Annotated in this window: 47 protein-coding genes and 1 riboswitch (1 of these 48 only partly in view); of the genes, 43 read left to right on the top strand and 4 right to left on the bottom strand. The window is 49.3% G+C overall.

Translation table 11 applies throughout. The features are described from left to right. From yfmH to NYR52_RS09520, 11 genes are all read left to right on the top strand, one after another. A protein-coding gene (gene yfmH / locus NYR52_RS09570) for an EF-P 5-aminopentanol modification-associated protein YfmH (protein WP_259435546.1) crosses the window boundary here: on the top strand, positions 1 to 1,190 show its 3' portion. The gene continues 103 nt to the left of window position 1, outside the view; 1,190 of the gene's 1,293 nt are visible here — the last part of the coding sequence; its start codon lies beyond the left edge, outside the window; it ends in the stop codon at positions 1,188 to 1,190. A 53-nt stretch (positions 1,191 to 1,243) separates the two neighbouring features. Further along, a complete protein-coding gene (gene ymfI / locus NYR52_RS09565) occupies positions 1,244 to 1,996 on the top strand; it encodes an elongation factor P 5-aminopentanone reductase (RefSeq protein WP_132220816.1) in 753 nt (250 codons plus the stop codon). Positions 1,997 to 2,070: 74 nt separating this feature from the next. Next, positions 2,071 to 2,322 carry a DUF3243 domain-containing protein gene (locus NYR52_RS09560; RefSeq protein ID WP_022737596.1) on the top strand — a complete coding sequence of 84 codons (252 nt, stop codon included), beginning with the start codon at positions 2,071 to 2,073 and terminating at the stop codon, positions 2,320 to 2,322. Positions 2,323 to 2,496: 174 nt separating this feature from the next. Beyond that, complete coding sequence (locus tag NYR52_RS09555) at positions 2,497 to 3,261, top strand: DUF3388 domain-containing protein (protein WP_102992628.1); 765 nt, start codon at positions 2,497 to 2,499, stop codon at positions 3,259 to 3,261. A 21-nt stretch (positions 3,262 to 3,282) separates the two neighbouring features. Next, positions 3,283 to 4,500, top strand: a complete 1,218-nt coding sequence (locus NYR52_RS09550) for a helix-turn-helix domain-containing protein (RefSeq protein WP_259435545.1) — start codon at positions 3,283 to 3,285, stop codon at positions 4,498 to 4,500. A gap of 26 nt (positions 4,501 to 4,526) precedes the next feature. Beyond that, a complete protein-coding gene (locus NYR52_RS09545) occupies positions 4,527 to 5,609 on the top strand; it encodes a helix-turn-helix domain-containing protein (RefSeq protein ID WP_259435544.1) in 1,083 nt (360 codons plus the stop codon). A gap of 370 nt (positions 5,610 to 5,979) precedes the next feature. Further along, on the top strand, positions 5,980 to 7,413 hold the full coding sequence (locus NYR52_RS09540; protein ID WP_158283261.1) for a helix-turn-helix domain-containing protein: 1,434 nt from the start codon (positions 5,980 to 5,982) through the stop codon (positions 7,411 to 7,413). A gap of 116 nt (positions 7,414 to 7,529) precedes the next feature. Continuing rightward, positions 7,530 to 8,408, top strand: a complete 879-nt coding sequence (locus tag NYR52_RS09535) for a RodZ domain-containing protein (RefSeq protein WP_259435543.1) — start codon at positions 7,530 to 7,532, stop codon at positions 8,406 to 8,408. A 243-nt stretch (positions 8,409 to 8,651) separates the two neighbouring features. Further along, on the top strand, positions 8,652 to 9,236 hold the full coding sequence (gene pgsA, locus NYR52_RS09530) for a CDP-diacylglycerol--glycerol-3-phosphate 3-phosphatidyltransferase (RefSeq protein ID WP_022737602.1): 585 nt from the start codon (positions 8,652 to 8,654) through the stop codon (positions 9,234 to 9,236). A 43-nt stretch (positions 9,237 to 9,279) separates the two neighbouring features. Continuing rightward, positions 9,280 to 10,533, top strand: a complete 1,254-nt coding sequence (locus NYR52_RS09525; protein ID WP_132220806.1) for a competence/damage-inducible protein A — start codon at positions 9,280 to 9,282, stop codon at positions 10,531 to 10,533. Beyond that, positions 10,530 to 12,113, top strand: coding sequence for a DEAD/DEAH box helicase (locus tag NYR52_RS09520; protein ID WP_022737604.1), 1,584 nt, complete (start codon positions 10,530 to 10,532; stop codon positions 12,111 to 12,113). Before NYR52_RS09525 ends, NYR52_RS09520 begins: the two co-directional genes overlap by 4 nt. Before the next feature lie 43 nt (positions 12,114 to 12,156). Here the strand turns inward: NYR52_RS09520 and NYR52_RS09515 are convergent, their stop codons facing one another. Beyond that, complete coding sequence (locus NYR52_RS09515; RefSeq protein WP_375163200.1) at positions 12,157 to 12,444, bottom strand: metal-sulfur cluster assembly factor; 288 nt, start codon at positions 12,442 to 12,444, stop codon at positions 12,157 to 12,159. A gap of 185 nt (positions 12,445 to 12,629) precedes the next feature. Here NYR52_RS09515 and recA point away from each other — a divergent pair, with 185 nt between their 5' ends. From recA to NYR52_RS09445, 14 genes are all read left to right on the top strand, one after another. After that, a complete protein-coding gene (gene recA, locus NYR52_RS09510; RefSeq protein WP_132220802.1) occupies positions 12,630 to 13,715 on the top strand; it encodes a recombinase RecA in 1,086 nt (361 codons plus the stop codon). Positions 13,716 to 13,733: 18 nt separating this feature from the next. After that, positions 13,734 to 14,387 carry a RecX family transcriptional regulator gene (locus NYR52_RS09505; protein ID WP_022737607.1) on the top strand — a complete coding sequence of 218 codons (654 nt, stop codon included), beginning with the start codon at positions 13,734 to 13,736 and terminating at the stop codon, positions 14,385 to 14,387. After that, complete coding sequence (locus NYR52_RS09500; RefSeq protein WP_132220798.1) at positions 14,387 to 15,367, top strand: metallophosphoesterase family protein; 981 nt, start codon at positions 14,387 to 14,389, stop codon at positions 15,365 to 15,367. The genes NYR52_RS09505 and NYR52_RS09500 overlap by 1 nt, the downstream gene beginning before the upstream one ends. Then, positions 15,364 to 16,812, top strand: a complete 1,449-nt coding sequence (locus NYR52_RS09495; RefSeq protein WP_132220796.1) for an AAA family ATPase — start codon at positions 15,364 to 15,366, stop codon at positions 16,810 to 16,812. The genes NYR52_RS09500 and NYR52_RS09495 overlap by 4 nt, the downstream gene beginning before the upstream one ends. A 4-nt stretch (positions 16,813 to 16,816) precedes the next feature. Then, on the top strand, positions 16,817 to 17,062 hold the full coding sequence (locus NYR52_RS09490; protein WP_022737610.1) for a hypothetical protein: 246 nt from the start codon (positions 16,817 to 16,819) through the stop codon (positions 17,060 to 17,062). 1 nt (position 17,063) lies between these two features. Beyond that, a complete protein-coding gene (locus NYR52_RS09485) occupies positions 17,064 to 17,738 on the top strand; it encodes an ATP-binding protein (protein ID WP_259435542.1) in 675 nt (224 codons plus the stop codon). 212 nt (positions 17,739 to 17,950) lie between these two features. Next, entirely contained in the window at positions 17,951 to 19,495 is a 1,545-nt protein-coding gene (rny, locus tag NYR52_RS09480) for a ribonuclease Y (protein WP_022737612.1), read from the top strand. A 55-nt stretch (positions 19,496 to 19,550) separates the two neighbouring features. Continuing rightward, entirely contained in the window at positions 19,551 to 20,348 is a 798-nt protein-coding gene (locus NYR52_RS09475; RefSeq protein WP_022737613.1) for a TIGR00282 family metallophosphoesterase, read from the top strand. 121 nt (positions 20,349 to 20,469) lie between these two features. Beyond that, complete coding sequence (locus tag NYR52_RS09470; protein ID WP_022737614.1) at positions 20,470 to 20,730, top strand: stage V sporulation protein S; 261 nt, start codon at positions 20,470 to 20,472, stop codon at positions 20,728 to 20,730. A gap of 75 nt (positions 20,731 to 20,805) precedes the next feature. Beyond that, positions 20,806 to 21,753: a dipeptidase gene (locus NYR52_RS09465; protein ID WP_259435541.1), complete on the top strand. Its 948-nt coding sequence runs from the start codon at positions 20,806 to 20,808 to the stop codon at positions 21,751 to 21,753. Positions 21,754 to 21,998: 245 nt separating this feature from the next. Beyond that, positions 21,999 to 23,759: a 2-oxoacid:acceptor oxidoreductase subunit alpha gene (locus tag NYR52_RS09460; protein ID WP_132220792.1), complete on the top strand. Its 1,761-nt coding sequence runs from the start codon at positions 21,999 to 22,001 to the stop codon at positions 23,757 to 23,759. Then, positions 23,746 to 24,612, top strand: coding sequence for a 2-oxoacid:ferredoxin oxidoreductase subunit beta (locus tag NYR52_RS09455; RefSeq protein ID WP_022737617.1), 867 nt, complete (start codon positions 23,746 to 23,748; stop codon positions 24,610 to 24,612). The genes NYR52_RS09460 and NYR52_RS09455 overlap by 14 nt, the downstream gene beginning before the upstream one ends. A gap of 67 nt (positions 24,613 to 24,679) precedes the next feature. Next, entirely contained in the window at positions 24,680 to 25,414 is a 735-nt protein-coding gene (locus NYR52_RS09450; RefSeq protein ID WP_259435540.1) for an MBL fold metallo-hydrolase, read from the top strand. A gap of 62 nt (positions 25,415 to 25,476) precedes the next feature. Beyond that, positions 25,477 to 25,577, top strand: a riboswitch (purine riboswitch). A gap of 93 nt (positions 25,578 to 25,670) precedes the next feature. After that, on the top strand, positions 25,671 to 26,246 hold the full coding sequence (locus NYR52_RS09445) for a xanthine phosphoribosyltransferase (protein WP_154986934.1): 576 nt from the start codon (positions 25,671 to 25,673) through the stop codon (positions 26,244 to 26,246). Between the two features lie 421 nt (positions 26,247 to 26,667). On the opposite strand, the gene NYR52_RS09440 is transcribed toward NYR52_RS09445, so the two are convergent. Next, on the bottom strand, positions 26,668 to 26,841 hold the full coding sequence (locus tag NYR52_RS09440; RefSeq protein WP_259435539.1) for a hypothetical protein: 174 nt from the start codon (positions 26,839 to 26,841) through the stop codon (positions 26,668 to 26,670). Between the two features lie 343 nt (positions 26,842 to 27,184). On the opposite strand from NYR52_RS09440, the gene miaB reads away from it, so the two are divergent. From miaB to glnA, 15 genes are all read left to right on the top strand, one after another. Further along, entirely contained in the window at positions 27,185 to 28,663 is a 1,479-nt protein-coding gene (gene miaB, locus NYR52_RS09435) for a tRNA (N6-isopentenyl adenosine(37)-C2)-methylthiotransferase MiaB (protein WP_259435538.1), read from the top strand. Between the two features lies 1 nt (position 28,664). Then, positions 28,665 to 29,069 (top strand): YlbF/YmcA family competence regulator, encoded by a 405-nt coding sequence (locus NYR52_RS09430; protein WP_029072008.1) that lies wholly within the window; start codon positions 28,665 to 28,667, stop codon positions 29,067 to 29,069. Between the two features lie 104 nt (positions 29,070 to 29,173). Beyond that, positions 29,174 to 29,752: an outer spore coat protein CotE gene (gene cotE / locus NYR52_RS09425; protein ID WP_259435537.1), complete on the top strand. Its 579-nt coding sequence runs from the start codon at positions 29,174 to 29,176 to the stop codon at positions 29,750 to 29,752. Between the two features lie 159 nt (positions 29,753 to 29,911). Next, positions 29,912 to 31,312 carry a putative amidoligase domain-containing protein gene (locus NYR52_RS09420; RefSeq protein ID WP_132220782.1) on the top strand — a complete coding sequence of 467 codons (1,401 nt, stop codon included), beginning with the start codon at positions 29,912 to 29,914 and terminating at the stop codon, positions 31,310 to 31,312. Positions 31,313 to 31,381: 69 nt separating this feature from the next. Next, positions 31,382 to 34,051, top strand: coding sequence for a DNA mismatch repair protein MutS (mutS, locus tag NYR52_RS09415; protein ID WP_259435536.1), 2,670 nt, complete (start codon positions 31,382 to 31,384; stop codon positions 34,049 to 34,051). Between the two features lie 28 nt (positions 34,052 to 34,079). Then, positions 34,080 to 36,083, top strand: coding sequence for a DNA mismatch repair endonuclease MutL (mutL, locus tag NYR52_RS09410; protein WP_132220778.1), 2,004 nt, complete (start codon positions 34,080 to 34,082; stop codon positions 36,081 to 36,083). A gap of 4 nt (positions 36,084 to 36,087) precedes the next feature. Continuing rightward, a complete protein-coding gene (locus NYR52_RS09405; protein ID WP_132220776.1) occupies positions 36,088 to 36,870 on the top strand; it encodes a class I SAM-dependent methyltransferase in 783 nt (260 codons plus the stop codon). Continuing rightward, positions 36,867 to 37,796, top strand: a complete 930-nt coding sequence (gene miaA, locus NYR52_RS09400) for a tRNA (adenosine(37)-N6)-dimethylallyltransferase MiaA (protein WP_132220774.1) — start codon at positions 36,867 to 36,869, stop codon at positions 37,794 to 37,796. Before NYR52_RS09405 ends, miaA begins: the two co-directional genes overlap by 4 nt. Positions 37,797 to 37,841: 45 nt before the next feature. Continuing rightward, a complete protein-coding gene (hfq, locus tag NYR52_RS09395) occupies positions 37,842 to 38,084 on the top strand; it encodes an RNA chaperone Hfq (protein WP_022737628.1) in 243 nt (80 codons plus the stop codon). A 118-nt stretch (positions 38,085 to 38,202) separates the two neighbouring features. Continuing rightward, entirely contained in the window at positions 38,203 to 39,201 is a 999-nt protein-coding gene (locus NYR52_RS09390) for an AAA family ATPase (protein WP_132220772.1), read from the top strand. Between the two features lie 17 nt (positions 39,202 to 39,218). Beyond that, on the top strand, positions 39,219 to 40,481 hold the full coding sequence (gene hflX, locus NYR52_RS09385; RefSeq protein ID WP_375163199.1) for a GTPase HflX: 1,263 nt from the start codon (positions 39,219 to 39,221) through the stop codon (positions 40,479 to 40,481). 28 nt (positions 40,482 to 40,509) lie between these two features. After that, positions 40,510 to 41,793 carry a methionine gamma-lyase family protein gene (locus tag NYR52_RS09380; protein ID WP_132220768.1) on the top strand — a complete coding sequence of 428 codons (1,284 nt, stop codon included), beginning with the start codon at positions 40,510 to 40,512 and terminating at the stop codon, positions 41,791 to 41,793. Further along, a complete protein-coding gene (locus tag NYR52_RS09375; RefSeq protein WP_022737632.1) occupies positions 41,793 to 42,278 on the top strand; it encodes a DUF456 domain-containing protein in 486 nt (161 codons plus the stop codon). Before NYR52_RS09380 ends, NYR52_RS09375 begins: the two co-directional genes overlap by 1 nt. A 676-nt stretch (positions 42,279 to 42,954) precedes the next feature. Continuing rightward, positions 42,955 to 43,350, top strand: coding sequence for a MerR family transcriptional regulator (locus NYR52_RS09370; protein ID WP_029072010.1), 396 nt, complete (start codon positions 42,955 to 42,957; stop codon positions 43,348 to 43,350). Positions 43,351 to 43,405: 55 nt separating this feature from the next. After that, positions 43,406 to 44,743, top strand: a complete 1,338-nt coding sequence (gene glnA / locus NYR52_RS09365; protein WP_022737635.1) for a type I glutamate--ammonia ligase — start codon at positions 43,406 to 43,408, stop codon at positions 44,741 to 44,743. Positions 44,744 to 45,087: 344 nt separating this feature from the next. On the opposite strand, the gene NYR52_RS09360 is transcribed toward glnA, so the two are convergent. Continuing rightward, positions 45,088 to 45,453 (bottom strand): hypothetical protein, encoded by a 366-nt coding sequence (locus tag NYR52_RS09360; RefSeq protein ID WP_132220764.1) that lies wholly within the window; start codon positions 45,451 to 45,453, stop codon positions 45,088 to 45,090. 1,018 nt (positions 45,454 to 46,471) lie between these two features. Here NYR52_RS09360 and NYR52_RS09355 point away from each other — a divergent pair. The 3 genes from NYR52_RS09355 to NYR52_RS09345 are packed head-to-tail and all read left to right on the top strand — an operon-like array spanning position 46,472 to position 55,970. Then, a complete protein-coding gene (locus tag NYR52_RS09355) occupies positions 46,472 to 47,449 on the top strand; it encodes a SagB/ThcOx family dehydrogenase (RefSeq protein WP_132220762.1) in 978 nt (325 codons plus the stop codon). Between the two features lie 30 nt (positions 47,450 to 47,479). After that, positions 47,480 to 54,478, top strand: a complete 6,999-nt coding sequence (locus NYR52_RS09350; RefSeq protein ID WP_259435535.1) for a non-ribosomal peptide synthetase — start codon at positions 47,480 to 47,482, stop codon at positions 54,476 to 54,478. Positions 54,479 to 54,530: 52 nt separating this feature from the next. Continuing rightward, positions 54,531 to 55,970: a pyridoxal phosphate-dependent decarboxylase family protein gene (locus tag NYR52_RS09345; RefSeq protein WP_132220758.1), complete on the top strand. Its 1,440-nt coding sequence runs from the start codon at positions 54,531 to 54,533 to the stop codon at positions 55,968 to 55,970. Between the two features lie 149 nt (positions 55,971 to 56,119). On the opposite strand, the gene NYR52_RS09340 is transcribed toward NYR52_RS09345, so the two are convergent. Next, positions 56,120 to 57,667, bottom strand: a complete 1,548-nt coding sequence (locus tag NYR52_RS09340; RefSeq protein WP_132220756.1) for an NAD(P)-binding domain-containing protein — start codon at positions 57,665 to 57,667, stop codon at positions 56,120 to 56,122. Positions 57,668 to 57,671 lie beyond the last annotated feature (4 nt).

Raw genomic sequence — 57,671 nt, 5'->3', positions numbered from 1 at the left:
CGTATGCCACTTTCACGACGAAATACGGTTCGGTTGACAACACCTTTCAAGTGCCCGGCAAGGAGAAAATCTCTGTACCCGACGGGATTGCCCACTTTTTGGAGCACAAGATGTTTGAACAGCCTTCCGGTGAAGATGTTTTCCAAGAGTTTTCACGCAAGGGTGCTTCAGCCAACGCATTTACCAGCTTTACTAGAACAGCTTATCTCTTTTCTTGCACCGACCATGTGGACAAAAATTTGACCACTCTGCTCGATTTTGTGCAATCACCCCATTTCACGGATGAAAATGTGGAGAAGGAAAAAGGAATCATCGGTCAGGAAATCCGCATGTATGATGACAATCCAGATTGGCGCTCTTATTTTGGTCTGATTGAGGCGATGTACCAAAAACATCCCGTGAAAATCGATATCGCAGGCACAGTAGAGTCCATTGCACAAATCAACAAAGAGTTGCTGTACACCTGTTACGAGACGTTTTATCATCCAAGCAACATGCTGTTATTTGTCGTCGGTGCGGTGGACCCGGAGCGCACCATGACCTTGATCAGGGAAAACCAAGCCGCCAAACAGTTTGAGCAACAAGCGGAGATCGTCCGTTTCTTTGATGAAGAGCCGGACGAGGTGGCCCAGCCGCTGAACGAAATGAAATTGAGCGTTGGTATTTCCAAGTGCTTGTTTGGTTTCAAAGAGGGCAAAGCTTGGACCCAAGTGGAAGGGGAAGCCGCACTCAAACAAGAATTGGCGACCCAAGTCGTGCTGGAGGCCTTGATCGGCCCGGCGACTGAATTATATCAATCCCTGTATGACGAAGGTCTGATCGATGATAACTTCGGATTTGACTACTCATTGGAGAGCGGATTTGGCTTTTCGATGATGGGAGGGGATACACCGAATCCCGATCGGTTGTTGGAGCGGTTACGGGAAGAATTGCCGAAGAAAATCGACCAAGGCATTTCGCAGGACACCTTTGATCGCATCCGCAAGAAAAAAATCGGTAGCAATTTGCGCTATCTCAATTCTCCTGAGTGGATTGCTAATCAATTCACCAGTTACCAGTTCAAAGGGGTAGACTTGTTCCGCATCATTCCGATGTTGGAGGAGTTAACACTGGCTGACGTAAACAAGCGAATGAAAGAACATATCGATTGGTCGCGTTTTGCCGTGTCGCTTGTGCGGCCATTGGGATAATAGATGTATGCGTCCTTGAAAAAGGGCGCCTTTTTAAATGGAGGGATAGACGGATGGAAGTGAAGTTGGCAGGGGAAGTTGCGTGGGTTACCGGAGCGAGCGGAGGGATCGGCGCGGCTGTTGCAGAAGTGTTGGCAGAGGCAGGGGCCGCGGTGGCGGTCGGATATCTGCATTCCGCGGCTGAAGCACAATGTGTTGTTGAGCGTTGTCAAACATACGGCAGGCCGGCTTTTGCGGTGCGGCATGACGTGGCGAGAAGAGACTCGGTAGACCAGGCACACCAAGCGATTGTTTCCCAATTGGGAGCGCCGACGGTTCTTATCCATGCTGCTGGACAGGGCATGGTCGGCTTTTTTCAGGATCATTCGGAGAGTGAGTTTGATGACGTCATGGATGTACATGTGCGGGGGTTTTTTCACTTGGCGCAAGTCGTGTTGCCGAGTATGTTAAATCGCAAACATGGGCGGATCGTGGCGGTCTCATCCATATGGGGCCAGACGGGTGGCGCGCTGGAAGTGCTTTATTCTGCCGCCAAGGGAGCGCAGATCGGCATGGTGAAAGCCCTCGCTAAAGAATTGGCGCGATCGGGAATCACAGTAAACGCGGTGGCTCCTGGCGCCATTCACACGAAGTTGTTGGATGGGCAACTAACCCGTGATGAACAGAAGGCGTTGGCTGATGATATCCCGATGGGAAGATTGGGGGCACCAAACGAGGTGGCCCATGCGGTGAAATACCTGTGTTCTGGCGACGCGGGTTATGTGACTGGCCAAGTGCTTGCGGTCAATGGCGGTTGGTACACATAAGCATAAAAAATATGTTTTTGTCCCATATTACTCTTAGAGCGATAAAATCGCTGAGTGGTATAGGAGGGAAAAGTATGACCATCTTGGAAAATTTTGATCAGTGGAAAGAGTTTTTGTCAAATCGTGTGCATCAAGCGGAGAAGCTGGGCATGGATCGCGAAACGATTTCCGAATTGGCCTACCAAATTGGTGACTATTTGGCAAAAGACGTTGACCCGCAAAACGAGCAAGAGCGGCTGTTAGCCGATTTGTGGAGTGTGGCTAGTGAAGATGAGCAACGTACCATGGCGAATTTAATGGTAAAATTAGTTGATTCAAATAAGTGATTATTGCATCGTATATAAAAATAAAACACCTGTAGATATCAGGTGTTTTATTTTTATAACTACATAATTTGTTTATTTTTAAAACTACCTCCTTCAATTTGGATTATGCTATACTAAAAGTCATATGAATCCCTTCTAAAGACAAGCGGTGAAGGAGTGGAGGGGTGTTTTGGAATGAGTTCTCAGGAATGGTATTTGGAATATCAAATTCATAAAAACCGACCGGGGCTTCTAGGGGATCTCGCCTCTTTGCTGGGTATGCTTTCCATAAACATTGTGACAATTAACGGTGTGGAAAACAGACGCCGAGGAATGCTTTTGCGAACAGAGGAACAACAAAAAATTGAAGCATTGAAACAGATCCTCCTCGGTGTTGACAATATCACGATCACCGCATTGCGCCCGCCGAAATTGGTGGATAGAATGGCCATACGGCATGGGCGGTATTTGGATCGGTGCATTGAAGACAAGCGAACCTACCGTTTTACCAGGGACGAATTAGGCTTGCTTGTTGATTTTATGGCAGAGCTGTTCAAAAAAGAAGGGCACCAGCTGGTCGGGGTGCGGGGTATGCCACGCGTGGGGAAAACAGAGTCAATCGTGGCTTCCAGTGTCTGCGCAAATAAACGGTGGACATTTGTTTCATCCACCTTGCTGAAGCAGACGGTTCGGAGTCAGTTGGCTCACGATGAATTGTCTGAGAACCATGTGTACATCATCGATGGCATTGTGTCTACGCGCAGAGCCACCGAACGGCATGACCAATTGGTCAGGGACATTTTGCGGATGCAAGCAACCAAAGTGATTGAGCATCCAGATATTTTTGTCAAAGAGACGGAATACACGCTCGATGACTTTGACACAATTATTGAATTGAGAAATCATCCTGATGAACAGATTACGTACGAAGTGGTGGAACCAGAATTTGATGGATTTTAACAAACGTTTGGAGGGGGAAACATGGCCGGGATTGGAGCTTATTTGCGTCAGGCGCGAGAGCGGCAGGGATACACGCTCGAGCAAATGAACAGTTCTACGAACATTCATACAGAATATTTGAATGCGTTGGAAAATGATCGCTTCGATCAATTGCCAAGTCCGTTTTATGCCAAAGCATTTTTGCGTACATATGCGAAATGCTTGGGCTTAGACGCGCGGCCTTTATTGGATTACTTTGAGAAAACGGTGCTGGGGAAAACGGAAGAACCTGCACAACCGACGGTGCAACCGGCTCCACAACCGCGTGCTACGTTCGGATCAAACAATATCAAACCAGGTGAAGCAAAGCAAGATTCGTTTGCTTTGCCACAAGGCCAACCAATGCGCCAAACACAGCCGCAATCATCGATAAACAAAAAGACAAAACCACAAGATCAACAAACGACTCGCTCTGTGATGCCGGTTTCCATGCAACAAGGAGGGCATGTTCAACAGACTCCTTTGCAACCAAGGGCCGCACAGTCCATGCCACCGAGGGCGATGACACCACCGCAACTACAATCTATGACGCCTCAGGCACAGCCGCCCACACCATTGCCACCATCACAGCCACAACAACCAACACCATCGCTTGAAATTACACAAACTCTGCGTTCGAATTTGCCGAACTTGCAGCAAACCTTGCAACACCAACCGCTGGCACCGCGCCGGATCGCTTTGGAGAGCAAGAGTGAAGGCCGGAAAGATAAAAAGCCCCTCACATGGGTTTTGCCCGCTGCCATTGGAGCGCTGTTACTGGTGGGCGGAACGTTGTATTTCACCGTGTTTCAGCCGGAAAGCAATACAGCCGGCGGAAATGTGGACAAGAATGTGGCCGATTCCGTTGACCATAGCGTGCGTGCAGATGGGCAGAACACGGTCTACCTGGAAGAGGGTGGGACATCCGACAATCCATTGGAAGGGCAATTGTATTATGTGCGAAACGCTAATAAGCTGGAAGTGAAATTGAAAGGCAGGGACGGCGAATCGACCGTCAGCTTTGCCCCAACGGCCAAAGACACCCCGAAAGAATTTACCTTGAAAGTCGGCGAAGAGAAATCTTTGGAGATCGGTAACCAAAATCAGGTATGGTTCCGCTTGGGCACCCCATCCAATGTGGAAGTGACAGCGAATGGGCAGACGATCAACACCTCAGCTCAAGATACGGAGAAAAGTTACCGGGTGCAATTGAAGAAATGATGAAGTAGTTGGCGGGAGGGATCAGCTTGTCTAATGAAATAGGTTACCGATTACGACAAGCGCGTGAATTATTGAGGCTTTCGCTTGAAGATGTAGAAGCGACCACACGAATTCAGAAAAAATATTTGATTGCTTTGGAGCAGGGGGATTTCAGTCAATTTCCCAGTCCGGCGTATGTGCGTGCTTATGCTTTGGCCGTAGGCGAAAATCCACAACAATTGTTGCAACTTTACCAGCCAGGGCCCCAACCACCGACCGGTGCGAGGTCGATGAACCGGCGATCGCCACAACAACCAGTGGCGGGAAGGCAACAGCTGAGACAAGGCAACACCCGGATGACTCCAACACCATCTGCCCACCCGAACCACATGGAGCAAGAGAAGTACTTGCGCCAAATGACAGAAGAATCTGCGGAACTCGTAGAACAACCAGCGCTGGTGCGCACGGCCAAGGGCAAGCCGCGGCGTCCTCAGATGCCGGCGGATGTGCCGGATCCGGAGGAACTGGGGATCACTTCTTCTCCGCCTGAGCCGGTAGCAGGGCCGCGCAGGCAAGCAAGCCCGCCCCTACAACCGCGTAGAAGAGATACGAGGCGGGAAAAAAAGAAGCAAGGCTCCGTATTCGGTAAGGTATATACAATCATGTTGATCGTGGGCGCGGTGTTGCTGGTTCTCGCTACCATCGCATTTATGTGGTACCGGGCAGAAAACGCAGCACAATTAAAATCGAAGGAAGCCCCTCTTACAGTGAAGCAAAATCAGGTGAAAGAAGCGGACAAGCCGTTGGGCAAACCGCGTTTGTCCGTTCTCTCCACCTCGCCTGAGGGTCCGGACCGATATGAACTGATCAACGCGCATGAGTTGGAGTTGAAAATCAGTTGGTTGAGAGAGTCGGGTAGCGCATTTGAAGTGCGGAAACAAGAGATAGACAAGCCGTTTGTCCAAGGTGAGGTTACCGAGGATAAAAAAGTATTCACCCAGTCATTTACGACTGGGGTCTGGCTCAAATTGTTAGAACCTAAAAACGTTTCTGTAAATATTAACGGATTTCCTGTTGGCGTCAATAAATATTCCAGCGAAAAAGATATTTATATCTCCGTTGTGAAGTGAAGCTCTCTGTGATAAGAGAGCTTTTTTGACACATGAAAAAGGTCGTGGTATGCTTGAGTCAAATTCTAAACAACCTTCTTAGGTGTTTTTGTTATATAAATCTACTAAGAATGGTTATTGATTTTGATAAACAACTTCTGTTAATCTGAAAAGTATGGGTTAGTGATTGAGTTGCTTTTATACAATCAGCCATATGTAAAAACGTATCTGCATGAACCGAGAGATGGATGTTCTGGTGCCTGAAAAGTAATATATTCACTTTTAGTCTTAGCTAATCGGCAGATACATTGGGAGTATATCTACCATTTTAAGTGAAAACAAATTGAAGGTTGGAACATGTTTATTGACAGCCTTTCAGGAGGTGGCTGGGGTGTCTGTCGAAATCGGCTCATATCTTCGACAAGCCCGCGAAGCGATTGGTCTATCCCTCGATCAATTACAGGAAAAGACGAAAATTCAAAAATCTTTTTTGATTGCAATCGAAAATGGCGAGTTTGATAAATTGCCTAGTCCATTCTATGTACGGACATACCTTCGCTCATATGCCAATTGTGTAAAAATTGAACCTCATCATATTTTGAGACAATATCGCAAAATGGAACAGGCGGAACGTTTTAATACAACTGTTCTCAAAGCCATTACCGAAAATGATTTAGCGCAGACCCAAGCGCACTCGTTTAACGGACAGTTGACGGGCAAACTGCCCACCATCAATCAAGCGACGGGCGTTCACAAGCCGGTTGGACAACAGACGAGTGCATTCCGTTTGCCAACAGCCAACCAAAAACCTGCTCAATCCCGCATCAACACTCAAACGGCATTGACCGCGAAGCGCACGGAAAGCGACAAGTTGCGCAGGGACAAAGAGCTGGCACGTCGGGATGTGGGTTACCAACGGACGACAAGTATGATGAAGGCAATTTCCCCAAAACAAGAGTTGGAGCAGACTATTCCGGGGAATGTTCAAACGACATTTAATCAGCCTAAAGTCACAGCACCGCAACTGCCGGAGGAGACTCCACTCAGCCAGGAGTCGACACTTGCGCACACGTTGACTTCAAGGCGGACGCGGGACAACCAAAAATTAAACCCGACCAGCACCGGGCCAAAAAGCATCTTATCGCGCACCGCCCAAATGAAAAAGGTGGATACAAGCTCCACCAATCCATTGCCGTCGGTGCGTGAACCGTTTTCCCAAGAGCAGGAGCAACACGATCCAACGGATCAGCAGGCTGTACAAATGCCATCGCTGTCCAGAAGCGCCGTCAAAAACAAGAAGCCGAAAAAGGTCTCCATGCCGAAATTCAAGGCTCCTAAGCGTTCTGTGATCATCGCGGCGGCCAGTTTGGCTTTGTGTATTCCAATTGCTTGGGGCGTTGCATCCTTTGTTGGGGATGATGAAGATAGCAAGAGCAAGGAGCAAATTACGACAGGCGAGACCAAATCCCAACAGCCGGCGCCAAATCAGGAGCCGACGCCAACACCCTCGCCTACAACTACGCTTAAGTTTATCAGCAGCGGAAAGACAACCGACCATTACCGGGTGAGTGGAGCGGGGGCGGAGATCAAGGTGGAGGCTTTGGGAGAGTTGGGACTTGATCTTCGTCACCGAGCCGATGGGAGTCCGTTTAAAGATGTAAGAGTGAGTGCGGGCAATACGTTCACTTACAAGCATGACTTTTCACAGAGTCCTGACATCTACATCTATCTCAACAAACCGGACAATGCCAAAGTGACAGTCAATGGAGAATCAGTGCAGAAATCGGCGACGTTCATTCATCTCAAACAAGATAATAACCAATAGTGAAAAAGCAAGCCTAACCACTCACAGGCTTGCTTTTTTGACGAATCTTTCCCCTGTGAGCTATACTGTAGGAGTTAATTCTGTTCAATCATCCCTATAGGAGGTACATAGGTGAAATGCCTAACCCTTTTACACAATTGAGAACAACTAGGGAAAACCAACAACTAAGCGTGTCGGATGTGGCGGAGTTAACCCAAATTGAGCCGCACTATATAGAAGCGCTTGAAAGCGCCGAATTTTCGAAGTTGCCGGATCCGGTTTATGTAAGAGGATATATCCGTACGTACGCCCGTGTTTTAAATGTGGCCCCTAATCCTTTATTGAGCCACTACAAAAAATGGGAGGAACAACAATCCTCCATGGAGACAGTGGCCACTGTTGGCAGTGCCGTTCCCGCTGCCTCGTTAAGTAGAAAAGAGCGATCCAAACGGGCAAAGGATGATGCCGGCCGAGCGGCTTTAATCAATGAGTGGTGGAACCGTCTGTCTCAAAATAAAGTCGTCTGGGTGACGGCTGCGGTGATCGCCGTGCTCGCCATCGGGGCGGTGGTTACTTGGACAGTGGTCAGCGGAGGCCAAGAAGTGAAAGTTGTATCCGCTGACTCAGAGGCGAAGCCTAGCGATGAGTCCGTGATAAATAAGGAGCGCCCCCGTGTGATGCTGGTTCAAACCTCGGACAGTTATGAGTTTGGCGATGTTTATCAAGTTGAAAACGCGGATCAGGTGGTGGTCAAAATCACGGCCAAAAAACCGACGGATATCCGTGTACGCGCTGGCGGCCCGAAAGGAAAAGAACTGTTCGACAAGCGGCTGGAGGCAAACCAGACGATGACGTTCAACGACGACAAGTGGTTGTCCGTGCGCTTAGATAACCCCAATCAAGTGGCGTTGTTTGCCAACGGAGTGTTGATCGACACCTCAACGCAAAAAGAAGTGTCACTTTACCAAGTGCGTATGGCCAACGCAACCGGGGAAGACTCGGCCGCACAAGAATAAGCATGGAATAGGGCAGGGGAATCCCTGCTCTTTTTTGACACCGCCCAGCCGGTTGGTTTATACTTACGAAAGAATTACACTAGGAAAGCTTTGGCTTGAGAGTGTGTGCTGACCAGGGTGCTGACGGGCCCGCTTATTCAGTTATTTCCCATCTGACCAAAAAGATGGTTCTTGGTTTAAGATGGTGCTATAAATTACATTACTATCTGAGTGAATCTGTCATAGCCAGGGAGGTTGGTTAAGGTGAACCTAGCCAACAAGATTACGCTGGCCCGTATCTTCTTAGTACCAGTCGTGATGCTTTTTTTGTTGGTTCGCTTTAATATGGGCTACGTCCAGGTAGGAAGCGTTACCCTAACCGTGAGTGAGATTATTGCCACCTTCATTTTCATTTTGGCTGCCGTCACCGACGGGCTGGATGGGTATCTGGCCCGCAAAAACAAAATGGTGACCACATTGGGTAAATTTTTGGACCCTTTGGCCGATAAGTTATTGATTACGGCGGCATTGATTTCACTTGTCGAAATGCAACGCCTGGAAGCGTGGATTGCGATTGTTATCATCAGTCGCGAATTTGCCATCACAGGTCTGAGGATGATTGCGGTGGCTGAAGGGGTGGTCATCGCGGCTAGTCCGTTGGGGAAGCTGAAAACGATCACTCAGATCGTCGCCATTGTGGCGTTGATGCTGAACAATGTTCCGTTTTCTTCGATCGCTTTTCCATTCTCAGAAATTGTTACATGGCTTGCGGTGATCGTGACGGTGATTTCCGGACTTGATTATTTCTACAAAAACAGAAAGATCGTCTCGATGACCCATTTGCAGTAACCCAATGCATTGGAAGGAAGTTACGTTAGAGAGGAACGATGGCATGCGCGCGGAAGTGATTACGGTCGGTTCGGAGCTGTTGTTGGGTGAAACGGTGGACACACATTCCGCCTATCTCTCGCGCGAGTGTTTTTCCCTTGGAGTGGAAGTGGTTTTTCACACTTCTGTTGGTGATGATCAAGCGCGGTTGATGGAAGTTATTGAGCAGGCGCATAAGCGCTCTCAATTGGTTTTCCTGTGTGGCGGACTCGGCCCCACGCTTGATGATTTGACAAAGGAAACGCTTTCGGTTTTTTTGGGGATTCCATTGGTGCGGGACCCTGCTGTAGTGGCTGCGTTGGAAGAGTGGTTTCAAGGGCGTTCGCGAAGCATTCCATCCAATAATTACAAGCAGGCCCATGTTTTTGAAGATGGTGTTGTGTTTCACAATGCGCATGGGACAGCGCCTGGATTGGCTGTTTCCAAAGACGGCGTGACTTATGTGCTTCTGCCGGGTCCACCGCGTGAATTGATCCCCATGTTTGAGCAACAAGTTCGTCCGTATATCTTGGACACCTTTGCCAGTGGGCAAGCGTTGGTGTCCGAGGCATTGTCCTTTTTTGGGATTGGCGAGTCGCTCCTTGAGGAGACTTGCAAAGACTTGATTGAAGCTAATGACAATCCCATCATCGCTACATATGCGAAAGAAGCAGGCGTGACTTTGCGGTTAACTGCCCGGGCAGCTACCGAGCCGGCAGCGCGGGAGTTGATCGCGCCAATAAAAACAGAAGTGCTGAAGAGAACAGGAGATTACTGCTACAGTGAGCGTGAGGAACCGCTGGAAGAAGTGGTCATGCGCTCTTTGATTCAACAAGGGAAAACCGTGGCGGTCGCCGAGAGTTGCACGGGAGGGATGTTGTCCCAACTGCTTACATCCATGAAGGGGAGCAGTCAGGCGTTTATGGGGGGCATTGTTTCTTATTCCGCGTTTAGCAAGGAACAAGTGGTCGGCGTGCCTGAAGAGATCTTGGAGCGGCATGGAACGGTCAGTTCCCACACGGCAGAGGCCTTGGCTGAGCGGGTGCGGGAGCAGTTTGCTACCGATTTTGCGCTCAGTGTGACAGGTGTCGCCGGACCCGATGAGGTTGAAGGGAAGCCGGTGGGGCTCGTTTTCATCGGGTTAAAGGAAGCGTCCAAACCGGTTCGCGTCTATCGGTTGCAACTCAGGGGCTCACGCAGGCGAATTCAATTGCAAGCAGCCAAACAAGCTTGCTTCATTCTTCAGCAATGCTTAAAGAAAGGTGAAACAACACGATGAGTCGTTTTGACCAATTTGCGTTAAGCAAAGAAATTTTAAAAGGCATTCAAGATATTGGCTTTGAGGAAGCCTCCCCGATCCAAGCGGAGTGCATTCCTGCGGTGTTGCGCGGGGAAGATGTGATCGGGCAAGCCCAAACCGGTACCGGAAAGACTGCGGCATTCGGGATTCCGGTGTTGGAACGGATTGACACCAGCCATCAAGCGGTGCAAGCGATGATATTGGCACCGACCCGCGAATTGGCGATCCAAGTCTCTGAAGAAATGCGCCGGATCGGCCGGCCCAAGCGGGTGAAGACGTTGCCGATTTACGGTGGCCAAGCGATTGGCAGACAGATTAAAGCGTTGCAGCAAGGGGTTCATGTGGTTATCGGCACCCCTGGCCGTTTGCTCGACCATCTGCGTCGCGGAACGATTGACACCTCCAGTGTAGAGATCATGGTGTTGGATGAAGCCGATGAAATGTTGGACATGGGCTTCATCGACGACATCGAAGCGGTGTTCCAATACCTGCCCAAGCAACGGCAATTGTTGCTCTTCTCGGCGACGATGCCGACAACCATCCGGCAATTGGCACAAAAATATATGCGCAAACCTAAGTATATCACCGTGAATCGCGGAGAAGTGACGGTTCCGGTCATCAAGCAAGTATACTATCGCGTGTTGGAAAACCATAAGATCGATGCGTTGTGCCGGATTTTGGACAGTGAGGAAGTAGATTTGTCCATTGTGTTCTGCCGTACCAAAAAAGGAGTCGATGAACTGACTGATGCGCTCCAGGCTAGAGGGTACCTCGCAGGGGGATTGCATGGGGATTTGGCACAGCAACAGCGTGACCGTGTGATGAATGCGTTCCGCCAGGGAGAAGTTGAATTGTTGGTTGCGACCGACGTAGCCGCTCGCGGCATCGATGTGGGCAGCGTTTCCCATGTGATCAATTTCGACATCCCGCAAGATGTGGAGAGCTATGTGCACCGCATCGGACGGACGGGGCGTGCGGGTCGCAAAGGGTTTGCTCTGACGCTTGTCACACCGCGGGAAATGAAACAATTGCGCACCATTGAACAGGAGACAGGCGTTAAACTGCGGGCGCGGGAGCTGCCCAGCTTGGAAGAAGTGGCCGCAAAGCAACAACAAAGCTGGATGGGCCAAATCGAAGAGATTGTGAAATCAGATGCGGATCTCTCGTTGTTTGAAGAAATGATCGAACAGATGAATGAGAAGCTTTCTGCGGAGAAAGTGGCTGCTGCGGCCATGTACCTGGCTTTCTCGGAGCGGTTCGTCAAGAATATCGATGCAACCTATCACTTTGGGGAAACGGGTGCTTCGCCCGGGATGGTGCGTTTCTTCATCAATGTTGGACGCAATGCCAACCTGAATCCGCAAGAGTTGGCCAAAGCGATCGCTGAACATGCAGGGATTGGCTTGCGGCAAGTAGGTAAGATCAACATTTATGACCGCTTCTCTTTTGTAGAAGTGCCGGAGGATGTGGCGCCATTCGTTTATGAAGCGTTGCGCCAATCCAAAATCAACGGGGCCCGTGTTAACATGGAACCGGCAAGACCGCGCAATAAAGGATAAAGTAAAGACCGCCCGACGCAATGTGTGGGCGGTCTTTTTTATTTCAACCATCATGAATGCCGAGCGCGATTTTGGCCAAGCGGGACATGCGACTTTTGTCCCATGGCGGGTTCCAGACGATATCCACTTGCACATCTGTCACCCCATCCACCTTTTGAACGGCGTCGCGCACTTGTTGCTCAATCGTGCCGGCGAGCGGGCATCCCATGGCTGTCAAGGTCATTGTCACTTGAACGCGTCCATCATCGTCGATATCCACTCCATAGACGAGGCCGAGGTTGACGATATCGATGTTCAGCTCGGGGTCGTTTACTTCTTCCAATTGCTCCATGATGCGCTCTCTGCATTTCTCTTTATCCAATCGAATATCCCCCTTTCTGTTTGTAATGTACCACATTTTGCTGTTGCCGACACCTGCAAAAAAAACGAATAAATGTTCGCTAATGATCTTGGCAGATGGATTAAAACAGGTTATGATGGGTATATGTGATTAAGCGGAAAGAGGAGGAACTGTGCATGTCAGATCGTCGTCAGGCGTTAGAAATGGCACTTAGACAAATAGAAAAGCAATTTGGCAAAGGCTCAATCATGCGGATGGGGGAAGAAACCACCCCGCAAGTGGAGACGATTTCCAGTGGGGCGCTGGCTCTGGATATTGCTCTGGGTGTCGGCGGATATCCACGGGGTCGGATTATCGAAGTGTATGGACCTGAGTCTTCCGGTAAGACCACTGTCGCTTTGCATGCGATTGCGGAAGTGCAACGCGCAGGAGGGACTGCGGCTTTCATTGATGCGGAACACGCGTTGGACCCTGTATATGCGCAAAAATTGGGTGTTAACATCAACGAATTGTTGTTGTCCCAACCAGACACGGGGGAACAAGCGTTGGAGATCGCCGAAGCGTTGGTGCGTAGTGGAGCCGTGGACATTATCATTATCGACTCTGTAGCGGCATTGGTGCCGAAAGCGGAAATCGAAGGGGAGATGGGTGACTCTCATGTCGGTTTGCAAGCCCGTTTGATGTCCCAAGCGTTGCGCAAGCTTTCGGGAGCGATCAACAAGTCCAAAACCATCGCCATCTTCATCAACCAAATTCGTGAAAAAGTGGGTATCATGTTCGGCAATCCAGAGACGACTCCGGGTGGACGGGCTCTGAAATTCTATTCCAGCGTTCGCTTGGAAGTGCGCCGCCAAGAGACGATCAAACAAGGAGCGGACATGGTCGGTAACCGAACCAAAATCAAAGTAGTTAAAAACAAGGTCGCACCTCCGTTTAAGCAAGCGGAAGTAGACATCATGTTCGGCGAGGGGATTTCCAAAGAGGGAAGCGTCCTTGATATCGCGGCTGAACTGGACATTGTCAATAAGAGCGGAGCATGGTATTCCTTCGAGGGGGATCGCCTCGGACAGGGCCGTGAAAACGCCAAGCAGTTCCTCAAGGATCACCCAGAAATCTCAGTGAAGATTGAAAATCGGATTCGTGCGCACTACGATCTGCCCCTGACACGAGTTGAAGAGAAACCGGCAGAGCCGGCCAAGGAAGAGAAGCGCGGCCGCAAGTCGAAAGAAAAAGAGGAGACCGCTCCTTCTCTTGAGGCGTGAGCTGAAGGGTGACCACAAGTGACCAATTACATCACCCGAATTGAGAAGTGTTCCAAGCAGGCGAAGCGTTACCGTATCTTCGTGGATGGGACGGAAGTATGTTCTGTCCACGAAGATGTGTTGGTCAAATTTCATCTGTACAAAGGGATGGAAATGGAGCCGTCCCAATTGGAAGAGTTGTTGCAAGCGGAAGAGTACAACAAGGTGAAGCAGGCCGTGATGCGGTATCTCTCTTACAAACCGCGCACGGTATACGAAGTGAAGCAACATCTCAAAGAGAAGGGATATGAGGCGGCTTTGGGTGAACAGGCGATCAAGGAGATGGAAGCGCAGGGCTTCCTGGATGATCGCCAGTACGCCAAGAGCTGGGTAGCTGAACGGCATCGGCACAAAGGATACGGTACGCTTCGTTTGCGTCAGGAATTGACCAAAAAAGGAGTGGCTTCATCTCATATTGATGAGGCGCTTGCAGAGATGGACGAAGAAGAACAGCGCCAGCTGGCAATGAAGATTGCCGAACGGCGCTATCTTCGTATATGCGGAGAACCTTGGCCGACGATTGAGCGCAGATTGGGGCAGTATTTGTTACGGCAAGGTTATCCTGTATCGTTAGTGTACGAGATTTTACGGGAATTTCGCGATCGTGATGAAGCTGAAAAGGGGAATGGTTGATGCGGATTTTATATTTTACTGATACGCATATCCGGGGAACCTCTCCGCGCAGCCGAACGGATGACTTTCAACTCACCATCCGGCGCAAGATTGAGGAAGTGATTGAAATCGCTGAACGGGAACAGGTTGATTTCGTGTTACATGGGGGCGATGTGTTTGACCGCCCCAACCTGTCTCCGGCCGTTGTGCGCGAGTTTGCCCAAGTGTTTCGTCGGTTTCGCGCACCGATTTATGCCATTGCTGGCAACCATGATATCTACGGTCACAATCCAAGCACGATTGAACGCACCATGTTGGGATTGCTGGATGCATTTGGCACGGTTCGGCTGATTAGCGACGGACAGAAGGTCAAGCTGGAGAAAGATGGTTTGGTCGTCCAACTCAGCGGACAACCTTTTCATTATGATTTGGATAAGCGGGAAGTTCATTTGGATTACCATGTGGAAAACGAATGCGAAGCAGCCTACTGCATTCATATGGTGCATGGCATGCTGGTGGATCGCGCGTTGCCGGAAGGGGTACCGCATACCATGGTGGGAGATGTCTGGTGTGACGCAGTGGACATTTTATTGACCGGCCATTACCATGCAGGATTTCCGTTGCAACACCGCGCCGGCAAATATATTGTCAATCCGGGCGCGCTGGCCCGCATCAACAACCACCCGTCGGAAATCAAACGGATGCCCCAAGTCGCCTTGATCGAACTGGGCGAGTCAATTCAAATCAGCCTGATTCCCCTTCGTTCGGCCACAAGCGGAGAAGAGGTGCTGGATCGTTCCTATATTGAGAAGAACATGTACCGGCAGGAGCAACTGGCTTCTTTCGTCCAACAGATCCGTTCTGCAACGGACTTTCAAGCGGTGGACGTAATGGATATCATCGACGAAATCTCCCGCCTCAACGGGATTGACGAAGAAGTCAAATTTGAAGCCCAACGGCGGATCGCCATTGAACAAGAGAAAGGAGAGGCCGGGCATTGAGCACCTTTAAGAAGTTGGTGATCGAGAACTTCCAGTCGCATCAGCATACGACGATAGATTTTTCGGATGGGTTAAACGTGTTTGTGGGCGCGTCAGACAGTGGGAAAAGCGCCATTTTGCGGGCCATCCGTTGGGTGCTGTTCAATGTGCCGCGCGGCTCAGATTACATCCGGAGCGGTGCCAAAGAATGCCGAGTCAGCTTAACCTTTGCTGACGGAACGGAAGTGGTGCGGGTGCGCAGTACTTCTGTCAATCGTTATCTGTTGCGAAAGCCAGGCGAAGAAGAACAGGTATTTGAGGGATTCGGCAATATGGTACCTCAAGAAATCGTCGACGCTCATGGCATTGAGCCGATCAAGCTGGATCAAAAAGAATTGTATGTCCACTTTGGCACCCAATTGGAGAGCCCGTTTCTTTTGTTTGAATCCAATCAGAATAAAGCCAAGACGATCGGGCGGATCAGTGGGGCACATCTGATCGATTATGCTTTGAAAAAAGCGAGCGCAGACCGTCAGCAGATCAATGCCCAGATCAAACAGCTCGAGCAATCCCGGGACGAGATCAAAGAAAAACTGCAACCGTATGAAAACATTGCGGAGCTGGAAGAACAAGTGTCGCTTGCCGAAGAGGCTTTCAGCAAGGCGACGGAACGGAAAGCGCTGTGCGAACGGTTGCGCAAGGCTCAAGAGCAGTTAGGTCTCCTTGGCATGGCCAAAGCGGGAACGGAGCAATTTATCGCCAGCTTGCGCCAGTTGCCCGAAGCGGAGAGAATCGTCCAACAACTGGAGACGCAGAAATTTCGATACCGCTTGTTGACAAGAGCCTATGAGCAATGGGGGCGTTTGCGACTGGAAAAGGAGAAAGTGAGCCGCATCATCGAGGCCGCTGCTTCCTTGCCGAGATTGGAAAAGGAGCTGGATTCGTTAAAACTGCGTCATGATCGTCTGGTTCGTTATGTCGAAAGCAAACGCAAATGGGACGAGCATCATGCTGAACGCCTGCGTTTGGAGAAGCGCTTGCAAGCAATGGTGCATGTCCGTGATGCGGACCAGGCGGTCGGACATCTTCAAAAACAGGCAGAGCGCTTGGCTAGACTGGTGCAATTGCAACGGAGATGGAAGCTTATCCAGCAAGAGAGCGATCAATGGAAACGCATCATTGAACGCAACGAGCGGGTTCCGGCAGTGTGGCAAGAGATGCTCCCCGCTTTGTCCATGAAGAAGGAGCGGTTAAACCGCTTGGTCGAATTGTATAAGCAATGGTCGGATGTGTCGAGGCGAGTGCAGATCGGCAAGGCGTTTTGCCGCGACAAAAAAGAAGAGATCAAGCGGTTGACCGAGGAGCTGGCTGCCTATATGAAGCGGTTGGGCAATTGTCCGATGTGCAAACGGCCGATTGAAGAACATGATATGGAACACTTGATTAACGAATATTTGGGAGGGTAGACCCATGAATGATATTGAAAAAAGCATCGAGTTGTTGCGGGCGCAAACAGAAAAAGCGAAAAATGAGCTTTTGAAAGCGGAGGGAAAGCTGGAGAACCTGATGCGCAACGAAGAGGAGATCATCAAAGAAGTACGTGAACTGGGAGTGGAGCCGGAGCAATTGGAGGAAGAAATCCGGCGCTTGGAAAAAGAGATCAATGAAGAGCTGCAAAAGGCGTGGGGCTATTTACCGCAGGAGCTGAGAAAGTGATATGACCGAGTCTTCGTTTACCCAATTGAATGAAGCGTTGTCTCGTGCGAGAAACGAGTTGATTGTGCGCAAGTCAGAACGTGACTTATATTTGGGGCAATTAAAACAAACGGAAGAGCGGTGGCAAATGTGCCTCAATGAGCGCGATTTGCTGGAAAAAGTGCGAGTGCTGTTCCAATTGTCGGCGGAACACGCCCGTGAGCAGGCAAAACAACAATTGGAGACACTGGTTACCAATGCGTTGAAATATGTCTTTGGGTCGGCGTTTCGATTTGAGATTGAACTGAAGGACCATGGCGGGACGCCGACGGCTGAATTTTATGTCGTCTCGACTTGGGATGGTCAAGAAATTAAAAACAGGCCGCAAGAAGCCCGGGGTGGGGGCATTGTGGACATCGTCTCGCTCGCTTTGCGCATCGCGCTGATCGAAACAGTGAAACCGCGTTTGAGCGGACCGATTATTCTTGATGAGCCGGGTAAGCATGTGAGTGAAGATTATATCGTCCCGATGATTGAGTTTCTAAAGTCAGTCGGGGAGACCTTTGGACGGCAAGTGATTATGGTGACGCACAACATCCATTTGACGGAATCGGCCGATGCGGCTTATTTTGTGCGCTTACAAGGCGGAAAATCAGTTGTTGAACAAAGTGGTCGCCTTGACAATGGGATTGCATAAATAATACAATTGACTTGTGTCTTTGCCTCTCTTGGGGCGAAGACACCCTGATTCCAACTGAAAACGTTTGTTAGTAAAGTGGAAAATGGTTCTAGCTGGTTTTTTCCAGCCTTCACCTGGTATAGCAAGACATGACGACGGACTACAAGCGAAGACCGAGTTCATCGGTCTTGTTTTTCTAAATAGAAAAAGAGGAGGTGAGCGAAGGATCGATGGTGTTTGAACCGATTGACATCATTCTGCTGTTTGCCTCTCTCGGAGTCGGACTCGGTGCGGGATACTGGATGAGGAAAACGGCAGCAGAAGCAAGAATCGGAAGCGCCGAGAAGGAAGCTGCCGAGATTATAGAGAAAGCTGACAAAGAAGCAGAAGCGCTCAAAAAAGAGAAGATTTTTGAAGCGCGGGATGAAGCGCATCGCCTGCGGAGTGAAGCGGAAAAAGAGATTCGTGAGCAGCGCAACGAATTGCAACGAATCGAACGCCGGTTAAATCAAAAAGAAGAGACGCTAGAACGCAAGCAACATGCAATTGAACAGCGTGAAGATGAACTGAACGGAAAAGAAAAGGAAATAGGATTACGCCAACAAGAGATTGATGAGCTATACCAGGAACAGAGAAAAGAAATGGAACGGATATCTGGATTAACCACCGAAGAAGCGAGACAGCTCATTCTGGCGAAAGTAGAGAATGAGATGCGTCATGAAACCGCGCAAATCATCAAAGAGATGGAACAGCAAGCGATCGAAGAAGGAGATCGACGGGCTCGCCGGATCTTGTCGTTGGCGATCCAACGGTGCGCGGCGGATCATGTGGCGGAAACGACCGTCTCCGTCGTGTCCTTGCCAAATGATGAAATGAAAGGACGAATCATCGGTCGGGAAGGGCGCAATATCCGCACGTTGGAAACTTTGACCGGGATCGATCTCATCATTGATGATACGCCGGAAGCCGTCATCTTGTCAGGGTTTGACCCGATTCGCCGTGAAGTGGCCCGCGTGGCACTGGAAAAATTGGTTGCCGACGGACGCATTCATCCGGCGCGAATCGAAGAGATGGTGGAAAAGTCACGCCGTGATGTGGACGAGCGAATCCGCGAATACGGGGAGCAAGCCACATTTGAAACGGGTGTGCACGGTTTGCATCCAGATTTGATTAAGATTATCGGCCGATTGAAATTCCGAACAAGTTACGGACAGAATGTGCTGAAGCATTCGATGGAGGTAGCCCATCTGGCGGGATTGTTGGCGGCTGAGCTGGGTGAAGATATTCACTTGGCTAAACGAGCAGGGCTGTTGCATGATATTGGTAAAGCGATCGACCATGAAATCGAAGGGTCGCACGTGGATATCGGTGTAGAATTGGCTAAGAAATACAATGAGCATCCCATTGTTATCAACAGCATCGCTTCCCACCACGGGGACTGTGAAGCGACCAGCGTGATTGCGGTTCTGGTTAGGGCGGCAGATGCGTTGTCCGCAGCCAGACCGGGGGCGCGGAGAGAAACGCTGGAAGCGTACATCAAACGTTTGGAAAAGCTGGAGGAAATCTGCGAGTCTTTTGATGGTGTGGAGAAATCATATGCCATTCAAGCTGGACGGGAAGTGCGGATCATAGTGAAGCCGGACGAAGTGGATGACGCAGAAGCGACGCGGTTGGCCCGTGAAATCACGAAGCAAATCGAAAACCAACTGGACTATCCCGGCCATATCAAAGTAACGGTCATCCGGGAAACAAGATCGGTTGAGTACGCGAAATAAAGTGGCCTTTGGGCCGCTTTATTTTTTACAAAGAGTTTGGAGGCTCAAACCATATATGAGAGTATTAATGATCGGCGATGTAGTGGGCAACATTGGTCGCCAAACACTAAAGACATATTTACCAAAACTGAAGCAAATGTACTCACCTGATGCGATTGTGGTTAACGGTGAAAACGCGGCCGCCAACGGACGTGGCATTCAACGCGCGATTGTGCGCGAATGGCTCGATGCCGGGATCGACTGTGTCACACTGGGAAACCATGCTTGGGGGCAAGGGGAAGTCTTTGACTTTATCGATGAGGAAGCCCATTTGATCCGACCAGCGAACTTTCCGAAAGGCACCCCTGGAAAAGGCATGACTGTCTTGTCTACAAAAGGGGGGAAGCTGGCGGTGATCAACTTGATGGGAAGAGCGTATATGGAATCGGCGCTTGATTGCCCGTTCCGCACCGCCGACCGCCTGTTGCAACAACTTTCTCACAATACTTATATCCTGATCGATTTTCACGCGGAGACAACGTCTGAAAAACAGGCATTTGCCTGGTATGTCGATGGCAGAGTGTCAGCGGTGGTTGGCACGCACACCCATGTGCAGACAGCGGATGAAAAGATTCTGCCCAAAGGGACGGGATATTTGACAGATGTGGGCATGGTGGGCCCATACGACAGCGTGATCGGGATGGAAAGAACAGCGGTAATCAAACGATTTGTCACGCAACTACCTGTGCGCTTTGAAGTGGCGAAGGGCAGAACGCAATTTAATGCCGTATTATTTGACTTTGATAAAGAAACAAAGAAAGCGAAAAAAATTAAACGGATTCGGATAGATGATGATATGCCTCTTATCGGTTGATTATAAATAAATTTATTTATGATTTTTTACCGGTATCTATGTAAATTAGAAGGAATTTTTATGTGTGGGTCGAATAGGATAGAAGTAGTGGACTCACTTCAACCATCGAGGAGGTACCTTCATGGAAGTATTAAAAGTTTCAGCAAAATCCAATCCGAATTCTGTTGCTGGTGCACTCGCCGGGGTCTTGCGTGAACGTGGTCAAGCAGAGATGCAAGCAATTGGCGCAGGGGCGCTAAATCAAGCTGTCAAAGCAGTTGCGATTGCACGAGGGTTTGTCGCGCCGAGTGGAATTGATCTTATCTGCATTCCAGCCTTTACGGATATTGTGATCGATGGTGAAGAGCGTACCGCGATTAAATTAATCGTGGAACCTCGATAATTTATGGAAACAATATATTCAAAAAAACCTGTTTATTTATATAGACAGGTTTTTTTTTAAGTGGAGGGAAATGGGATGAGATGGATAGATGGTCATTGCGACGTGTTGAGTAAAATGTGGCGCGATCCCCAGTACCGTACTTTTTACGATCAAGGGTCTCCGTTGGACAGTTCTTATCATTGTTTGCGTGAGGCGGGTGTGGCCATGCAAGTGTTTGCCGTGTGGACGCCGGAGTCGGTGCCGCGGCAACAACGCTTGGCTGTGGCGCTCAAAGAGATCGATTTTTTTTATGAGGAAGTGGTTCGGGATGGTTCGCGGGTTTTCTTGGTCACCGACGGAGGACAAATGGATGAATGCGGACATGGGCGCATCGGGGCGCTGTTACTGTTGGAGGGGGCAGACGCCTTGCATGGGGACTTGGCCAATCTACGCTTGTTTCACCGGCTCGGCGTGCGGCAAATGGGGTTGACCTGGAATTTTGCCAATGAGGTAGCTGACGGCATCTATGAAGAGCGCGGTGGGGGATTGACGCGGTTTGGGCGTCAAGTGATTATAGAGATGAAGCGGCTGGGGATGATCTTGGATGTTTCCCATCTATCTGACAGAGGGTTTTGGGAAGTGATTGAGGAAACAGGCTTGCCCATTCTCGCTTCACATTCCAATTGCCGAACGGTGTGCGCACATAAACGCAACTTAGGAGATGAGCAGATCGAAGCGCTCATCCAACGCCAAGGATTGATCGGGGTCACGTTTGTGCCGGAGTTTGTACACGATTGCGCGGCTGAGGCTACGATCGACCAAGTGCTCCGTCATGTTGAGCATATTTGCACCCTTGGGGGAGCGGATCATCTGTTTTTTGGCTCAGACTTTGACGGGTTTGCCAACAAGTTGCCCGGATTGGAGAGCTACAACCGCCTTCCGCAATTGGTGGAAGCCTTGTCAAAAAGGTATGGAGACGATCTCGTCCGCAAGTGGGGCTGGGAGAATGGCAAACAGTTTTACCAGAGACATTTGTCCCCATAAAAAAGCGTAAAAAAAGACGTGAGGTGGATCTCCTTTTCGCAAAAAGCACCAGATGATTAAAAAAAAGAGAAATTGGGTTGTAAGCGGGCTTTACCCGGTTGCTTTTTAATGGGTAGAGGACTAGAATTAATACATGAAAATGCTATCACTCACAAGGAAGCGTTATTCCGTCTTCTTCTTTGTGAAGAGGGTTGCAAATTTCTTATTATTGTGTAGTGTGTGGCAGGATTAAAGGAGATGAGTTCATGGTTAAGCAGCTTTCGTGGAAAGTGGGCGGACAGCAGGGGGAAGGTATCGACAGTGCGGGGGAAACCTTGTCGACCGCACTAAATCGCAAGGGCTATTATCTATACGGTTACAGGCACTTCTCCTCACGCATCAAAGGCGGGCATTCCAATACCAAGATTCGCATCAGCACAAGCCCGGTTCGCTCCATTTCCGACGAGCTGGATATTCTTGTTGCATTTGACCAAGAAACAATTGACTTAAATGCGCATGAGTTGATTGCAGATGGTGTGATCTTGGCTGATGCCAAATTTAATCCAACCGTTCCGGAGGGAGTCACTGCACACCTTCTCGCAGTTCCATTCACCAAAATTGCGGAAGAAGTTGGCATGGCCCAAATGAAAAACATGGTGGCCGTGGGTGCTTCCATCGCATTGCTGGGACTGTCGGTTGACGCCTTTAAAGATGTGATCGAAGAAAGATTCGCCAGAAAAGGGCAAAAAGTAGTAGACAAAAATATGGAAGCGATCACAAAAGGCCATGAGTATGTGCAAGAGCAGATCGGCAACACCATTACAAAGTTCCGCTTAGATCCATCTGATGGCAAAAAGCGCTTATATATGATCGGAAATGATGCCATTGCGTTGGGAGCGGTCGCTGCAGGTGCGCGTTTGATGGCGGCATATCCAATTACGCCGTCTTCTGAAATCATGGAATACCTCATCAAAAAGTTGCCTGAGCTCGGTGGTACAGTAGTGCAAACCGAGGACGAGATCGCTGCGATGACGATGGTGATCGGCGCCAACTATGGTGGTGTGCGTGCGTTGACGGCGTCTGCCGGACCGGGGCTCTCCTTGATGACTGAAGCGATCGGCCTCGCCGGAATGACTGAAACGCCAGCTGTCATCGTCAATACCCAGCGCGGGGGTCCAAGCACCGGGTTGCCGACCAAGCAGGAGCAAAGTGACGTATTGGCCATGCTTTACAGCACTCACGGGGAAATTCCGAAAATCGTGTTGGCTCCGAGCACGGTGGAAGAGTGCTTCTATGACACGATTCAAGCCTTCAACTTGGCGGAGCAATATCAATGTCCGGTTATTATCTTGTCGGACTTGGCGCTTTCCCTCGGTAAGCAAACCGTCAATCCGCTTGACTATGATCGGATCGAAATCAAGCGCGGAAAATTGGTTGACTGGAACGAAGAGTTGCCGCCACTTGAAAATTCACAGCTGTTCCCGCGTTACGAATTCACGGAAGACGGCATTTCTCGCCGCGTTCTGCCAGGGAAAAAAGACGGCTTGCATCATGTGACCGGGGTAGAACACGATGAAACGGGGCGTCCATCGGAAAATCCGCTCAATCGTAAACGGATGATGGATAAACGCTTGTCCAAGTTGAGCAATGGCATCGACTTCGACACCCCTGTATTCCTGGATGCGCAACATGACGAGGCAGATCTTCTGATCGTGGGCTTCAATTCCACCCGCGGCACGATCACGGAAGCAAAAGAGCGGTTGGAAGAAGAAGGATTGAAAGTGAATCATGCCCACATCCGCCAAATTTTGCCTTTCCCGACGGAGATCATGCAACAGCAAATCCAAAAGGCGAAAAAAGTGTTGGTTGTAGAAAATAACGCGACAGGACAATTGACCAATCTGATCAAAATGCATGTAGGATTCGCCGAGAAATTAGTTCACTATGGCAAATACGATGGAAATCCATTCTTGCCATCTGAAATTTACAAACAATGTAAGGAGCTGTTGGTTCATGGCCACATTTAAAGATTTTCGCAACAAAGTAAAGCCCAACTGGTGCCCAGGTTGTGGTGATTTCTCTGTGTTGGCCGCCATGCAGCGTGCTTTCGCCAATCTTGGGTTGGAACCGCATGATGTTGCAGTCGTTTCGGGAATTGGTTGTTCAGGACGCATCTCAGGTTATGTGAATGCATATGGCTTGCACGGTGTGCATGGTCGTGCCTTGCCAATCGCCCAAGGCTTGAAGCTCGCTAACCGCGATTTGACGGTGGTTGCCGCTGGTGGTGACGGAGATGGTTTTGCGATCGGGATGGGACATACTGTTCACTCGATCCGCCGGAATGTGGACATCACCTACATCGTGATGGATAACCAAGTGTACGGATTGACCAAAGGACAAACTTCGCCCCGCAGTGAGATGGGTTTCAAAACCAAGAGTACGCCAAGTGGTTCGATTGAATCGGCCATCCATCCGATGGAAATGGCGTTGACAGTGGGAGCCGGATTCGTGGCGCAATCGGTTTCCAGCGATTTGAAGCAATTGACCCACGTTATTGAAGAAGGTATCAAACACAAAGGGTTCTCTTTGATCAACGTTTACAGCCCATGTGTTACCTACAACAAAGTCAACACGTATGACTGGTTCAAGGAGAATCTCGTAAACCTGGACAACGACGAGAATTACGACGCCTCCAACCGTTCCATGGCTATGCAGAAGTTGATGGAACATCACGGCCTGGTGACAGGTATTATCTATCAAAACAAAGAGCGCAAATCCTACGAAGAGATGATCAAAGGGTTCAAAGAAGAGCCGCTCTCTAAGCAGGATTTGATGCTTGATCGTGAGCACTTTGATAAATTAGTGGCTGAGTTTGCATAATAAGTAGAAAAACCACTTCCTTGCCTTGGGGAGTGGTTTCTTCTTACAAAGGAGGCGGCTTTCGACCATGCGGTGGACTGTGCTGGGATGTTATTCCCCTTATCCGGCGCCGGGTGGGGCGACATTGGGGTATTTGTTGGAAGCGGATCAAAAGCGCATCCTAATCGATTGTGGTAGTGGTGTGTTGGCACAACTGGCCAAAATGATGCCGATTCATGAACTGGATGCTGTGTTTTTATCCCATTTGCATCATGACCATATCTCCGATTTCTTTGTCTTGCAATACGCGTTGTTGGTTGCTAGCAACCAGCAAAAACGAAAGCGTCCCCTGCCTGTATGGGCGCCAGCGGAACCCGCCCATTGGTACGCAAAGCTGAGTTATCAAAACTTGATCGACAAACGGCCGATAGGAACAGAGTCGGTCAGCATAGGCAAGCTCACATTTAGCTTTCATCGCACCGACCACGCCATTCCGTGTTATGCCATTCGCATTTCCGACGGGGAAAAAACGATTTTGTATGGCGCTGATGCTGGTCCGAAAACGGATTGGTTGGCGATGGGGAGAAAGCCGGATCTGTTTGTGTGCGAGGCGACGTATCTACATCAGGAGCTACCGGCGCATCCCATAGGGCATTTGTCCGCCAAACAAGCAGCGGAAGCCGGCGTGGCGCTTCAAGCCAAGCGATTACTGTTGACCCATTTGTATCCGGAACGAGACCCTGAGCCGCTCGGAGAGGAAGCGCAAGCCGTGTTCCCTGGTCCCTGCCAGGTCAGCCGGATCGGCATGCAAATAGATGTTTGAATCATGCCTTCGATAATTTTTTGATAGCTAGAATGGACAGGGTCAGATATAATTTGTTTATTGATTAAAATGAAGATGTCCCTCATATAATCGCAAGAATTGGCTTGCGAGTTTCTACCGGATGACCGTAAATCATCCGACTACGAGTGGGCAAAAAGGCAAAGACGGGTGCGTCTTTGTCTTTTTCCATGGAGAGAAAGCCTAGGTCGTTGGCTCACTCACCGAAGGGGCTTTTGCTGTGGGAGGAGAAGCTGTTATGCAATTGTTGAAAGAGAAGATACGCCAAGAAGGAAAGGCGTTATCATCCGAAATTTTAAAGGTGGACTCATTTTTAAATCATCAAATTGATCCGGAGTTGATGCAAGCGATTGGCCAAGAATTTGCACGCCGATTCGCCAATGATGGCATCACGCGGATATTGACGATCGAATCGTCGGGGATCGCCCCGTCGGTCATGGCCGGATTGGCATTAGGTGTTCCGGTTGTCTTCGCCCGCAAGCGCAAATCCTTGACATTGCAAGAGGATTTTTATGAAGCCAAGGTGCATTCGTTCACCAAACAACAAACTAACACCATCGTAGTCTCCAAAGCGCATTTGGTTGCAACGGACAAGGTGTTGGTGATTGATGATTTCTTGGCCAATGGACAAGCGGCGGAAGGATTGATTGATATTGTCCAACAAGCCGGAGCGACGCTCGCCGGAGTTGGGATTGTGATAGAAAAATCGTTCCAAGAAGGCGGCGACCGGTTGAGAAGAAAGGGGATACGAGTAGAATCATTGGCTTCCGTTGCGGCGTTGGCGGAGGGAAAAGTGACGTTTGCCGGGGAGTGAGCGAACAAGCCCAGTTTCTGTGTTATGCAGAAGCTGGGCTTGCTTATGTGTGCAGTTTGGTTATGACGAACCGATTCGCGACAGGGAGGCGATTTTTAATCTCTGGCCAATCCTCGCGTGTCAGTCCATAGATAACGGCATTACGGACCGTGCCATTATATAACTTGCGTTCGTTGCGGATAAGCCCTTCTTTGCGCACGCCCAATTTCTCGATGGCCCGTTGGGCGAGAAGGTTTCGCTCATCTGTTTAAAACAAGCCCCGGTTTTTCAAAGGCATTGAAACAAGAGGTATTTGCATTCAGTGTTGATTCCCGTCCCCTGCGCGCAAGGGGCGTAATAGGTGTGGCCGATCTCCGTCGTCAATCGGTCAGTGCACAGATCATACAGACAGGTGGCACCCATGATTGAGTTGGTTAAGGAGTCAATCACGACAAATGGAAGCATGGTTCACATTGCGCTTCATGTCCTCCAATGAAGCCATGGGGGTGATCATGTAATCACAAAGATGGGGAGAGTCCTTGATGATGCTGTACAGAGGTTCTGCGTGTGTTGGTTGCAATAGGTGGAGTGCATAGCGCCAGCCGATTAATTGCATCGTATCACCTTCCGGTTCAAATATGTGTGAATAGCTACAAGGTTATTTTGCATAAATCAGAGGCAGTGTACGGCTTTTAACTATCATCATAAACAAGTTTGCTTTGCAGACTTGCTGAATTAGGTCAAGTACAGCAGTATGAGGTGATTCGCAGCGGGGACCTTGAAATTGGCAAGTTGTATGACTTGCCGAAAATGGCGAATATAGGAGAATTCATTGATCTAGTTGCACAGATCAGGTATAATAACTTAGTTAAATGAGCACTTTATGATCATTTTGAGCCGTGATGGCTCTTGGCATAGAACACAGGATCTTAAGTTTGTTCAGAAAGGATGGACACGACATGGGCAAACAAGTGAAAGATTACAGCCAATATTTTGTCGCGCCAGATTTGAAACAGGCCAAAAAACGGGGCAAAGAGGATGTACAGGTACTCCAATTTGAGCAAATCCCGGAAAACATGCGCTCTGTGGGAAAAGGCAAAAAATACATGATTGAGACGTACGGATGCCAGATGAATGTCCATGATAGCGAGACGATTGCCGGGATTTTGGAAGAAATGAGTTATACCCGCACCAATCGTGAAGAGGAAGCAGACATCATCCTCCTCAACACTTGCGCGATTCGTGAAAACGCGGAGGACAAAGTGTTTGGAGAATTGGGCCGTTTAAAGCAACTCAAGCTGGAAAACCCGGATCTGATTTTGGGTGTTTGCGGTTGCATGTCTCAAGAAGAGGTGGTTGTGAACCGTATCCTACAGAGTTACCAGCATGTTGACTTGGTTTTTGGTACGCATAACATCCACCGCTTGCCTGTTTTGCTTCAAAATGCGCTCTTCTCCAAGGAAATGGTGATCGAAGTTTGGTCTAAAGAGGGCGACGTCGTTGAAAACATGCCAAAAGTACGTGAAGATGGTTTGCGCGCTTGGGTGAACATCATGTACGGTTGTGACAAGTTCTGCACGTACTGTATTGTTCCATATACGCGGGGGAAAGAGAGAAGCCGCCGTCCAGAGGATGTGTTAAACGAAATCCGCGAATTGGCGCGCAAAGGTTATCAAGAAGTGACGTTGCTGGGGCAAAACGTCAACGCATACGGTAAGGACTTTGAAGACATCGATTACACCTTTGCCCATCTCATGGATGATGTTCGTAAGATCGGTATTCCGCGCGTGCGCTTCACCACAAGCCACCCGCGCGATTTTGACGATCATCTCGTTGAAGTGCTGGCAAAACGGGGGAATTTGGTGGAGCACATCCACTTGCCAGTGCAATCGGGCAGTTCCGAGGTCTTGAAGCTGATGGCCCGTAAATACACTCGCGAGCAGTATCTGGAACTTGTCCGCAAAATCAAGGAAGCGATCCCAGATGTGGTGCTGACGACGGACATCATCGTCGGATTCCCAGGTGAAACGGATGAACAATTTGAAGAAACCTTGTCCTTGGTGAAAGAAGTGGAATACGATTCGGCCTTCACCTTCATCTACTCTCCACGAGAAGGCACACCGGCGGCCAAGATGAAAGACGATGTGCCGATGGAAGTGAAGAAAGCACGCCTACAACGCCTGAATGAAGTGCAAAATGAAATTAGCCGCCGCAAGAACGAAGCGTTGCGCGGCAAAATCGTAGAAGTGTTGGTTGAAGGGGAAAGCAAAAAGAATCCGGATGTGCTCTCTGGACGCACTCGCACCAATAAGTTGGTAAACTTCAACGGTCCGAAGCACCTCATTGGGAAGATGGTACACGTACGGATCGATGAACCGCAAACTTGGACGCTAAAAGGCGTTTGGGTTGATCAGGAGTCCCGTGTGGTGGGTGGTTGAGATGTCAAGACACGCGATCTTGTCCGAAGCACGCAACTTCGCTGCCTTGTTGGAGCGCAGTGCAGAAGTGAAACGCTTTCGGGATGCGGAGAGGCAAGTGAACCAAAGCGATGCAGTGCAACAGACGATCGCATCCATTAAGCGCAAGCAAAAAGAGCTGGTTCATGCGAAGCATTATCAGAAGCCGGAGTACAGCCGTTTGCTTGAGCAAGAGCTGGAAAAATTGAATGGACATTTGAATCATTTGCCTATCGTGCGCGAATACCAACAGGCGCAAGTAGAGGTTAACGGCTTGTTGCAGACGATCCAGCAAGTGATCGCCGACACTGTCTCCCAAAAAATCGACGTGGAGACGGGTGGGGAGACAGCTAGCGGTTGCGGCGGAGGAGCTTGCAGTTGCCGCTAAAAAAAGACAACCCTGTGGAGAATTTCCACAGGGTTTTTTTTGCACTCTAGACACTTGCCCTGCATACACTTGTTATTGAACGATGATTGGAGGAGGGAAGGAGATTGTCTAATACAGATAGACCAGTTGAATACCGCCAGATTTTGACCAAAGCGGTATGCGGAAAAGGTCGGAAATTTTCTCAGATGTCGCATTCTATTCAGCCGCCAGACAATATTGACACCATTCTTGGTGCTTGGGTTATCAATCACAACTATGATTGCCACAAAGTGGGAGAGGCCGTCGAAGTACGAGGCAGTTACGACATCAATATTTGGTATTCGACCAAAGGGAATACCAAAACAGATGTTATGCAAGAAACCGTCTATTATACGGAACAGGTACCCCTCACATTTTATGATCGCAACACCCGCGAGGCATCTGTTTCCGTGTCTGCGGCGGTGACGCAAGCACCCAATTGTATTGAAGCGTCCATTGCCTCCCACAAAGACGGAGTGACGGTTCGGGTCGAAAAGGAGTTTTTGGTTGAATTGACAGGTGAAACCAAAGTGTGCGTTCCGGTGTATCCGCTCGAGTACGCCGAAGGCGATGAAAAAGACGTGTACGAAGGAATCAGTGGAGACGCAGAAGACGATTTTCATGATCTTGATCCCAATCTGGTTATTGATGAACTGGAAGATTAATCTGTCTTGCGGCTGCTGGCGATTTTGCCAGGAGCTTTTTTATTTGCCCAGACAAGACAGTGGAAAAAAGACTAACCAATTTAATGCAGGTGACATATGATAACAGCATAAAATTTCCTCGAACAGCGACGGCGCGGGATAGAGAAAGGGGAAAGCTTCATGGTAGCCGCCACCCTTCCTTACGAATCGATAAAAAATGATGAAGAATTGAGAAAGCTGGTTTTGGACGGGGATCGAACGCTCGTTCCTTCGATTGCTTTGCAACTGCCGCAAGCGCCGCAGTTATCCAAAGCGATGCTGACTTTGAATGAGGAGCAACAGGTGGAACGGGCAATTCAGCCGCGTGTGCGAAGAGAGCAGCTTCAATTGCATGGTATCGCGGTAAATGATAAGTTCAAATTTGTGAGGGAGTATCTTTTTTTCATATTTCAGACCGAAGTGTTGACTGCATATTGTTCCACGGAACAAACCGTGTGGTTGGCCAATCACCAACAAAAGCGAACACGGTATCGGCGGGTAAAAGAACAGGATCGGCCGCGTGAGTACCGTCGGGCTAAACTGTTGGCTACCCGCACGATTTATGCATTGGGACTGGATTACGGCATGGTCAAAGTCGGTGCGGTCAGCGGTGGCAAACTTGTCGTTGCAGGCCTCACAGTGACGCCTTCGTTGGGTGAGGATGGAATCAAAAGCTTCCTCAACGCATTGAAAGGTTATGTTGCTCAGTGTGTCGAGCCGAAACCGGAACCGGAGCAAATCGTGTTGGGGGCCGATCCGGAATTTGTAATGGTTGGACCCGACGGAAAATTGGTCATCGCCTCCGAACTGATACCGGTGCGGGGGGAGATCGGCTGCGATGCGATTTGGTTGGGGGAAGACCGTGGCAAGAAGCCGCTGTTTGAATTGAGGCCCACACCTACCTCCGACCCGAAAACCATGGTGATGAGCATTTATCGCCTGCTGACCAAACTGGCCAGGAAGACGAGGCATATCCAGGGAAAATGGCTAGCTGGGGGAATGCCTTGGAGCGGTTTTCCTTTAGGGGGGCATATTCATTACAGCGGCATCAAGCCAAACTTTAAACTGTTTCGGGCATTGGATAACTATATGGCTCTTTTGTTTGTGATTGCCGAAGATGTGAAAGGAATCGACCGCAGGCCGAAATACGGCTATTTGGGAGATTATCGGTTTCAGCCGCATGGGGGATTCGAATATCGTACGCCGCCGAGCTGGTTGGTCTCCCCTACATTGACCAAAGGGGTGTTCGCCCTGGCCAAATTGATCGCTTGCAATTACCGCACCCTTCCTTATTTCCCGTTGCAAGACCCAGAAATCCAGCGCGCTTATTATATGGGCCGCAAAGCGTTGATCTACCGCTGGTTGCCCAACTTATGGGAAAAGCTGAAGAAATGCGCTGATTATGAGTTATACAAAAAGCCGTTGGATGACTTGTTCCATTATCTCCTATCCGGTGAAACATGGGATGAGACACAAGATTTCCGCAAAGTTTGGTACCTGCCTCCATATCAGCAGGCGCTTGTCAGGAAAAAAACTTTGTGAACAAATGGGATGACTCCAGATTTTCATGTTAAAATAGGTGAATGAAAAATATATGCGGAGGAAGAGACCATGTCGCAATATACTCCGATGATGCAACAGTATTTATCGATAAAGGCACAATATCCTGATGCCTTTTTATTTTTTCGCCTCGGCGATTTTTATGAAATGTTTTTTTCTGATGCTGAAAAGGCAGCGGAAGAGCTGGAGATTACGTTAACCAGCCGAGATGGGGGAAAAGAGCGGATTCCCATGTGTGGGGTTCCCTATCATTCGGCGCATACGTATGTGGAAAAGTTGATCGAAAAAGGGTATAAAGTGGCGATATGTGAACAAGTGGAAAATCCGGCGGCGGCCAAAGGGGTGGTGAAACGGGAAGTGGTTCGAGTTATTACTCCCGGCACCATCATTGAAGAGAACATGCTGGTTGAGCAAGAAAACAATTTCTTGCTCGCACTTGCCGGTTTCGGTGGAACGATGGCGCTCGCTGCGGCGGATCTGTCCACGGGGGAATGCCATGTCACCGAATTGTCAGGTTCATTGGATTGGATTATTGATGAAGCGGCCAGCTATGAGCCCAAAGAAGTTTTGCTCGATGAGGGATTGCATGGGAATGATGCCTTCCGTGAAGCGCTGTCGGGCAGATGCAAATGTTTGGTGAATCCGCTCACCCTGGAAAAGCTGGTTGAACAAGAATTGGCGGAAGAGCTGCCGGAGCAATTTGCCAATTTCCATGAGGTTTGCACGTCCGAGCCCTTGCGGCGCGTACTCAGCATGTTGTTTGCCTATCTGAAGCAGACCCAAAAGCGTACCCTGGGGCACTTGCGTCGTTTGCGCCGGTATGATGCCAAACAATTCATGATGCTGGATGAAGCGGCACGGCGCAATCTCGAATTAACGCGGACACTGGGTGAAGGCAAAAAACGGGGTTCCCTGCTGTGGTTGCTTGACCAAACAGCAACGGCCATGGGGAGCCGTCTGCTTCGTAAGTGGTTGGACAAGCCCCTGTTGAACGTATCGGACATCAAGCGGCGCCAAGACACAGTAGCAGCGTTTTTGTCAGATTTCATCCTGCTGGATGAAGCGCGCGAGATGTTAAAGCAAGTGTATGATTTGGAGCGCCTTGCAGCACGGATTTCGTTTGGCTCAGCCAATGCGAGGGACCTGACCAATGTGAAGCGTTCATTAAGTGTCATCCCTCACTTGCGCGAGCGATTGATGCGGTCGGATCATGATGAATTGGCCGCGTTGGGTGAGCAGATGGATGAGTGCCAGGCACTCCGGGAGTTGATTGACCGCGCAATTGTGGATGAACCCCCTGTTTCCGTCAAAGAAGGCGGCATCATGCGGGAAGGATACCATGCTGATCTGGATCAATTGCGCGCCATCCAAAAAGACGGCAAAAGTTGGATTGCGCAGTTGGAACAGCAAGAACGGGAAGCGACGGGCATCAAGTCGTTGAAAATCGGGTATAACCGGGTATTCGGTTACTATATCGAAGTGACAAAATCCAATTTGCAGCATGTACCAGAGCGGTATCAACGGAAGCAGACCCTGGCCAATGCGGAACGGTTTGTGACCCCCGAGTTGAAGGAACGGGAGCAATTGATTTTGAACGCCGCCGAAAAATCGGTGGAAATGGAATATGAGCTGTTCACAGAAGTGCGCAACCAAGTGGCGCAAGAGGTGACCCGTTTGCAACATTTGGCGGAGAAGGTGGCTGAAATCGATGTGCTACAAGCTTTTGCCATCATCGCCCAAAAATATCGGTACGTGAGACCGGAAGTTCATCAAGCGGATCGCCTGCATATCAAACAGGGACGTCATCCAGTGGTGGAGGCGGCCACAAATGTGGATGACTTTGTGGCCAACGATGTGACTCTGGATGGAGATAAACGGCAAATCTTGCTGATTACCGGACCAAACATGGCTGGTAAAAGCACCTATATGCGCCAAGTGGCTTTGATCACGCTGATGAGCCAGATCGGAAGTTATGTGCCGGCGGAATACGCTGAAGTTTCCATTGTAGATCGCATTTTCACCCGCATCGGTGCGGCGGATGACCTGATTGGCGGGCGCAGTACCTTTATGGTGGAGATGGCTGAAACGTGCCATGCCTTGCGGGAAGCGACCTCCCGTAGCCTGATTTTGCTCGATGAAGTGGGGCGGGGTACGTCCACTTATGATGGGATGGCTTTGGCGCACGCCATTGTGGAATACATCCACGACCATATCGGGGCGAAGACATTGTTCTCCACACATTACCATGAGTTGACGGAACTGGAGCGGCAACTAGCCCGATTGGTCAATGTACATGCCCAATGCATTGAGAAGGACGGCAAAGTAGTCTTTCTGCACCGGATCGTCCCCGGCGGGGCGGACAAAAGTTACGGTATTCATGTTGCTGAATTGGCAGGTTTGCCGCAGCCGGTGATCCATCGTGCCAAAGAGATATTAGGGGAATTGGAAGGGCGCTTTCACGCTTCGCCGGAACCTGCCGACCCCAAACCGGATGATTCCGCCCAGCTGTCATTGTTTGACTACGCGGCCAAAACTACTTCGCCTGCGAAAAATGAAACGGCTAACCATGTGGCTGAGTCAGAGCAAGGGAACGGCACGACCACGGCGCTTTTGTCGGCTAAGGAGCAAGAAATCATTGAAGCATTGCGGCAATGGGACTTGATGATGAAGAACCCATTTGAGTGCATGCAATTTTTATATGAATTGAAACAGAAATTGTAACTGATCAGTGAGGAAGGAGGGCGAAAGCGTGGGCAGAATCCAAGTGTTGGACGATCATTTGGCCAACCAGATAGCTGCGGGAGAAGTGGTTGAACGGCCGGCTTCAATTGTGAAAGAGTTGGTGGAAAACGCAATTGATGCGGAGGCGACCCGTATCCAGATTCACATCGAAGAAGGCGGCATTTCCTTAATCCGTGTCTCTGACAACGGAATCGGGATGGATCGAGAAGATGCGATCTTGGCCTTCTCCCGGCATGCGACAAGCAAAATCAAGCGCGAACGGGACCTGTTTTCGATCAAAACCCTGGGCTTTCGCGGTGAAGCCATGCCCAGCATCGCCTCGGTTGCGCGGGTGACTCTGACCACGGCCCATGATCCTTCGCAACTGGCGACAGTGGTGCGGATCGAAGGAGGCGAACTCCTCTCAGTTGAGGATGCCTCCCGCTCCCAAGGGACAGATGTGGTGGTAAAAGAGCTTTTTTACAATACACCGGCTCGTTTGAAGTACCTGAAAACGGTCAACACTGAGGTTAGCCATGTGGCGGATGTTGTCGGACGGCTGGCCTTGGCCCATCCACATATCTCTTTTGCACTTAGCCATAATCAACGGGAGCTGTTTCGCACGAGTGGTGACGGCAAGTTGCTGCATGTGCTGCACGCCCTGTACGGCAAGCAGGTGGCGAGCCGGATGGTGGCGTTTGCGGGGGAAGACGCGGACTTTGCCATCGCGGGTTATGTGACCAAACCGGAAATCACTCGTTCCACTCGTTCCTATCTATCCACCGTGTTAAATGGCCGGTTTGTTCGTTCCATACCGATTACACAAGCCATTTTGCGCGCCTATGGCACATTGTTGCCGAATGGACGTTATCCCATCGGTGTGCTGACGGTGCAGATGGACCCCAAATTGGTTGATGTAAATGTGCATCCCGCTAAATTGGAAGTGCGGTTAAGTAAGGAAAAAGAGTGTTGCCGGTTGGTAGAGGAAGCGATCACGCAGGCGTTCAAAGCGGAGCGGTTTGTGCCGGGCGCGATGGGGAGTGTAGGGCAAGCTCGGATCAAAACGACGGTTGTCCAGGACGAGCTCTCGTGGGAGAAGATGGAGGCACCGCCGTCCAAATCAATAAACAAGCCTATTTATCCGCCCCTACAACCGAGCGGGGATCGGGTGATGGAGGCCAGTACGAGCGATGCTGGTGACTTGGAAAAGGTGCCACAACCGCTCCAGACGCGCGGGCAGGAATCTTTCAGACAGGAAAAGTTGGTAGCAGAGGAGCCAAAGCCGCTCACATTCACACCGCCGCGACCGCCTAGCGCTCCGTCACAACCCGCTTACCAGTCAGCTTTGACCTCGTTTGCCAAACGTGAAGAAGCTGCGCCCGCTCCTTCGGTTGCGCAGGTGGAAGAAACGGAATGGACGGAATCGGCGGAGACTGATTCCACATCCCCGCGTTTGCCGGAAATGGAGCCGTTGGCGCAGGTGCACGGCACTTATATAGTGGCCCAATCCAAAGATGGCTTTTATCTGATTGACCAACATGCGGCGCATGAGCGCATCTATTATGAGATTTATTCACGCAAATTGGGCGAAGAAAATACCAAGCAATACCCCTTGCTCATTCCGTTGACGATTGAGTGTTCGCCCGCGGAAGCTGAGCTGTTGGAAGCCAAATTGGCGTATTTGCGGCAGTGGGGGTTGGAAATGGAGCCTTTTGGGGGAACGACGTTTGTTGTCCGAGCCTATCCCACTTGGTTTCCACGAGAAGACGCGGAGAGCCTGGTTCACGAAATCATTGAGTGGCTGAAGGAGCATGGCAAAGTGGATACGGGTGCGCTGCGTGATGCGACGGCCAAGATGATGTCCTGCAAAGCGGCGATCAAAGCGAATCGGCATTTGCGCCGTGATGAGATGGAAACCTTGTTGGTGCAGTTGAACCAATGCGAAAATCCGTTCACTTGCCCGCATGGCCGTCCCATTTTTGTTCATTTCTCCAGCTATGAGTTAGAAAAAATGTTTAAGCGAGTGATGTAGAACCGTGTTTGTGACAACGTCTTTTCATCCAGGAACGAAAGAAATCCAAGAAGCCCGGTATCTGTCTGCATTGTTGGGAATTCCCTATGTGATGCGGGAACGTCATTCGCTGCCTGATTTGTTTGCACAAACGGGTGAATCTCGGGCGGTCATTGTGACGAAACAGGGATGGCGGGTGGAGGAGGAACAAGGTCAGCCTTTTTTCTTTCATCCCAGTATGTCCGCGCTCAGGATCAAGCAGTTGTTGAATGGAGATTCCGATGCGATGGTGGAATGTGCGGGGCTTAAGCCGGGAGACCGCGTACTTGATTGCACCTTGGGCATGGGCGCGGACGCCGTTGTAGCGGCTCATGTCGTGGGAGATGAGGGACAAGTGGTGGCTCTTGAAAGCCAGCCGGTGATTGCTGCTATCGTAAAACATGGCCTAAAAACGTATGAGACCGATCGCAAAGCCTTGCACCGTGCATTGCGGCGGGTCGAAGTGGTTCAGGCGGATTATCGAACCTATCTGCCATTATGCCAAGATAATTCGTTTGATGTGGTGATGTTCGATCCGATGTTCCGGGAGACGGTACAGGCTTCAAATGCCATCCAACAGTTGAAACCGTTGGCCAATCCAGAACCGTTGGATGAGCGCTCTGTCCGGGAAGCGATCCGAGTGGCGAAGCGTGCCGTATTGCTGAAGGAACGGCCCAAGGGAGGAGAATTCGCCCGGCTCGGGTTTGAGATTGTCAAGTCCTCTTCTAGCTTTGCTTGGGGTGTGATTCGAAAGGGGGGAGTCCAATGAAGCCACAGGTGTTGGTGATCGCTGGACCCACCGCTGTCGGAAAAACGGCGCTCAGCATCAAGCTGGCCAAACAATTTAATGGTGAAATCATCTCAGGGGATTCAATGCAGGTATATCGGGGTATGGATATAGGGACAGCCAAAGTCACACCTGAAGAGCAAGAAGGTATCCCGCACCATCTCATTGACATCATCGATCCAGATACCTCTTTTTCCGTTCAGGAATATCAGAAGTTGGCGCGGCAGAAAATCGACGAGGTTCATGAGCGGGGTCGCCTTCCCATGCTAGTGGGGGGAACAGGATTATATATCGAAGCGGTGATGTATGATTATGACATGCCAAAGGTCCCTGAGAATCAGGCCTTGCGCCAAGAATTGGGCAGACTCGCCGCTGAGCAGGGTGGCGAAGTGTTGCATGCTCGCTTGCAAGAGATCGATCCCGAGACGGCCAAAAAATTGCATCCCAATGACATTCGACGTATGATTCGCGCGTTAGAGGTCTATGATGTTACTGGTATTCCTTTTTCCCAGTTGAAGGGAAGAGGCACCTCTCCATATGATGCGTGCTGGATTGGTTTGACGATGCCGCGTGAGCTTTTATATGAACGGATCAATAAGCGCGTCGATCTGATGCTGGAACAAGGACTGGTCGAAGAAGTCAAGAGGTTAAAGGAGAAAGGGTACGGCCTCGGTTTGACTTCAATGCAAGCCATTGGGTATAAGGAAATCATGGCTTATCTGTCAGGGCAATTAACGTTGGAGGAAGCGGTGCATCTGATTAAGCAAGGTTCGCGCAAGTACGCCAAACGCCAGTTATCTTGGTTTCGCCGTTATGGGGAGATGCACTGGTTCGATGTGACGAATAGGGAATGTTTTGCAGAAATTCAGAGCTTGGTTGCAGGAAAGTGCCATTTGGCTAGAGAATAGAGTACAATAATGTAAAATGTTAAAATTACATAGGAGGTACGGATTTTGAAACAATCCATCAACATTCAAGATACATTTCTCAACCAAATTCGCAAAGAATCGGTTCCCGTCACCATCTATTTGGTAAACGGATTTCAGCTTCGCGGGGTGATTCGCGGCTTTGATAATTTTACCATAGTGATTGACAGCGAAGGTAAACAACAAATGGTTTACAAGCATGCAATCTCCACGTTTACTCCCGCTCGTCCGGTATCTCTGATGCCGTCTGATGAAAGCAAAGAAGGCTGAGCCCCTTTTAAGCTGCTGAATCTTTCAGCAGCTTTTTTCAGTCCTCTGACGGGATTCACCCATTTCTGGGCGGGTGCGTATACATAAAAAAGCATCAGACCACAGAGAGGTGAACCGGATGGGGAGAAGGGTTTACACCGGAACCGCAAAACATCAGATACATGTTGTGTTTGATCATCGCCAACAATGCCGCCAAACTGCAGCCCCGGCTTCTGTCGTGGAATCAGCCCGTGAAACGGAGGGGCCACTAAAAGCGTGCTTGGATCAATTGAACGAATTGGTCGGACTGACTAAGGTAAAAGAGTTTGTGACGGAGATATACGCTTGGCTGGAAGTGAGCAAACGTCGCCAAGCGGCCGGTTTGGCAACAGACCAGCAAGTGTTGCACATGATTTTTGCCGGTGAACCAGGTACGGGGAAAACGACTGTGGCCCGCATCATCGGCAAGTTGTTCAAAGAGATGGGCGTTTTGTCCAAAGGGCATTTGATTGAAGTGGAGCGGGCAGATTTGGTTGGCGAATATATCGGTCACACGGCGCAAAAAACGCGTGAACACGTGCGCCGGGCATTGGGCGGCATTTTGTTTATCGATGAGGCTTATTCCTTGGCGCGCGGCGGGGACAAGGATTTTGGCAAGGAAGCGATCGACACCCTGGTAAAATCAATGGAAGATCATAAAAATGATTTCATTCTCATTTTGGCGGGTTATTCTCATGAGATGGGACAATTTTTGCGGCTTAACCCAGGATTGCCGTCTCGGTTTCCCATCCAACTCACTTTTCCGCCGTTCACGTTGGCTGAGTTGATGGAAATCGCGGACAATATGGTGCGTGAGCGGGAATACCGGTTATCCTTCGCTTTCAAAGAGAAGCTGAAAAAACACTTGCAGGAGGAGCGGCTGAGAAATCGGAACCATTTTGGCAATGCTCGCCATGTCCGTAATTTGATCGAACAGGCGGCCCGCCATCAGGCCGTTCGTCTGTTGCGTGCCAAGCACGCGAGCCGCGATGATCTGATGACGCTCAGAAGCGAAGACCTGCAAATAGAGTCCGGTTCGCAGAATGGGTTCAAGGCTTCGTGGTATAATGAGAAAATCCATGATTCACTCACTGTCTGAGAAAGGAATGAAGTAGGATAGAAACGGTGCAAAACAGCGAAAAAGAAAAGGCAATTCTTGTTGGATGCGGTCCCAAACGAAATGAATGGGAACTGTTATCCACGTTGGAAGAGCTGGGACGCTTGGCGGAAACATCTGCAGCCGAAGTGATCGGTCAAGCGGTGCAATTTCGCGACCGCCTTGACCCGGCTTGGTTGATTGGCAAAGGAAAAGCGGAAGAAGTGGCGAAAATGGCGGAAGAGCGGGAAGCGGATCTGGTGATTTTTGATCACGAGCTGAGTCCGGCGCAGATCCGCAATCTGGAGCGGCTGTTACCCTGCAAAGTGATTGACCGCACACAGTTGATTCTCGACATTTTCGCACAACGCGCCCAGACCAAAGAAGGACGGATTCAAGTGGAGCTGGCGCAGTTGGAATACATGTTGCCCCGCTTGGCGGGCCGTGGGAAAGAGTTGTCGCGCCTTGGTGGGGGCATTGGTACTCGCGGACCGGGTGAGAAGAAATTGGAAACAGATCGTCGGCACATCCACCGACAAATCCGCGACTTGAAGAAACAATTGGAAGAAGTGAAAAAACATCGCCGTTTGCATTCGGAGCGGCGCAAAAAAAACGAAGTGGTTCAAGTCGCCTTGGTTGGCTACACCAACGCGGGCAAATCCACTTTGCTCAATCGGTTGACAGGAGCAGAGGTGTTGGCTGAAAACAAATTATTTGCCACACTGGATCCCACTTCGCGCATGCTTGAGTTGCCTTCAGGCCAACAAGTGATCTTGACGGACACGGTCGGTTTTATCCGCAATTTGCCTCATCATCTCGTGGCCGCTTTCCGCTCTACGCTGGAACAAGTGCGGGAAGCGGATCTCTTGTTGCATGTGGTTGACGCGGCGCACCCTGAAGCGGCCGAACAGATTGCGGCGGTGGAGAAGGTGTTGGAAGAGTTGCAGGCGACGGACATTCCCACCTTGATGGTGCTCAACAAAGCGGATTTGTTGGATGGGCAAGGTATCGAACCCGATGGGCGGGAGATCGTTCGCATTTCCGCGTTGCGGGAGGAAGATTTGGACAAATTGAAGAGGAAAATCGAAAACTTGCTCCATTCCAAGCCCATGACTGTCCATCTGAAAATCCCGATTGAGCGGGGAGATCTTCTTTCTGCTTTGCATCGGATGGCAGAAGTTGTTTCTGCCAAGGCAAATGACGCATTCATGGAGATAGAGTGCCGCTTGACGGACAAACAGTTGGAGAAATTGCCGTCAGAATTGAAACAGCAAGTTACTTAGAAATTTAATCAATAGGAATGATGAATCAGTGTATAACCAGTTGCGACATGGACAATGGATCGAAAAGAAAGTAGCTGCCGTCGAGGAGAAAATCGCTCCTGTGCTCAAACGGATCGAACGAAACGTCGATCGGCAGCAGTGGAAAACGCTGGCCGCATACCGTGAGCATGGGGTGAGCGAAATTCATCTTCAGGCTTCAACAGGATACGGGTATGACGATTTGGGGCGAGAGACATTTGAAAAAGTGTTCGCCTCCCTGTTTGGTGCGGAGCAAGCGTTAGTGCGACCCAACATCATTTCGGGCACGCATGCAATCGCCGCTTGTTTATACGGAGTGTTGCGCCCAGGAGATGAGTTGATCTATTTGACGGGCCGCCCTTATGACACATTGCACCAAGTAATTGGAAAAGAATGCGATGGATCGGGATCACTGGCGGATTTAGGCATCTCCTATCGGGAGATCCCGTTGACCTCTGCGGGTCGAATCGATTGGGTTGCTTTTCGGGAAGCGGTAAGCGCGCGCACTCGTATGATCGGTATTCAGCGGTCACGAGGATATGCGGACCGCCCTTCCTTTACCATCGCGGACATCCGGGACATGGTTGAGCGGGTGCGTGAGATTTGTCCTGAAGCGGTTATTTTCGTTGACAATTGTTACGGCGAATTTGTAGAGGAGGTCGAACCGACTCAGGTGGGCGCCGATTTGGTTGCCGGCTCGTTGATCAAAAACCCCGGCGGCGGTTTGGCCAAATCAGGTGGATATATCGCCGGTAAAGCCAAATGGGTGGAGCGGGCAGCTTCTCGTTTGGTTGCGCCAGGGATTGGCGTTGAAGGCGGGGCGACGCACGGGTATATGCGCGATTATTATCAAGGGTTGTTTTTGGCACCGCATGTGGTGGGTGAAGCCCTTAAAGGTGCGGTGTTCGCGGCAGCTTTTTTGGAAGAATTGGGTTTCAAAACCTCCCCATCTTGGGAAGAAACAAGAACGGATATCATACAACAAATCCATTTGGGAAGCGCAGAGTTGTTGGTGGCCTTCTGTCAAGGAATTCAATCGGCTTCCCCCATTGACGCGCACATTCTTCCCGTTCCGTCTGCTATGCCAGGATACCGTGATGAAGTGATCATGGCGGCTGGAACGTTTGTGCAAGGCGCTAGCATTGAGCTTTCGGCGGACGGGCCGCTCAGACCGCCATACATCGCTTATATGCAGGGGGGATTGACGTATTCCCATGTGAAGATCGGCATTGTGCAAGCGCTGGATCACATGGCAGAAACGGGCCACATCGCGTTTGAAAGGGGAAACGAGTAGTGGAATGGCTGTTGTGGGTACTAGTCTTTTTCTTAATCATACTAGGATTCGTTGGGCTAATCGTGCCAGTGTTGCCGGATGTACCGCTGATGGTGGCCGGCTTTGCCGTGTATCATTTCCTGATTGATCGTGGGGAGCAGTTGGGTACCGGGTTTTGGATCACCACGTTGCTGATAGCTGTTTTGTTGATGTTGGTGGACTACATTTCAAGCAGTGTGGCTGTAAAAAAATACGGAGGGTCCACGCTGGCGGTCGTTGCCGCTGTTTTGGGGGTGCTGACGTTTCCGTTTATCATCGGCCCGATCGGCATTATTGTGGGACCCTTTGTCTTGGTTTTCTTGATGGAGCTGGTAATCAAGAGAAATGTCACCGAAGCTTTCAAAGTGGCATATGGCACATTGGTTGGATTTTTAGGCGGGATTTTCGTCAAATTCATAGTGATGTTGGGTTTGGTGATTTGGTTCAGCTTCTTAGTGATTTTTTAAAGAACAAAGCCGTTTCCATTTGGGGGAAACGGCTTTGTTGTTGTTACCAGAGGCTAAGGCAACAAAAAAGAGGACGCTTGCGGAAGCGTCCCATGTGAATGAAAGAGTTGTGTAGGTAAAAACAAAAGGCGCACCATGCAGTGGATGTAAGCCTTTTCATATTTTAAACGATTTTGAGAGGAATTGCATTAAGAAATCATTGCCACCCTTGGATTCAGAATAATCCCAATCACGTGAATCGGTTTGAAAACGGATATCATGTTGCGGAGTGCCTGCGGGAGGGGGATCGGTTTCCATCGGTTAGTGTCGCAAGAGGTGTGCCAGCATTCCTTGGACGCCTTATTCGCATTCCCGCACGCGGGCTATGGTTCGGATTGTCTGCGTAGGCTGCTGATCGGGTGCTTGATTGGTGCAACCATTCATGGTTTGATCAACGAAAAAAACTGGGCTGGCGGAATATGTGAAGTCAATCACTGCAATAATATGGAAGCGAGCGGAAACAAAGAACATGTGCAATCGGTGGATAAGGGTGGAGAATGCCCGATTTCACCCTCAGCCCAAGCCAAAAAATAGTAATGTCATTTTTCCTTACATGCATTGACTAACAAACCTTACATAAATATAATGGAGTTGTAAGGCATTCCCGAATAGCTGAAAGGGGGCGCCCTCAATGAACGTGAAAGATGAGCTTCGACGGAATATGCCTTTATTTCCAATAGGGATTGTGACCAAGCTGACCGAACTGACCCCGCGTCAAATTCGGTATTATGAGCAACAAGGCCTGATCAGCCCAGAAAGGACCAAGGGAAACCAACGGTTATTCTCTTTCAATGATGTTGATCGCTTGCTCCAGATCAAATCTTATTTGGAGAAAGGCATCAATATCGCGGGAATCCGTGAAATGCTCAAACAGCAACAGCAAGTCCTGGAAGCAAAACGGGAAGCGGAAACCGCCAAGAAGGAGCTGAGCGAGCGCGAATTGCGCCGCATGCTGAAACAACAGATCATTCACCCGAGACGGGGGCAGATTCCGTTGAATCATGGTGAATTATCTCGGTTTTTCCGCCACTGATTGTTGCTTTCGGTCAAGATAGACATCTTGCTTAAATGAAAGGAGAACGACTGCGATGGCTAAGTACACCAAAGAAGATATTTTGCGCATTGTGCAAGAAGAAGATGTAGCTTATATCCGCCTGACTTTCACCGATCTTTTGGGAACCATCAAAAACGTGGAAATCCCAACCAGCCAATTGCCAAAAGCGCTGGATAACAAAATGATGTTTGATGGTTCGTCGATTGAAGGGTTTGTACGGATTGAAGAGTCCGACATGTATCTGTATCCGGATTTGGATACCTGGGTTATTTACCCTTGGGGTGCGGACGCAGGAGGCAAAGTAGCTGGTCTCATTTGCGACATCTATCTGCCTGATGGTACGCCGTTTGCGGGCGATCCGCGCGGTATCCTGAAAAAAGTGTTGAAAGAAGCTGAAGAATTGGGCTTCACTTCGTTCAACGTGGGGACAGAACCGGAGTTTTTCCTCTTCAAGACAAATGAAAAAGGGGAACCAACACTGGATCTGAACGACAAAGGCGGATACTTTGACCTCGCTCCACTGGATCTTGGTGAAAACTGCCGTCGCGATATCGTTCTGACCTTGGACAAAATGGGCTTTGAAGTGGAAGCTTCTCACCACGAAGTGGCCCCGGGTCAGCATGAAATTGATTTCAAATACGCCAACGCGGTAACCACGGCTGATAACATCCAAATCTTTAAGCTGGTTGTAAAAAACATTGCCCGCCGCTACGGGCTGCACGCTACCTTCATGCCGAAGCCGCTGTTCGGGGTGAACGGTTCGGGTATGCATTGTCATATGTCTCTGTTCAAAGGCGATGTGAACGTGTTTTATGATGAAAGCGATGAGTTGGGCCTGTCTGCCACTGCCCGTTATTTCTTGGCTGGCGTTTTGAAACATGCTCGTGCGTTTACCGCGGTGACCAATCCATTGGTCAACTCTTATAAGCGTTTGGTTCCGGGGTATGAAGCTCCATGTTATGTTGCATGGTCTCCCAAAAACCGCAGTCCGTTGGTGCGCGTACCAGCATCCCGTGGCCTCGGCACCCGGATCGAAGTTCGTTCTCCAGACCCAGCCGCCAACCCTTACCTGGCCTTGGCAGTGATGCTCAAAGCCGGTTTGGATGGTGTGAAAAACAAGCTGGCGTTGCCGAAACAAACCGACCGCAATATCTACATCATGGAAGAGCAAGAGCGTCGCGATGCGGGAATCGAGAACTTGCCAAGCAACCTGCATGAGGCGCTGATCGAGTTGCAAAGCGATCCGGTCATGGTTGAGGCTTTGGGTGAACACGCATTGGCACACTTTGTGGAAGCAAAAGAAATCGAGTGGGATATGTTCCGTACCGCCGTGCATCCATGGGAGCGCGAACAATATATGTCTCTGTACTAATTTGGAAAAAAGAGGCTCAAACGAGCCTCTTTTTTGCTTTTATTTCTTTCTGTAAAAAGATACATATAATACCTATCGGTTTTTATTTCTCATTATTAAAATATTTATAATATTAGGTTGATAATAGAGAGTTTCAGATATGAAGGGAGCTACTTATGAAATTTAATTGAAAAGGACTGGGTGTATTCACTAAAAAGTTGAAGAGGACAATAGAGGGACCCTTCAGGATAAGAAGTGTTAACCGAATGAAAATAAAAACGAGAGCTAAACGCTCTCGTTTTTATTTTCATGTTTATATTACACATAGATGTGAACAATCGTTCATGTCCACATTCAGGTTGTTTTTACTGATTGATGCTACCTCTGGCGTTGCAACCATAACCATTGCCATCTTTACAAGTTAATACGATGTAGTAGCGACCGCTTGAGACAGCTCTTGCATAGGCAGATCTGCTTGTAGTCTGCCCACCTGTAATAAATTGATCTGGGCCCCGTGAAACATAACGATAAACGGCGAAGCCAACATTTCTTCGATTGAGTGAAGTTACTTCGAGATGGAGATTCCCCTCTCTTACTGAGATGAGAGCAGACTGGCGGGATTTCACGTTGGTGGGTAAATACACTGATGCAGATGCTGCATACGCGACGAAGGAGCCAAGCATTACAAAAGTAGCAGCTAATGCCAGGAGTGAAAACATTTTTTTCTTCAAATGAATCAACCTCCTTCAATTCACCAACCCGAAGTAATTTAATGTAACAAGATACATTAAATTCCAAATGGTTGGTATGTAAGTCATTATAAATGATGAACGGTTGTTAATCAATAGGTAAAGTCAAAAAATTCCAAATTAATTTTTGTTCATGAATTGGATCAAAAAGAAGTATATTAGACCGTTTTTCCGTGGTTGTTTTACTTGCTCCGATCACTGCAACAGTGACCTTATTGGTAACGCACCAAAAAAAGAAAACACCTGTTATATAAAGCAAGAGGGGGGCTAGTAAAATATTTTCACTTTTTCTTCCAGTACCTTCCCTATTTTAATTGCACCATTATTTCCCTCAAAAGAGACCATCATGTTTTCCGCTTCTTTGGAACTTATTTGCAGCCGATAGCCATTGATGGCAAGGAACACTTGCATGACGGCAAAAGCTGTTCGCTCAGGAGCTGGGTTTTTTAAGAGAGTGTATTTTATTCGTTGCCTGGGGATTAACCGTGTAATCTTATATAATTGGTTGGTTTTGCTAATTTATTAAAAGGGTTAAATAGTCTTAGATAAAAAAATGGGGATTTGATGGCAGTTCAAGTTTTTTGAAGAGAAGCGTTAATAATTTTAGGTAAAAACATTAAAAAAACTTAAATAATATCGTTGATTATATAAGTTTATTTGAGGTTGTATTTTTATTCTGCATAGTTTATCATATATTTTAGATAAAAATGAAAGTATGTAATAAATATTTAATATATGATTCATTTAATATTTATATTTTTCTTTATCTCGCCCTAATTGCTTTTGGGTGACGTCTTTTTGAATGTCTTATAATTCCATATCATTACTTTTTTATTAATATTAGTAATCCTATGTGTGAAGTTGTCTTTACCAACCATTAGGTGATTAAAAATGTAGTCTAACCCATCGGGGGAGTGTGTCCACTGTGATGTCTCGGTGCCTTTTTCTGCGTTGGGGACTGTATTTTTAACATAACAATCTACATTTGAGGGAGGAGAACATGGGCGAGCAAATCTTTTACTGGTCTCCCGCCAAACATTGGCGAATGTCGGACGAGGGTGTGGTGATTGGAGAGTCGACCTATACAGGGATGATATTGGAGTGGTTTCCCGAATTTTATTTTTTTGCCCAAACAGGCGTGACGATCAACTGCCTCTTGGAGCGGTTTTCCTCTGGAAGTGAAAAAGAGGCGAATGAAATACTGGAGCTTCTGATCCAAGATCGAGTGTTGGTTGAGGGTATATTGCCGCCAAGGGAAGTGTTTTCGCCGCAAGAAGGCCTGTTCGTCAACCCATACAGTGAGCAGATTCGTTATTCCAAAGAAGCATTGGATTACTATGTCAGTGAGCAATTAAACCGGACACATGCCGCTTGCCGGTCGACCAAGATTCAGCTGGAGACAAGTGGCGCATTGCCGGACATTATTCAAAAACGCAGATCTTGCCGACGGTTTGACATGAAAACACCCGTTTCTTTTGCCACATTCTCCAACCTGTTGTCTTCTTTAAAGCAACGAAAAGAGGACAAAATTCTTTACAATTACGCGAGTGCAGGGGGGCTTTATCCAATTGATGTCTTTGTCTATGTCAAGCCGAGACGCGTAGAAGGGGTTAAAGCCGGCTTTTATTATTTCAACCCGGCCGATCACAGCTTGGTGTTAGTCAACAATATTGATCAAGTAATCAAGGATGATCATGAGCTGATCAATCAAGATATTTTCGCCCAGTCCGCTTTCTCCGTCTATCTGGTGTATAACGCTCGAGCCTCCATGCCCAAATACGGGGCAGATGGCTATTTTTACGCTTGTATCGAGGCTGGCATCATTACAGCGACTTTAAATATGGTGGCAGAGGATTTGAATGTGGGGTTGTGTTCGATTGGGCACATGAATTTCGAAGAGATTCAAACATTTTTGAAACTGGAAGATCACCAAGTCATTCTTCATGCGATTGAGGGCGGTTTGAAGATTGATGGGTAATCAGGAATTTTGAGGGGGTTGGGCAAACGAATGCGAATAAGAGATTTGGATTTGAATCATGAGCATGAAGCGGCGGCATCGTTTTGGAAAAAGCAATTATCTACCGATGCGCCCTCCTTTTCATTGTCTGATATGGAATGTGGTCCAAATAAAGCCGATTCGTGTGATAGGGTGCAAGTGCCGCTGGATGATGAATTAGTGGACAAGTCAAGTGATTTGAGCTTGCTTGCTTGGATGCAGGCAGCTTTATGCGCCTGCCTGGTTCATTATACAGAACAAGAGCGAATCACGGTCGGCGTTCCGGTAACCGCGTGTGGCTTGGAAGGGGATGCGGCACCCAATGAATTGTTGCCCATCCGCGTCGACATTTGTGCCAGCCAGCCTTTTGTGCAAGTGGTGGAAGAAGTCGAACAAACCCTCTCGCTTGCTTATGAATACCAGCGTTATCCCTTGGCTGCTTTGTCGGAACAAATGAGCGCATTCTCCCCGGAAGTGATTCTGGGATGGGAAAGGTTGCACAGCAAACCGTCGCTCGGACAGGATTCCGAGCGAAAATTGGTCATTTGGTTGCAAAGGGATGCTGAGAAAGAGCAGGATGAAGTCGTTATCCAATATGTCCGTGGTTCTCATCCGCCTATCCCTGTGCACCAGTTTGCCGATTCTTACCTTCACGTGTTGCGGCAAGTGCTGAGAAACCCGGATATGGCTGTGAACGAGATCAGCATCTTAACTGAAGAAGAGAAAACGTTGCAAGAGGAAATGAACGAAGTCCGGACGGATGTGGACTTAACGAAGACTTTTCAGGATTTGTTTGAGGCGCAAGCGCGCAAGGCCCCGGAGCGGTTGGCTGTTGTGTGTGGGGATCAATCCCTCACGTATGGCGAATTGAACAAAAAGGCAAATCAATTGGCCTTGACCCTTAAAGATCGGGGCGTAACCAGAAATAGCATCGTTGGGGTTATGGTGGATCGCTCTGTGGAAATGCTTGTTGGCATGTTGGCGATTTTGAAGGCTGGAGGAGTCTATCTCCCCATCGATCCCCACTATCCCGTGGAACGGATTGAATACATGCTTCATGACAGTGGAGCCAAGTGGTTGCTGAGCAAGCGATCTGTGAAAGCGTTGCCAAGGTTTGCGGGTGAAGTGGTGCATTTGGAAGATGGGCGATGGTTTCAGGGGGAAGGGAGCGATTTGTGCCGGGACAGCACACCCGATGATTTGGCTTATGTCATTTATACCTCGGGTTCGACGGGGAATCCCAAAGGGGTTATGATCGAGCAACGCTCCCTGGTCCATTTCATGCATGTGATGGGGGAACATTTGAAAGACAATCAATCTTTCCTTTTTCTCGCCAGTGTCTCCTTTGATATCTCTTTGTTGGAATTTGGCATACCTCTGACGCATGGCTCCACGGTGGTGATTGCCACCGATGGCCAATCGGCTACGAGTGAATTGGGTGAGTTGGTTAAACGTCATGGAGTGGAGTTATGGGAGTCAACTCCGTCGCGGATGGAACTGGTTTTAAGTGATCCGGAAGAAGCGATGTTCCTAAAAGAGTTGAAGACGATTTTGTTGGCCGGGGAGCCTTTTTCCATCGATTTGGTTGAGCGCATTCGGAGCATCAGCGACGCGCGGATATTGAACATCTATGGGCCAACTGAAACGACGATTTGCGCGGCTGTTAAGGATTTAAGCGATGCTAGCACGGTGACGATCGGGAAACCTAACCCCAATTATCGCTCATATGTGATGAATAAATATGGTCAACTAAAACCACTTGGCATGCCCGGAGAGCTATGTATTTCTGGTGTGGCGGTGGCGCGGGGGTATCTCGGCAAACCTGAATTGACCACAGAGAAATTCGTCCCCAATCCGTTTAATCCTGATGAAACCATGTATCGCACTGGCGATCTTGTCCGCTGGTTACCCAATGGGGAGCTGGAATATTTAGGACGCATGGATCAACAGGTGAAAATACGGGGATACCGAATCGAATTGGGGGAAATTGAGGCTCAACTAAGAAAACATCCGCAGATTAGCCAGGCCGTCGTGATCGACCGTACCGATGGAAACAGAAAGTGGCTCGCTGCCTACTATGCGTCTGAGGAAACCATTCCCTTTGCAGAGCTCAGGGCATATCTAGGCAAAGTGTTGCCGGATTTCATGATACCCGAAAACCTGATTCGGGTTGAAGCCATTCCGCTAAACCCCAACGGCAAAGTAGATCGCAAGCGGCTGTCAGAGCTTGGTCAAGCCGACCAAATGTCCGCTCCTTATGTTGCTCCGCGTAATCCGGTAGAACAGAAGTTGGCGCAAACATGGGAAAAGGTGATGGGAATCGACCGGGTGGGTATCCATGATAATTTTTTTGCTTTGGGTGGAGAATCGATTAAAGCCTTGCAGATTATCAACGCATTGCGAAAAGAACAGCTTAAAGTGGGTACAAGAGATGTCTTTAACTATCCGACCATCGCCGAGCTGAGCGAGCGGGTGGTGATAGCACAAAAACAAGAAAGCGACGGCCGGGTGCTGGTTCGCCGTGCAGATCTTTCGGAACCGTTTTCTTTGACAGAAGTGCAGACCGCTTACATGTTGGGGCGCAATCCGCAATTTGAATTGAGTGGGATTTCTCCGCAAACGTATTTCGAATATGAAACAGAATTGGATATTGCGCGGTTGTCACGGAGCTTCCAAAAGGTTATTCAGCGTCATCCTATGTTGCGGGCAGTGATCTTGCCGGAGGGGAAGCAGCAAATTTTGCGAGACGTCCCGGAATATGAGATTGAGGTAGAGAGCTTGGTTTCCATGCCTCCGGAAAAACAAGCGGCACGTTTGCGTGAAGAACGTTCGCGCATGATCGACCATGTCTTTCCATTGGGCCAATGGCCGTTGTTTGAATTAAAAGCATTCCAGTTGCAAGAACACACTTATTTATTGTGTTTCCGATATGACGCGCTGTTGATGGATGGAGCGAGCATGAATCTAGTCGGGCAGGACTTGATGCATTATTACCACCAGCCTGATGCTCAGTTGCCTCCCCTCTCGTTCACCTTTCAGGATTATATGCACATCTATGATGACATGAAACGAGGCACGGAATATGAAACGGCGAAAGCATATTGGACCAACAAGCTACCTGATTTTCCGCCAGCTCCTTCGCTGTTGTTGGCTAAAGATCCGGCAGAAATCGGCACTCCCAACTTCCAATCGCTGACGACGATCATTACCAAAGATAAATGGTTAAAATTGCGAAGGTTGGCGCAAGACAAACAAGTGACGCCATCGGCCTTGCTGTGTACAGTTTATGGGGAAGTGTTGGCGTTTTGGAGCAATCAGCGTCGGTTGGCGATCAATTTGACTGTTTTTAACCGTTATCCGGTACATGATGAAGTGGAGCAGATCGTGGGGGATTTCACTTCGCTCATCCTCTTGGATATGGACATGGATCAAAAACAACCGTTCTTCACCAAGGTGGAGCAGACGCAATCCACATTGCTGGACGGGTTGGAGCATCGACACTATGACGGTGTGGAGTTTATCCGTGATTATACACGGTACCACCAGATGAGGCCGAAAGCGGTCATGCCGATTGTGTTCACTTCCATGCTGGCTGGTGCTGGCGCGTTCGCTTGGGAAGAAATCGGTTCTCTCCGCCACATACACGCTCGGACGCCGCAAGTGTATTTGGATAATGTAGTGATTGAAAAAAACGGCGAGCTGTTGGTCAGTTGGAACTACGTCGAAGAGTTGTTTGATGCCGAAGTGATGGAGAGCATGTTCACGCAATTTGTGGAGTTGCTGGATCAATTGGTTGAGCAGGGGGACATCAACCCTCTACGTATCAGCCAAAAGGATTATGCTTTGATCGACCAATACAACGCAACGGCTGAACCCATCCCTGCCGCTACATTGCATCAATTGTTCATCGATCAAGCGCAACGTACGCCGGATCAAGTGGCGGTGGTTTTTGAACAGGAGTGGTTAACTTATTCGGAGCTTGATCAACGTTCAAACCAAGTGGCCCGTTTTCTGCAAAGCCGAGGCATTGGACGGGGCGACCGGGTGGGCGTTTTGGCGAAGCGACAGGTGGAGACGATCATCAACCTACTGGCGGTGCTGAAAGCGGGAGCAGCTTATGTGCCCATTGATCCAGATCATCCGTATGAGCGGCAAACCTATATTTTGGAAAACAGTTCGTGCAAGATCTTGCTTGATTCCGACCTGTACGAAACGATGGAGATCTCATCGTATGCGGACGGAGATCTGACGCCCGTGGCCGAACCCGAAGATACAGCTTATGTCATTTACACTTCGGGAAGCACCGGCAGACCCAAAGGCGTGATTATCACCCACCAAGCGGCTTCCAACACCATTCAAGATATTAACCGGAAGTTTGAAGTAAATGAAGAGGATCGTATTATCGGCATTTCCTCCATGTGTTTTGACTTGTCCGTGTACGACATTTTTGGGACCTTGAGTGCGGGCGCGACCTTAGTGATGATTCGCGATCCAAGAGACATGCGCGAATTGGTGCGCACCGTCGAGCGTCGGGGGATCACGATCTGGAATACTGTACCAGCGATTATGGATTTGGCGCTAGATCATGTGGGTTCTCATTTTGAGAATACATCGTTGAGGTTGGTTTTGCTGAGTGGAGACTGGATTCCGTTGCCTTTGCCGGCAAAAATCAACCGGCATTTCCCGGTTGCGGATGTCATTTCCCTCGGAGGAGCGACCGAAGCGTCGATTTGGTCTATCTATTGGCCGATCGAACAGGTGGAAGCGAACTGGAAAAGCATCCCATATGGCAAACCGCTGGCGAACCAAACGTATTATGTGCTTAATTACGATCAGAAGATGTGTCCAGTCGGCGTGATCGGTGACTTGTACATCGGGGGTGCCGGCCTGGCCCAAGGCTACTTAAATGACGATCAGAAGACAAAGGATGCGTTTATTATGCATCCGGAATTCGGCCCGATTTACAAAACGGGGGATTGTGGCAGAATGCGCCCGGAGGGCTATATTGAATTTTTAGGTCGTCAGGATTATCAGGTGAAAATTCAAGGCTATCGAGTGGAATTGGAAGAGATTTCTCATTGTTTGCTTACCTATCCCGATGTAGATCAAGCCGTGGTGATTGATCAGACGGATGAGCGCGGCATGAAGTTTTTGGTGGGGTATGTGGTGGCTCAACAAGAGATTGATGAGAAAGCGTTGCGGAAGCATTTGATGGAACACTTGCCAGAGTATATGATTCCCGCCCATCTCGTCCATTTGGAGCAATTGCCGTTAACGCCCAATGGGAAATTGGATCGCAAAGCGCTCCCAGTCCCCAAAAAGCAAAGGAATGCAGAGAAGTTTGTCGCTCCCCAAGCGGGACTCGAAAAGATACTGGCCAGTGTATGGCAAGAAGTGTTAAATGTGGAGCAGATCGGAGCAAACGACCATTTCTTCGCTTTGGGTGGAGATTCCATCAAGGCGATTCAGGTGTCTGCACGTCTTTTTGTACAGGGTTATCATCTGGATACCAAAAGTTTGTTTGAATTCCCAGTGTTAAGAGATGTTGCGCGGACGATTAAGAAGTTGGATCGTTCCATGCTGACCCATCCGGAAGGGACAAGCGACTCCAGCGACGACGCGGGGGTTGCGGTCGAGTCAGAACTCAAGGCGCAAGCAGAGCTTCAGATTCGCAAAAAAATGCAAGAGAAGATGCCGCATGCAACGATCGAACGAATTTATCCGTTGGCCCCCTTTCAACAAGTGATTTATGAACATGCGGCCAAAGTACCGGACACCGATGCATACTTTGAGCAAACAATCTGGACACTTGAAGGGGAATTGGACATCGATCTGTTTATCCAGTGTTTTCAACAACTGGTTGACCGATACGACGCCCTGCGGACGATCATCGTGCAAGATGATCAAGGAAGACCGTGGCAAGTGGTGTTGCGTGAAGCCCAAATGGAGGCGGAAGTACGTAGCTTACAGGGAATGACCGACCAGGAGCAAGAAGCATGCTTGCAACGGTGGATGAGTCAAAATCTGGCCCGGGGATTTGCGTTTGACGAACTCATGACTCGCCTCTGTGTGTTTCAATTGGGGCCGAAAGAGCACAAGGTGATCTGGAGCGCCCAACATCTGTTATGTGATGGGTGGAGCGTCAGCATTTTGCTGACAGAATTGGTTCAACTCTACGAAGCTGGACAAGCGGGAATCACTGCACAATTAACTCCGGTGCAACCATTTCAATCGTTTGTGGATTGGATCGCCGCACAAGACCATGAAAAAGCACGCCGTTTTTGGCGTGATTATCTGGCAGGTTACAATCGGCCGGTCGGCCTTCCCTTCCAGAAGGAGACCGCACACAAGAAGAGATCTGACTTTACATTTATGGATTTGACATTGGACGAGCAACTGAGCAGCCAATTACGGAAGTTTGTGACAGACAACCGCGTCACGCTAAATTCGGCATTGATGGTTGCGTGGAGTGTGTTGCTGGGCAAAATCAACCATGTACAAGAAGTGGTTGTGCCCAATCTGGTGTCAGTAAGACCTGCGGAAGTAGAGGGGATTGAGCAGATGTTCGGTCTGTTCACAAATGTGTTGCCCATCAGAGTCTCGTGGACGGAATCGTCAACGTTTGCCGATCTTCTGCAAGTTGTGCAACAGGATACATTGAAGTGCAATGAATATGCTTATTGCTCTTTGATTGATATTCAAAAAGAAAGCGCGTTGCAAGATCAGCTTACTGACCATCTGTGGGTGTTTGAAAACTATCCCACCGATCCGGCTGTATTCGCACCAAATAAGAATAGGGGCTTCGTCGTCAAAAATTACGATGTGGTGGATGAACCGCATACGAAATACGGGATCATCTGTTTCCCTGAAGAACGAATCACGCTGAAATTCGGGCATGACCAACATGTCTTTGATACGGAGCAAGTGCGGGAGACATTAAACCGCCTCCATCGATTGATCAAAGCGGTGGTGAGTAATCCGACGCAAACGATCGGTGATTTTCAGATATAAACAAGGGCGAGTGTGACACTCGCCTCATTCTGATTGAGTGGGAGAGAAGCGGATGTCCAAAAATTTGCAGTTGTCAGCAGAACAGATGCGTCGATTGGGATACCAAGCAGTTGACATGATCGTTGACCATATCAGCGGCATTAAGAACAAACCGGTTTCAAGGGTTATTGACGGTGAGTTCCTCAGGCACAAGCTGACGGAACCGCTCCCGGAGTCCGGTTCTGACCCGGAGCAACTACTTGCCTATTTGCATGACCATGTCTTCAATCACATTACACATGTGGATCATCCACATTTTTTTGCATATGTGCCAGGCCCCAACAACTATGTTGGCGTGGTGGCCGATTTTTTGGCCAGCGGGTTTAATATTTTTCCAACAGCATGGATTGCGGCGGCGGGTGCGGAGCAGGTCGAGCTGATTACCATTGACTGGTTTAAAACGATGGTAGGTTTTCCTGATTCCGCGGGAGGGTTGTTTGTGAGCGGAGGTTCGATGGCTAACTTGACTGCGCTTGCCGTGGCTAGGCAGGTCAAACTGGATAATGACATTGACCAAGCCGTGGTTTACTTTTCCGACCAAACCCATTTTTCCGTGGAGCGTGCATTGAAAGTGTTGGGGTTCCAACCACATCAACTGCGGTGGATTGAAACGGATGATCGCCTCCGGATTTCTGTCAGTGATTTGAAACGACAAATAGAAGAAGACCGCATGGCCGGGAGAAAACCTTTCTGTGTGATCGCCAATGTTGGAACGACCAATACTGGAGCAGTTGATCCGCTCAATGAATTGGCGGATGTTTGTCGCGAAGTGGATGCTTGGTTGCATGCCGATGGAGCTTATGGGGCACCGGCAGCCCTCACGGATAAAGGAAGAGAGCTGTTGCGTGGGATGGAGCGCGTCGATTCACTAACCATGGACCCGCACAAATGGTTGTTTCAGCCGTATGATGCCGGCTGCGTGTTGGTTCGGAATCGACGACATTTGCGGGAAACATTTAGCATGGCGCCGGAGTATCTGCAAGACATCGACCTCGGCAATGATCAACAGATTAATTTCGGGGAATGCGGCATTGAGCTTTCGCGCAGATTTCGGGCGCTCAAAGTGTGGTTGTCGCTCAAAGCGTTTGGCGCTGAATCATTTCGCCAAGCGATTGACCATGGGATCATGCTGGCTGAACAGGCGGAGGCATTCGTGCGTCAAGCGGAGGATTGGGAGGTGGTGACGCCTGCGCAGTTGGGTGTGGTCACATTCCGCTACCTGCCCAAGGAATCAGCGACACTAGACACCATCAATGAAATTAACAAGCAGCTGGCGGAAGAAGTCGTTCACAGGGGATTTGCGATGGTGAGCACCACCACCTTGAAAGGGAAAGTGGTCATACGTCTTTGTCCCATCCACCCAGAGACGACTCTGGAAGAGATGCACCAGATTTTGGTGAGAATCGTCGAATTGGCCGCAGAATTAAGTGCTTCATGCAAACATCCTATCTGAGGCACCGGCAGTAGCATTGGAAAGCTATGCGGATCAGACGCCATTGCGTCACCTTTAGCACGAATGGCAAAAAAACCGACGCCTGTCAGCGTCGGTTCTTTGCTTGTCGAACAGCGAGGGAAGCGTGCATACTGCGTGCCAGGGATCGTTTAAACATTTACTTTCTTGCCCAGCTGGGTGTTGAGAAAATCCTGCAGCTGTTGATGATGCGTCGGCAAATTCATGAATTGATTTTCCAAGTGTTCTTCTAAATCCAATTTTTCGATGACGTTTTGCCCGTTGCGAACCCGGATGACTGGATGAATGTGAACGCTTTCTTTCGGTTCTCCCGGCACGCGGGGAATGCTCAAAGGGTCGGTGAATCGATGGATGTCTCCATATTCCAACGAAGCGGCTAGCAAACATTGCCCTTCTTGCAACGGAGTGCTTTCATACTCGTGAATCGTTTGGTAACCAATCTGTTTCCACACGCCCCCTTCATGACGCAACACATAGACGATAAAGCCCGGTTGCAAATAAGGGTCGGCAGCCTCTGTCAATTCCTCCAAAATATGGCTTACAATCTCTTCGTTGGGGATGGTGGGGTGGTTGGTAGGATATCCCAAGCGCTCCGCTAGTTTGTGAGCCAGTACTTTGCTGTTGTATCGGAAGCCGTGGATAAATCCGCTAAATGTTTTTCTGTAATCCAGGCCATGGGTTTGTGTACCCGCGAAGAACAGATTGGGCACTTCCGTCGATTCAAACACGCCGGAGATGGAAGGGTATTTATTGTTAACTATCTGCAGATTGAGATCTTTTACCAGATGGTCGATGTTGGCGCGGAAACCGGTGGCGGCGATGATTTCATTAAAGAACAGCGTTTCTTTTTCATCTTCCGCGTGCATATAGTGGACAGTTACGTTGAAACCGTCTTTCACTTTTTCGATGTTGGTGATCTCACAATCCAACAACGCGGCCTGATGCTTCAATTGGTAGTTGTCCACTAGCAAGGCGTTGACCGCCCTGACGTCGCCCACATAATGGGTTTTGTAGGCCAAGCGGGTGGAATGGCGGCTTGCGATCATGATCAGGTTCGCCTCATTCAATATTTCTTGTGCGCATTCCATGCCGCTGTTCCCTTTGCCAATGATCAGCACTCGTTTGTCACGGTAATGATCTTTCTTTTTCATTTCAGAATATGGCGTGGTGTGTTCCAATCCGGGGATTGGCGGATAATTGGGTGTCATCCCTGTCGCAACCACGAGATATTTGCAATGCAAGGTTCCTTTGTCTGTCACCACTTCAAAATGCCCTTGCTCGGTTTGGCGGGTTCCTTGCCAAGTCGTGTTATACATGACAGGCAATTCATATTCCGCCACCAGATCGTTTAACATCTCCACTAATGCCTCTCGGCGGGGAAAGAAGTCGCGGCTGTAATTTCTCATTAGGATTTTCTTCTCTTTGGTTACCAAGCTGTTCCAGTCAAACCGTTCTGCGTATCGGCTCTTAGGCGGCTTACCGGTATACAATTTGTTGTTGCTGATCAATTGCCCATGAACAGGATATTTTGTGAAGAAGGTTCCTGCCTGTTTCCCGGATTCGATGATCAACAGGTTCAGCTTCTGGTTGGACTCGTCAGCCAACTCTTTCAAAGTCAGTGCTGTTTGAAGTCCTCCCGGACCCGCGCCAACAATAATCACATCATACAATTTGTCCATATGA

Source organism: Laceyella sacchari (assembly GCF_024927925.1).
Lineage (GTDB): Bacteria > Bacillota > Bacilli > Thermoactinomycetales > Thermoactinomycetaceae > Laceyella > Laceyella sacchari.
The sequence above is the reverse complement of the archived record's forward strand: the minus strand, read 5'-3'. Positions and strand labels throughout refer to the sequence as shown.

Excerpts from the sequence above, each read along its gene's own strand:
- ymfI (WP_132220816.1), top strand. The coding sequence starts at position 1,244 with ATGGAAGTGAAGTTGGCAGGGGAAGTTGCGTGGGTTACCGGAGCGAGC.
- NYR52_RS09560 (WP_022737596.1), top strand. The coding sequence starts at position 2,071 with ATGACCATCTTGGAAAATTTTGATCAGTGGAAAGAGTTTTTGTCAAAT.
- NYR52_RS09555 (WP_102992628.1), top strand. The coding sequence starts at position 2,497 with ATGAGTTCTCAGGAATGGTATTTGGAATATCAAATTCATAAAAACCGA.
- NYR52_RS09550 (WP_259435545.1), top strand. The coding sequence starts at position 3,283 with ATGGCCGGGATTGGAGCTTATTTGCGTCAGGCGCGAGAGCGGCAGGGA.
- NYR52_RS09535 (WP_259435543.1), top strand. The coding sequence starts at position 7,530 with ATGCCTAACCCTTTTACACAATTGAGAACAACTAGGGAAAACCAACAA.
- NYR52_RS09525 (WP_132220806.1), top strand. The coding sequence starts at position 9,280 with ATGCGCGCGGAAGTGATTACGGTCGGTTCGGAGCTGTTGTTGGGTGAA.
- NYR52_RS09520 (WP_022737604.1), top strand. The coding sequence starts at position 10,530 with ATGAGTCGTTTTGACCAATTTGCGTTAAGCAAAGAAATTTTAAAAGGC.
- NYR52_RS09515 (WP_375163200.1), bottom strand. The coding sequence starts at position 12,444 with ATGGAGCAATTGGAAGAAGTAAACGACCCCGAGCTGAACATCGATATC.
- recA (WP_132220802.1), top strand. The coding sequence starts at position 12,630 with ATGTCAGATCGTCGTCAGGCGTTAGAAATGGCACTTAGACAAATAGAA.
- NYR52_RS09500 (WP_132220798.1), top strand. The coding sequence starts at position 14,387 with ATGCGGATTTTATATTTTACTGATACGCATATCCGGGGAACCTCTCCG.
- NYR52_RS09490 (WP_022737610.1), top strand. The coding sequence starts at position 16,817 with ATGAATGATATTGAAAAAAGCATCGAGTTGTTGCGGGCGCAAACAGAA.
- NYR52_RS09485 (WP_259435542.1), top strand. The coding sequence starts at position 17,064 with ATGACCGAGTCTTCGTTTACCCAATTGAATGAAGCGTTGTCTCGTGCG.
- rny (WP_022737612.1), top strand. The coding sequence starts at position 17,951 with ATGGTGTTTGAACCGATTGACATCATTCTGCTGTTTGCCTCTCTCGGA.
- NYR52_RS09475 (WP_022737613.1), top strand. The coding sequence starts at position 19,551 with ATGAGAGTATTAATGATCGGCGATGTAGTGGGCAACATTGGTCGCCAA.
- NYR52_RS09470 (WP_022737614.1), top strand. The coding sequence starts at position 20,470 with ATGGAAGTATTAAAAGTTTCAGCAAAATCCAATCCGAATTCTGTTGCT.
- NYR52_RS09465 (WP_259435541.1), top strand. The coding sequence starts at position 20,806 with ATGAGATGGATAGATGGTCATTGCGACGTGTTGAGTAAAATGTGGCGC.
- NYR52_RS09460 (WP_132220792.1), top strand. The coding sequence starts at position 21,999 with ATGGTTAAGCAGCTTTCGTGGAAAGTGGGCGGACAGCAGGGGGAAGGT.
- NYR52_RS09455 (WP_022737617.1), top strand. The coding sequence starts at position 23,746 with ATGGCCACATTTAAAGATTTTCGCAACAAAGTAAAGCCCAACTGGTGC.
- NYR52_RS09450 (WP_259435540.1), top strand. The coding sequence starts at position 24,680 with ATGCGGTGGACTGTGCTGGGATGTTATTCCCCTTATCCGGCGCCGGGT.
- NYR52_RS09445 (WP_154986934.1), top strand. The coding sequence starts at position 25,671 with ATGCAATTGTTGAAAGAGAAGATACGCCAAGAAGGAAAGGCGTTATCA.
- NYR52_RS09440 (WP_259435539.1), bottom strand. The coding sequence starts at position 26,841 with ATGCAATTAATCGGCTGGCGCTATGCACTCCACCTATTGCAACCAACA.
- miaB (WP_259435538.1), top strand. The coding sequence starts at position 27,185 with ATGGGCAAACAAGTGAAAGATTACAGCCAATATTTTGTCGCGCCAGAT.
- NYR52_RS09430 (WP_029072008.1), top strand. The coding sequence starts at position 28,665 with ATGTCAAGACACGCGATCTTGTCCGAAGCACGCAACTTCGCTGCCTTG.
- NYR52_RS09420 (WP_132220782.1), top strand. The coding sequence starts at position 29,912 with ATGGTAGCCGCCACCCTTCCTTACGAATCGATAAAAAATGATGAAGAA.
- mutS (WP_259435536.1), top strand. The coding sequence starts at position 31,382 with ATGTCGCAATATACTCCGATGATGCAACAGTATTTATCGATAAAGGCA.
- miaA (WP_132220774.1), top strand. The coding sequence starts at position 36,867 with ATGAAGCCACAGGTGTTGGTGATCGCTGGACCCACCGCTGTCGGAAAA.
- NYR52_RS09390 (WP_132220772.1), top strand. The coding sequence starts at position 38,203 with ATGGGGAGAAGGGTTTACACCGGAACCGCAAAACATCAGATACATGTT.
- glnA (WP_022737635.1), top strand. The coding sequence starts at position 43,406 with ATGGCTAAGTACACCAAAGAAGATATTTTGCGCATTGTGCAAGAAGAA.
- NYR52_RS09355 (WP_132220762.1), top strand. The coding sequence starts at position 46,472 with ATGGGCGAGCAAATCTTTTACTGGTCTCCCGCCAAACATTGGCGAATG.
- NYR52_RS09350 (WP_259435535.1), top strand. The coding sequence starts at position 47,480 with ATGCGAATAAGAGATTTGGATTTGAATCATGAGCATGAAGCGGCGGCA.
- NYR52_RS09345 (WP_132220758.1), top strand. The coding sequence starts at position 54,531 with ATGTCCAAAAATTTGCAGTTGTCAGCAGAACAGATGCGTCGATTGGGA.
- NYR52_RS09340 (WP_132220756.1), bottom strand. The coding sequence starts at position 57,667 with ATGGACAAATTGTATGATGTGATTATTGTTGGCGCGGGTCCGGGAGGA.